We start from the raw sequence: 55,123 nt of genomic DNA, 5'->3' as shown, positions 1-55,123 counted from the left end.
CAGGATCGGCAGGTCGCCGGCGGCCGCGCGCACACCGTTGAGCGGGTCGAGGCCGGTGGCGTCAGCGCCCTTGTCGTCAGTCAAAAGCATGGTGTCGGCGAGCGTCGCCTTGACACCGGTCTGTTCCTGTCCGGCAGCAGGAGCGGCACCGGGTGCTACCGGCGCAAACTCGATGCCGATTGTGTTGAGGCGCGGCCGGTAGTCGGTGGTGCCGACGACGTTGTAGCCGCGGTCAGGCAGCAGCCACAGTGAGCCCTTGTAGCCGTCGGCGCCATGCGTCCAGCTAGCGGTGTCGATCGACATGCCGGAGCCGGAGCCGAAGGTCTCGCCGAACTTGTCCTTCAGGCTGGCCGGGATGCGGCCGACGCCGACCAGACCCTTGTTGACGAAGCTGACGCCGCCGACGGTGGCGGTGCCATCGGCCAGCGCCGGCGTCAAGGCGGTGAACAGCGCCAGCGCGACGCCGAGCGACACGGTTCGGTGCAGATTTTTCATGATTATCCTCTTTGCGACAAAGCCGGAGCGGCCGAAACCCGAAAGCGCTCCACGTCGCATCGGACGATGCCGCGAGCCCTCGTTCGACAAGCGGTCTAGGACGCGAAGATGATAGTTGCGTGACAGGGGCGGCGCTCGCCTGCGGTCGGAACCATTCTCCGTTCTGATCCGTTGCAACGAAGCCCAGGTGCCGCTTCGCTTGATCGGCCGGGCTATGGGATCAGGAAGGGACAAAATGGGTTTCGATCAATATCACGAGCCACCGGAAGAGTTGTCGCAGAAGGTGCGGACCTTTGCCCGCATGATCACTTCGCTGATCGAGGAGGCGGAGGCGATCGGCTGGTACGAACAGCGCATGTCGGTGGAAAAAGACCCTCAGGCCAAGGCGATCATGAAGAATGCGCAAGGCGAGGAGTTCAAGCATTTCGGCATGGATCTGGAATTCCTGCTGCGCCAGAAGAAGGACTGGCGGGCGGAACTGAAGGAAATCCTGTTCACGACGGGCGATATCGTCAAGGCTGGCGAGAAGGGCGAGAAGAAGGTGGATTGATGCCGACTGGCGGCCAATCTGGCCCCACCGCGCCGCCTCAATCGCTATCCCTTGCCACCAGCTCCAGCGGCCAGACCTCGCGGATGATGCGCGGGCCGTCCGGGCCGGCGAAGGCCGGAATCGAGGCCAGCAGAATCTCGGCAAGCCTTTGTCCCATCGGCTCCAGCGCCGGGCGGAAGGCGGTCAGCGCTGGTGAGAAATAGCGGCAGAGCGGCGTGTCGACGATGACGGTCACCGCCATGTCGTGGCCGGGCTTGATGCCCATCTCGGCCAGCGCCTTGCAGCCGCCGAGCGCCATCGCGTCATTGTTGAAGATGATGGCGGTCGGCTTGGCGCGCATGACCTGCGGTGTCACGTCGTAGCCGCCGGCCTCGTTGATGAAGCCGGAGGCGATCAGCGCGGGGTCGACCTCGATGCCATGCCGCCGCAGGGCCTTGCGATAGCCGTCGAGAAACAGATAGCCGAAATTGAGGTCGAGCGACGGGCGGATGGCGGCGATGCGGCGGTGGCCGCGCGCCACCAGCCGGTCGACCGCCTCGGCGCCGGCCTTTTCGAAGTCGAGGTCGAGGCTGGGATAGGATTTGGCGCCGGAGCGGCTGCGGCCGAGTGTGGCGAAGGGGAAGCCGGCCTGGGTCAGATAGTCGATTCTCTCGTCTTCGCGCCGCGTCCAGGCCAGCACCACCGCATCGGCGCGGCGCGTCTCGACGACACGGCGCAGACGTTCCGACTGATAATCGCCGGGCGCGCCCATCACCACGGTCAGGTCGAGCCCGCTTTCGGCGAGCTTGGCTTGCAGTCCGATCAGGAACGGAATGAAGAACGGCTCGCCATATTGCTGGTCGCCCGGATGCGGCTGCAGCATGAAGGCGATCGAGTGGGTGGCGCCCTGACGCAGACTGCGGCCGGACTGGTTCGGCGAATAGTTCAGCGTCTTGGCCGCCGCCAGCACGCGCTGGCGCGTGTCGGCATTGACGTCGGCGCGGCCGTTCAGCGCCCGCGACACGGTGCCGATCGAAATGTTCAGGTGACGGGCAAGGTCGTGAATGCTGGACGCCAAAGGACAGTTCTCCCCCAACTCTCGCTATCACCGGCGGCCGCTCAGGCCAAGGCGATAAGACGATTTTTACGAACGGGCGATTGACATTCTACGCCATCGGGTGTGTTCTCGTAAACGTTTACGGAAAAACGTTTACGGTCAAGCCGTGAATGCCGTGACGACCGGTCTGGAGGGACCGCGAGGGAGGAGTGCTGGATGATCAACGTCGTCCTGGTCGGTTGCGGAGCTATGAGCAAAGCCTGGCTTGATGCAGCCAGGCAGGTTGCCGGGCTCGCCATTGTCGGCCTTGTCGACCTTGACGCCGACAGGGCGAAGGCGAGGGCGCGCGAATACGACCTCACCGGTGCCGTCATCGGCACCAGTCTCGACGCGGTGCTCGACCAGACCCGCCCTGATGCCGTCTTCGACGTCGTTGTTCCCGCCGCGCGGCGTGACGTTGCGTTCTCCGCCTTTGCCCATAATTGCCATCTGCTGACGGAAAAGCCGCTCGCCGACAGTCCGGAGAATGCACGTGCCATTGTCGAGGCGGCGCGCAGTGCCGGGCGCATCCATGCCGTCGTGCAGAACCGGCGCTATGTCGCCAATGTCAGGCGCATCAGGCGCTTTCTTGATTCCGGCGCCATCGGCGCGCCAACCAGTATCCATGCTGACTTCTTCGTTGCGCCGCATTTCGGCGGTTTTCGCGAAGAGATGGCGCATGTGCTGCTGCTCGACATGGCGATCCACACGTTTGATGCCGCCCGCTACATGGTCGCCGGCGAACCGGCCGGCGTCTACTGCCAGGAATGGGAGCCGGCCAATTCCTGGTACCGGCAGGGATCGTCGGCAAGCGCCATCTTCGATCTCGGCGGCGGCAAGCGGTTCACCTATGCCGGCAGCTGGTGCGCCGCCGGCTTCCGCACCAGCTGGGAGAGCGCGTGGCGGATCGTCGCCGAGCGCGGCAGCCTGGTCTGGGACGGCGAGGACGGGCTGAAGGCGGAAGTTGTGTTGCCGGTTCGCGAGGGCCTGTTCGACAAAATGGAGCCGATCGCCGTGCCGCCGCTTGATCCCGACGACTGCATTGGGGGCCATCTCGGCATCATCCAGGATTTCATGCGCGCCATCGAGACCGGCACCGAGCCGGAAACGCGCGGCTCCGACAACATCAAAAGCCTGGCCATGGTTTTTGGCGCCATCGAGAGCGCCGAAACCGGGCGCCGGGTGGCGATCACTTCACAGGAACAGCAATGATGCCAAACCCGCTTCTCGACATCAGGATCGGCACCATGGTGCGGGCCAATCTCGAAGACCCGGCCGCCTATATCAAGGCGATCCTGCCGCTCGGCTTCGAGAGCATCCAGCCTTTCTTCTGGCAGACGCTGGGCGGCAAGGATTTGCCGCGGCTTGCCGGTGAGATTGCCGAGGCAATCGGCGATTCCGACGTCACGGTGTCCTCGCTTGGCGTGTTCGGCAACCCACTGGAAAGCGGCGATGTCGATCGCGGTGTGCTCAAAGCCTGGGAAACGGTGATCGACAACGCGCATCTGTTCGGCGCCTCCACGGTCAGTGGTTTCACCGGCCGCCTTCGCGGCAAGCCGCTGCCGGAAAGCCTGCCGCGCTTCAAGGAGGTTTGGGGGCCACTGGCCAGGCGCGCCGCCGACAAGGGCGTGCGCATCGCCTTCGAGAACTGCGCCATGGACGGCAACTGGGCGGCGGGCGACTGGAACATCGCCCACAATCCGGATGCCTGGGAGCTGATGTTCAACGAATTGCCCAACGATAATCTCGGCCTCGAGTGGGAGCCCTGCCACCAGCTCGTCTATTTGATCGACCCCATGCCGCAGATCCGCAAATGGGCGCCGCGCATCTTCCATGTGCACGGCAAGGACGCGACGGTGCGCTGGGACGTGATCCGCGAACACGGCGTGTTCGGCCGGTTGCCCTTCGTGCAGATGCGCACGCCGGGCTTCGGCGACAGCGACTGGACGCGGGTGATCAGCGAATTGCGGCTGGCCGGTTACAAGGGCGCCATCGACATCGAAGGCTGGCACGATCCGGTCTATCGCGACGATCTCGAAATCACCGGCCAGGTGCGGGCGCTGGACTATCTCAAGCAATGCCGGGGAGGTGCCAGCTTCTTGCCGAATCCGGTGTGAGTGCGGGCCGGCGGGAGGTGCCGGCCAGCCAAGATTGCGGCGTATTGCCGATCGTAGAAACCCCTCGGCTTGCGAGGGAACAAAGGGAGGATAAGTGCATGAGCATGACGATGAGAAGGACACTTCTGCGCTCGACCGTCGTGGCTGCCGCCACGGCGCTCGCCGCTGCGATCTCGACCTTGCCCGCGCAGGCGCTCGACGCCAAATGGTGCAAGGACGTCCACATCCGCTTCTTCGTCGGCGGCGCCGAGGGCGACGCCTTCGGCACCATCGTCTATAATGGCGCCAAGCAGGCCGAGGCCGATCTCGGGCCGAAGGTCGATTACATCTTCTCCGGCTGGGACGTCGAAAAGATGGTGCAGCAATTGCGCGAAGCGGTCGCGGTCAAGCCTGGCGGCATCGCCATGATGGGCCATCCGGGCGACGCCGCGATCATGCCGCTCGCCGAACAGGCGCATAAGGACGGCATCAAGATGATGTACCAGAACGTGCCGGTGCCGACGGTGACGGCGGCGTTCGGCGGCGGCTATGTCGGCGCCCAGCAGGAGCAGCAGGGCCGCGCGCTCGGCGCCGAGGCGTTCAAGCTGGCCGGGCTGAAATCCGGCGACAAGGCGATCATGATCGGCCCGTTCGAAAACGAGAGCCGCGGCGCACGTGAGCGTGGGACGGTCGCGGCACTGAAAGAGGCCGGCGTCGATGTCGTTCAGATCAACTCTCAAACTGAATGGGCAGCCGATCCGAACCTGGCGATCCCGGTGATCACCGCCGCGTTGCTCAACAATCCCGGCGTCAAGGCGGTCGGCTATCCCGGCGGGCAGATGCTCGGCAATGTGCCGACCTACATGCAGGCCGCAGGCAAGAAGGCGGGCGACATCTTCAACTTCGGCTTCGACACCAGCCCGCAGATCGTCGAGGCCTTCAAGGGCGGCTGGGTACAGCTGACGGCCGACCAGCAGCCTTTCATGCAAGGCTATCTGCCGATCCTCAGCCTTTGTCAGCAATTGGTGCTGGGTCTGGCGCCGATGAATGTCGACACCGGCGCCGGCTTCGTCACGCCTGACAATTACGAGATCGTCGCCGAACTCGCCAAGCAGGCGCTGCGCTGACCTCCCAAGGCTGCCGGCCGGGATTTCGCCCGGCCGGCGGGACCGCCGGCAAAGAGGCCGGCAAGCGACAATCAAGCGAGGATACGATGGCCGAACGCATCATCGAACTGCGCGACATCAAGAAATCCTATGGCCAGGTCTATGCGCTGGGCGGGGTCAATCTCAGCGTCGACCGCGGCGAGGTGGTCGGCCTGATCGGCGACAATGGCGCCGGCAAGTCGACACTGATCAAGATCCTGTCGGGCGTGGTCAAGCCGACCAGCGGCGAGATCCTCATCCGCGGCAAGCCGGTGACCGGCTGGAGTGCGGCGCGCTCACGCGAGGCCGGCATCGAGACGGTGTTCCAGGACCGGGCGCTGGCCGTGCAGCAGACCATCGTGCGCAACATCTTCATGGGCCGGGAGCTCACCGGCTTCATGGGCTGGCTGAAGGTCAACAAGGAAATCGAGGAGGCCAGCCGGTTGATGCGCGAGATCGGCTTCACCTCGAAAGTGTTCACGCCGCAGTCGATCGTCGGCCAGCTGTCGGGCGGCGAGCGCCAGGGCGTGGCGATTGCGCGCGCCATCTACAAGCAGGCGGACCTGATCATCCTCGACGAGCCGACGACGGCGCTGTCGCTGACCGAAACCGCCAAGGTGTTTCATTTCGTGCGCCAGGTGCGGGCGAGCGGCCGCTCGATCCTGTTCATCGGCCATAACATTCATCATGTCTTCGACATCGCCGATCGTTTCGTGGTGATCGATCGCGGCAAGGTCGCGCTCAGCGCCGACCGGCGCGAGGTCAAGTCGGCCGAAGATCTCATCAACTTCATGGAAGACGTCGCGCATCCGGGCGGACTGGCCGGATTGCACGACGCTGGCGAGGCGGAGCAGGCAACACGATGAGCAAGACCATGGAGCCCGATCTGCACGAGCCCGCCGGCATTCCCCGCCAGGGCAACCCCCAGAAAGAGTGGAAGCACCCATCCGATAACTGGATGCGCGGCTTCATCCTCGACAACCGCGCTTCGCTCGGCACGCTCGGCGTGTTCGTGGTGATGATGGCGGTGTTCATGGCCGCCAACCCGGCCGTCTTCACCACCTGGTATCTCTACAGTTCGGTGCTGACCACGTTGCCGGTGGCGCTGTTCGTGGTGGTGCCGCTGGTCTTCGTCGTCACTTGCGGCGAGATCGACCTGTCGTTTCCGGCGACCATGGGCTTTGCCTCATGGGTCTTCGCGCTGGTGGTGCAGGCCGGCTACGATCCGTTCCTGGGCATCGCCGCCGCACTCGTCACCGGCATGCTGCTCGGCTTTCTGGTGGGCTCGCTGGTGGTCTATGGCGGGCTGTCGTCGCTGATCGCCACGCTCGGTATGAATTTCCTGCTGCGCGGCCTGATCCAGATCATCAACGAGGGCAGGTCGACGGCGCTGACCAGCCTTGCCGACAGCTGGGCCTACAAGATCTTCTCCAGCCAGATCTACGGCATCCCGGTGCAGATCTTCTGGGCCATCGCCTTCGTCGTGCTGTCGGCGCTACTCTACAACAGGCATCGCTTCGGCGCGCAGGTGAAAGTGGTCGGTGACAATCCTGACAGCGCCCAGCAGATGGGCATCGACGTCAAGCGGGTGCGGGTGAAAGTCTTCGTCTTCGTCGGCATCGGTGCTGCGATCGCGGGAACATTTTCGGTGATGATCAACTTCACCTGGTGGCCGACCTCGGGCGACGGCTATCTGCTGCCGGTGCTGGCATCGGTGTTCGTCGGGGGAACGCCGACCTGGGGCGGCATCGGCACCGTGGTCGGCGGCGCCATCGGCGCGGTCACCGTGTCGTTCATCCAGACCGGCGTCGTGGCGGCGGGCTTGAGCGGCTTCTACGTCCAGTTCTTCAACGGTCTGATCATCATCCTGTCGCTGCTCGGGCATAAGTGGAACCAGGCAAGGTACAGGTGAGAGCTATTTCGTTGACGGACCGCATGCCTTGACGATTGGGGGCAGACGCCCGTCGCTTCGTCATCCACGGGCGGAGCAAGGAGCGTAGCGACGCAGCGCAGACCCGAGGATCCATGCCGCGACTCAAACGCGTCACCACGGTGCTGAATTCTGTTCCGCTGCGTTCCAAGGCCGAGGTCACGGCACGGATCCTCGGGTCTCCGCGACGGAGCTTCGCTCCTGCTTTGCCCGTGGATGACGAAGGTGCTTCGCCCGTGGATGACGAAGGCGAGGAGGGCTCCGCCAGAGAATGACAAAGTGGTCGCTTGTAGGACAACGGGACGAGCGGACGCTCACACCGCCGCGACAAACCCGTCCAGCACACGTTTCTGGCCGGCCTTGTCGAAGTCGATGGTCAGCTTGTTGCCTTCGATGGCCGCAATGTTGCCGTTGCCGAATTTCTGGTGGAAGACGCGGTCGCCGACGCTGAAGGCCGACGGTGTGTCGGCGACGGATTTGGCGACCAGCTCGCCGTCGATGGTGCGGCCTTTGACCGAGGTGCGGCCGGCGCCATAGCCCGAGTCCGTCTCGCCATAGCCGATGCGCTCGACCTGGTGGCCGGAGCGCGAGCCCCAGTTGCGGTCGGTCGCCTCAGTGCGATTGGCTTGCGCGCGCTGCCAGCCCGGCGTCGCATAGGTGTTGGAGAAGGCGCCGGATTTTTCCGTGTTGGCGCCGACATTGTCGAAGCGCGAGGCGCCATAGGGGTTCTGTCTTCCTGCCCCTTGGCCGCCGCGACCGGAGGCAAAGGAACCGCCGCCATAGGAATTGCCATAGCCGCCGTAGCTGTTGCCGCTTTCGGCGACCTCGACATGGGCTTCCGGCAATTCGTCGAGGAAGCGTGACGGAATGGTCGATTGCCAGAGCCCGTGGATGCGGCGGTTGGAGACGAACCAGAGGTGCAGGTTCTTCTTGGCGCGGGTCAGGCCGACATAGGCGAGGCGGCGCTCTTCTTCCAGACCAGAGCGGCCGCCCTCGTCGAGCGCGCGCTGATGCGGAAACAGGCCTTCCTCCCAGCCGGGGAGAAAAACGGTCTCGAATTCGAGGCCCTTGGCCGAATGCAGCGTCATGATGTTGACGGCGTCGAGCTCGGCGTTCTGCTCGGCGTCCATGACCAGCGCGACATGTTCGAGGAAGGAGCGCAGCGATTCGTACTCCTCCATTGAGCGGATCAGTTCTTTCAGGTTTTCAAGCCGGCCCGGCGCTTCCACTGAGCGGTCGTTCTTCCACATGTCGGTGTAGCCGCTCTCCTCGAGAATGGTCTCGGCGAGTTCGGTGTGTGGCGTGGTTTCCAGCGCCTTCTGCCAGCGCTCGAAATTGGCGGCGACTTCACGCAGTGCCGCGCGCGGCTTCGGCTTCAGCTCGTCGCTTTCGGCGAGTTTCGTCGCCGCCTCCAGCATCGGGATGCGCAATGCGCGCGCGGTGTCGTGGATCTGGCGGATGGTGGCTTCGCCAAGGCCGCGCTTGGGCACATTGACGATGCGCTCGAAGGCGAGGTCGTCGGCGCCTTGCGCGACGACGCGGAAGAAAGCCAAGGCGTCACGGATCTCCATGCGCTCGTAGAAGCGCGGGCCGCCGATGACACGGTAGTTGAGGCCGAGCGTGACGAAACGGTCTTCGAACTCGCGCATCTGGAAGGAGGCGCGGACAAGGATAGCCATGTCGTTGAGATTTTGCTTGGCACGCTGGTAGGACTCGATGGTCTCGCCGACGGCACGCGCCTCCTCCTCGGAATCCCAGGCGGCATGGACATGCACCTTCTCGTCGTCTTCGGCGATCTTTTCGGTGAACAGCGTCTTGCCGAAGCGGCCCTCATTGTGGGCGATGAGATGCGAGGCGGTGCCGAGGATATGCGCGGTGGAGCGATAGTTCCGCTCCAGCCGGATGATGGTGGCGCCGGGAAAATCCTTGTCGAAGCGCAGGATGTTGTCGACCTCAGCGCCGCGCCAGCCGTAGATCGATTGGTCGTCGTCGCCGACGCAGCAGATGTTGACTCTGTTATCGCTCACGGGCTGTTCCGCGCCTGCCGGCACGGGCCCTCCGCGGGGGCCTCGCAACGGCTCGGACGCCCGGTCGGGCTTGCGGCCTTCGGCCGGAACATCCCAGCCGTAAGAGGTGTTTGGCCTGACGTAGTTACCTTCTTCCGAAGGATCATCTTTAGGCGCCGCAGGTTTGTAGCTGCCCGCCTCAGTTCGATCGGGAGTCCTGGACGGGCTAGGATTTGGAACGCGGCCACCTGGAGCGCCACTTCTTGGCGGTTGTGGACCACTTGTCGGTTGTGGCCCGCTTGGCCGCTGCGCCAGCAGCCGCAGCCACATGTATTGCGCCGTGTTGGTGTCCTGATATTCGTCGACGAGGATGTATTTGAAGCGCTTGTGATACTCCTTCAGCACATCCGGATTGGCGCGGAAGATGCGGATCGGGTGGCAAAGCAGATCGCCGAAGTCGCAGGCGTTCAGCGTCTTCAGCCGCTCCTGATAGGCCTTGTAGAGTTCGCGGCCCTTGCCGTTGGCGAAGGCGCGGGCGTCGCCCTCGGGAATATCGGCGGGGCCAAGCCCCTTGTTCTTCCAGCCGTCGATCATCTGCGCGAACTGCTTGGCCGGCCAGCGCTTGTCGTCGAGACCTTCGGCCTGGATGAGCTGCTTGATCAGGCGCACGACATCGTCGGTGTCGAGGATGGTGAAATCGGATCTGAGCCCGGCGAGTTCGGCGTGACGACGCAGCAGCTTGACGCCGATCGAGTGGAAGGTGCCGAGCCAGGGCATGCCTTCCACCGCTTCGCCGACCAGGAGGCCAATGCGCTGCTTCATCTCGCGCGCGGCCTTGTTGGTGAAGGTGACGGCGAGGATCTGCGAGGGGAAGGCTTTTCCCGTGGCGAGGATGTGGGCGATGCGGGTGGTCAAGACACGCGTCTTGCCGGTGCCGGCGCCGGCCAGCACCAGAACCGGGCCTTCGGTGGTTTCCACCGCCAGCCGCTGCTCGGGGTTGAGGCCGTTCAGATAATCGGGCGCATTGTTGTGGCCGCTGCGGGCAGCCATGGCGCGCGCGGCTATGCCCGACGGGGCCATCGGCCGCGCATTCGGTTCGTCAAAAAAGGGCATGTCTTCCGAAAAGCCGGACATCGCCCCCGAATGTAGTGATTCGGCGGCGAAAGGCCAGAAGTGTCTACGTTTTGTTCTGGTTTGGAAGCCAGATTCCCAGGCGCCGTGCGAATATTGTCGCCCCGGCGCCCGGCAAGCTGTGCAAAACCCTCCCGCCCGGCCTTACCGCGCGGCCGCCCGCATCCGCTCGCTGATCTTGTCGGCGACATAGCCGGCATCGCGTGCCGCGCCGTGGATCATGGTGGAGGAGGTCGAGTGCTGGAAGTGCAGGCCGCAGACATAGAGGCCGGGTTCGCCCTCCACAGCGCCGCGATACTGCTTCACCCGGCCGTTGTCGTCGAAGATCGGCAGCTTGATCCAGTCCAGTCCTGCCCGGAAACCGGTGCACCAGATGACGTTCGAGACGTCGAGGGTTTGGCCGTCGTCGAGCAGCGGTTTGCCGTCGCGGACCCCGGCGACCCGGGCGACCCGGCGCACGCCGGCGGCATCCAGGTCCCGAGGCTTGACCCGGATCAGCGGCAGGCCATGGGCGAGCTGCCCAGGCTTTGCCTTGCGGCCCATCGGCGTGTCGACCGTGAGCAGCCGGTGGAAGACAAAGCGGAAGACGACAGGCAGGATCAGACGCATCGCGAGATAGCCATTGTAGGCGACCGGGATGTTGCCGGGATGCCGTCCGGCCAGCCAGACCTGGTGGGCAGAAGCGATGTCGATGGCGATTTCCGCGCCGGAATTGCTGGCGCCGACCAGCAGCACGCTGCCCGGCTTGAGCTGCTCGGGATTCTTGTAGGCGACCGAATGGAATTGCCGGATCGACGGATCGAGCGAGGCGGCGAAATCCGGGATCTTCGGCTTCTGGTAGCTCGAGGCCGCGGCCACGACGTGACGGGCGATGTACCGGGTCCGACCAGCCGTCACGACATAGTGACCGTCGATGCGGATCACCTCGTCGACCTTGACGCCGGTGCGCACCGGCAGGGAAAACCTTCTTGCATAGGTTTCAAGATAGTCGGCCATCTCGTCCTTGGTCGGGAACGAGTAGCGGGCGGCGGGGAAGGGCATGCCGATCAGGCCGTCGAAGCGCGCCGGTGTGAACAGGCGCAGCGAATCCCAGCGCGAGCGCCAGATGTCACCGACGCGCTCGCGCGCCTCCAGGATGACGAAGTTCACGCCTTTGCGGGCGAGGTGATAGCCGACGGAAAGGCCATTCTGGCCAGCGCCGATGACGACGACATCGACATGTTCCTCTCTCGGCACCGGTCGCATGTCGTCGCCGATCGGCGCCTGGCTTGCGACTGCCTGCAGCGCGCCGGCCTCCAGTGTCATGAATGCCACCCCTTGTTCCAGCAGCGCGCCGGCGCGCGCCCTGGTCTCGGTGATGCCGACACGGCGGCTATGCGGTTTCGCCGCGCGGATTGAAGTCGGGCCAGATATCGAAGTCGGGTTCATCATCGTCTCCACGCGGTTTCGTCAGTCATGGAGCGAAAATAGCGAACCGGCACGGCGGCGCTTCGGGGGGATCCCTCACGAGACAAAAGAAAAGGCATGGGTATTTCCCCCCATGCCGTGGCGTCACACCAGGCCGTTCTGGAAGGCGTAAGCGGTCGCTCCGGCGCGCGAGTTGACCGCCAGCTTGTCGAATATGTTGCTCAAATGCCGGTCGACGGTCTTTTCGCTGAGGCCCAATTCGGTTGCGATCAGCCTGTTGGTCTTGCCGGTGGCGACAAGGCCAAGCACCTCGATCTCGCGCCGGGTCAGGCCGTGCGGACGCGAATTGCTTGGTCCGATCAGCGCCGTGACGCTCGCGAGGTCGGGCGCGGCGCCAAGTTCGGTGAAAACCGCCCGGGCGGCATCGAATTCAAGCCCGGCGCCGTCCTCGTCGCCAAGCCTGCGGCAGGCCTGCCCGGCCAGCATGCGCAGACGTGCCTCCAGATAGGGGGCGCCGGCGCGCTGCCAGGTTGTCAGCGCGGCACGGAAATGTCCGAGCGCTGCCGCCGGGCTGTCTTCCACCAGTTCGATTTCGCCTTTCGCCTGCGAGGCCATCGCGGCAAGAATGTCGGTGGCGAAGCGGTTGGAGATCGCCTGCAATTCCCCGCAGGCCTCGCGCGCCTCCTCGATAGCGCCGGCCGCGATCATGATCTCGACCAGCGCCGGCAGCAGGCGGGCCCGGCTCAGCGGGGCCTTGGTCGTGGCCAGCACGCGGCGAATGGTTGCCGCCGCCTGCTCGGCATGGCCCTGCGCAAGGCGCAGCAGCGCCATGCCCGGCTGCGGTTCGAGGCCGAGCCGGCTGGCGGAACGGTAAAGCTTCTCGGCGGCGGTGACTTCGCCGCGCAGCCGATGGATTTCAGCCTCCTGGTAGGCTGCTCCAGCCGCCATCTCATTGCCGATCGCATGCGCCAGCGACAGCGTCGCGCGCCGCGCCTCGGCAATCGATTCCTGCCAGGCGCCGTTCAACTCCAGGATCTCGGCGCGGTGCAGCATGCAGATGCCGTGGAACTGAACCAGCTGCGGCTGTGCTCCGCACCAGTCCGATAGCGCGTCGGTCCATTCGCGTGACCGGTCGAGCGCATAGACCTGTCGGCATGCAGCGATGACGTTGCAGTAGATGAGGCCGGTGACAATGGGCGAGAGCTTGCCTTCGGCAGCCGGCAGCATGGCTTCGTCGAGTGAGGCGATGCCTTCCTCGATGCGGCCTTGCCGCACCAGGGCACGGCCGAGATAGCATCTGGCGAAGGCGATCAGGTCGGCGTCGCAACAGCGTTCGCCGACCGCCAGCGCCTGTCCTGCCAGCACTGCCGATGCCGGATCATTGCCGGTCATGAGCTCCTTTTGCGCGGCCAGCAACACCAGGTAGCCATGCGCCGCACACTCGCGGCCGAAGCCATCCGCCAGGCGTTGCGCCTGCTGGATCATGGCCGTTGCGTGGCCTTCCTCGCCCAACGCGAAAAGACGGAAGCCACGGAAGAACGCCCAGTAGGCCGCGAGGTCGTCACGGCCGGCTTCGATATACATGTCGTAGAGACGCGCGCCGGCGGCGAAGGTGTCCTCATCGCGGTCCAGCATGCCCGCCGACCAGAGCAGCCGTTCCAGGTCTTCCGGGCCTAGCGGCGCGATCTCGTCCGTCGCCTGCAAAAGTTCGAATGCATCCGCCCATGCGCGCCGCCCATAGGCGTTGCGGGCCTGTTCGAGCAGCGAGGCGGCATCGGCTTTCATCGGCAAAGCATAGCATTGCCCGGTGAGGGACAGAAGAATGGCAGGCGCGAATCCAGGCTCAAGGGCAGGCACGAGCTGTAGGGGCTGCATCCAAAGAGCATTAGCCTCTCCTGATTTGACAGCGCGTAGCGGCGGGCGGAAAACTGCGGCCGCGGATGAAATAGAATCGGAAGCGGGGTACGTTTCCATTTCATGGTGGCGGTTTTAGGCCGCTCGCCTGTTGCGCCCGAAGGAGTGTCGTCATGGCAACCGTCCTTACCGCCCTCATTCTGGCTGTTATCGGACTGGCGATTGGCGGCGGCGGCATCCGGTTGGCGATGCTGGGCGGCAGCTGGTACTACGTCATCACAGGCATCGCCTTCCTGATCGCAGCCGGGCTGCTCTACAGGCGCAAATCCATGGCGCTGTGGCTCTACGCGGCGATCGTCATTGCGACGCTGTGCTGGGCGGTCTGGGAAATCGGCTTCGACTGGTGGGAACTCGGCCCGCGCGGCGGCGTCATCGTGCTTCTGGCGCTGTGGCTGCTGACACCGTGGGCACGGCGGAACCTTACCGGCCCCGACGGGCGGGCGCCGCTCATTCTGGCGGTGCTGGCCTCGCTTGCCGTCGCTGGCTATTCGATGACCGCCGATCCAAAGGACATTGCCGGCGAACTCAGCAGCGACAAGGTGACCCCGACCGCTGATCTCGGCGGCAATGTGCCGTCAGGCGAATGGCACTTCTATGGTCGCACGCAATATGGCCAGCGCTATTCGCCGCTCGACCAGATCACCGCGGACAACGTCGCCACGCTGCAGCCGGCCTGGACCTACCGCACCGGCGACGTGAAAGGACCCGACGACATTAGCGAGACGACCTATCAGGTGACGCCACTGAAGATCGGCGACGCGCTCTACATATGCACGCCGCACAATTTTGCCATCGCCATCGATGCCGCGACCGGCAAGGAGAAATGGCGCTTCGATCCCAAGATCAAGCTCGACAAGGATCGCCAGCACCAGACCTGCCGCGGCGTATCCTATTATGCCGACGCCAAGATCGCCGCCGGCCAGGCTTGCGCGACGCGCGTCTATCTGCCGACATCCGACGCGCGACTGATCGCGCTCGACGCCGCCAACGGCCAGGTCTGCCCGTCCTTCGCGGAGGGCGGAACGCTCAACCTGCTCGCCAACATGCCTTACCCGAAGTCGGGCTATTATTATTCGACCTCGGCGCCGCTGATAGCGGGCGGCAAGATCATCGTCGGCGGCGCGGTCAACGACAATTATTCGACGCAGGAGCCGTCCGGGGTCATCCGCGCCTTCGACGTCGACACCGGCGCTCTGGTGTGGAACTGGGATTCCGGCAATCCGGACCAGACGACGCCGCTGGCGGCGGGCCAGACCTACACCAACAACTCACCCAACATGTGGTCGACGGCGAGCGCCGACGAGAAGCTCGGCCTCATCTACGTGCCGCTCGGCAACCAGACGCCGGACCAGCTCGGCATGGGCCGCAGCGCCAATGTCGAGAAGTTTTCGTCCTCCATCACCGCGCTCGATCTCGCCACCGGGCAATTGCGCTGGGTGCGGCAGACCGTGCATCACGACCTCTGGGACATGGACGTGCCGGCGCAGCCGACGCTGGTCGACATCACCACCGCTGGTGGCGTGGTGCCGGCGCTGGTCGGGCCGACCAAACAGGGCGATCTCTATGTGCTCGACCGGCGCACGGGCGAGCCGATCGTTCCGGTCAAGGAAGTGCCGGCGCCCGGCGGCGCGGTCGAGGGCGACCAGGCCTCGCCGACACAGCCAGCCTCGGATCTCTCCTTCAATCCGAAGCCGCTGACCGGCGCCGACATGTGGGGCATCACCATGTTCGACCAGCTGGCCTGCCGGATCGAACTCAGGAAACTGCGCTATGAAGGGCGCTACACGCCGCCTTCCGTGCAAGGTTCGCTGATCTATCCCGGCAATTTCGGCACCTTCAACTGGGGTGGCGTCGCGGTCGATCCGGTGCGGCAGGTGATGTTCGGCATGCCGACCTATCTGGCGTTCACATCCAGGCTCGTGCCGCGCGCGGACGTGCCGCCGCCCAGCGACACCAAAGGCAGCGAACAGGGGCTCAATCGCAATGAGGGCGCGCCCTATGCGGTGGTGATGGGACCGTTCCTGTCGCCGCTCGGCATTCCGTGCCAGGCGCCGCCCTGGGGCTATGTCGCCGGCGCCGATCTGAGGACCGGCAAGATCATCTACAAACACCGCAACGGCACCGTCTACGACATGACGCCGTTGCCGCTGCCGCTCAAGGTCGGCGTTCCCGGCATTGGCGGGCCGATGATCACCGCCGGTGGCGTCGCCTTCCTGGGAGCCGCGGTCGACGACTATCTTCGCGCCTATGACCTGACATCAGGCAGGCAGATCTGGCAGACGCGGCTGCCGGCCGGCGGCCAGTCGACGCCGATGACCTACACGGTCGCCGATGGCCGCCAGTTCGTGGTCATCGTTGCCGGCGGCCATGGCTCGGTCGGCACCAAGCCGGGCGACTATGTGATGGCCTATACGCTGCCGAAGTAATTGCGGGCACAGTGCGTCAGGCGACCGCCTGACGGGGCGACAGTTCGGCAGGCACCACCCTGATCGCAAAGGATCGCCCGCTTCGGGCTGACCAGCCAGCCTTCACCGGCCGCTCAGCGACGATAACGGCTGCGCGCAGCCGACTAAGACGGCGGCGCGATGCGCTTAGGTGTAAGCGGGAGGGAAGGCGGGATCAGAGCCCGAGATGGCTCTTCAGGCTGGGCACCGAGCTGAGCACCTGGTTGGTCAAATCGGGGCCGGCGGCGGCTTTCGCCTGCTGGATCAGGGTCGTGCCGGCCTTCTGGATCTGCGCCATGTCGAGGCCGGATGCCTTGAGCGCGGCGACGCCGTTGATCAGCGCGCCGGCCTTTTCGCCAAGCACACCGCCGAGCGCCCCTTGCAGCGACGACAGAAAGCCGCCGCCGCTGGTGCCGCCGGCAGCCATGACGTCGTATTTCCGGGCGAGGGCATCGGCCCCGGGAATTTTGGCGAAGAACGAGGAGACGCTGGTGCCCTCCGCCTCATGCTCGAGCACCGAAAAAATGGTGCCGACGACCTTTTCCGTCGTTGCCTGATCAAGACCGGCCTTCTGGGAGACGGTGGTCACGATGTCCTGGGCGTCCATGGTCTTGACCTCAGCCTTGGGTTTCAGTCGTTGGTTTTCGAGCGGCGGCCAGCGGGCCGGGGCCGGTTGCTGCGGACCTTGACCATCGATCGCTTCGTCGCAGCCAAAGCAGCGGACCGCAGCGCCAGCAAGGCGGCGCCGGCAAGCATGAACGCACCGGCGAGGATCGGGGTGGGGAAGGTCATAGGCGTTGTTCCTTCTTGGTCGGAATGGGCGCAACTGCAGCGCAGGCACGAAACCGCCACCGGCAGCTTCCCTTTATATTGTGGCAGCAGCATCAAGATTGTCGGAAATGACCAAAATGTGATTAAGGCCTTCGTGTCAGGGCTTTTTCGCCGACACCAGCAGGTAGGCCTTGCTGACCGCGCCGAAGTAACCCGCAATCAGCCGGCAGACGGCGGCCGTGCCGAGGGCGGACTTCAGGCTCATGGCGCCTTTTCTTCGTTCCGATGCCGGCCAGGCGACGAGGCTGCGGCGGAAGCCACCGAGGCAATCGTCGGTTGCGTCTTCCACCTTGACGTCCTGAAAGCCGGCAGCTGCTAAGAGTGTCCGATAGGCCGCGATATCGGGCACGAGATTGGCTTTCGGAACGCCCAGCCGATCCGAGATCGACGATGTGAAGCCGCGAAACAGAATATCGGAGAGAACCAGCCCGCCGCCCGGCTTGAGAACGCGAAACGCTTCCGCGAGGAATGCCGCGCGTGTGTCGAAATGGAAAGCTGCTTCCACACAGATCACCGCGTCAAAACTTGCATCGGCAAAGGCGAGCTTGACCGCATCCATCCGGAGCACCGTTGCACCCGGCGCGTTCTGGCGCGCCGTTGCGACCTGGGCGTCGGAGATGTTGATGGCGGTGACCATCTCCGGCGGGTAGGAGCGCAGCAAGCGCTTCGTCGACGCGCCGAGCCCGCAGGCAACATCCAGGATGCTGCCGGTCTTGTTCGGCAGCCGCGCCAGCAATGTGTCGACAAGCGCTTCGCTGGCCTCGCGCTGCGATGTGGCGCCCGTCGCCCAATAGCCGAAATTGTAGAAGCCGCTGCCGCCATAGTAGCGGCGCTGCTTGCTGCTTTTCATGACCCGATCGTAGATGCGGACCATTTTCTGCTGCGCGGTCATCGGCAGTCCTTATGTCAATGCGGGAAGGTCGACCAGTTCGAGAAAGCGGCCGACAGCCCGTCCGGGGCGAACGGATTGGCCGCGCTGGCGCATGATCACCTCGACGTTGCCGATCGGCGCCAGCGTTACGCGGGTTCGATAGGCGATCCGCGCCTTCGGCGCCAGTTCCACGGTGCGCGTCGACAGGATGGTCGCGAGCGCGATCTTCATCATCTGCATGCCGAAGGTGACGCCCGGGCACATGTGGCCGCCGGCGCCGAAGACAGTGTATTGAAACGGCGATGGCTTGATCGTCGCCCAGCGTCCGGGCTGAAAACTGTCGGGGTTTGGGTAGAGTTCGGGATCGCGATTGATGGTCATGGCGCTGATCAGCACAAGTTCGCCCTTGGCGATCCGCTCATCCCCCAAAGTCGTCGGGCGTGTCGCCTTGCGCATTTGCAGCGGCACCGGCGGAAACAGCCGCATGGCCTCCCGGATCGTGGCATCGAGCACAGGCAGCGTGCCGATCCTGTCCATGGTCGCGGGCTGGCCGCCGGTGGCGGCGTCGATTTCGGCGACCAACTCCGCCATCGCGTCGGGATGCTGGGTCAGCAGGATCAGCGTCCAGGCCAGCGCGTTCTGGCAGGTGTCATAGGCGGCGCCGAAGACGAAGCTGACGATGCCGCCGATCAATTCGACAGCAGGCGGATTGCCCTTTTCATCGGTGTTGTTGACCAGGATCGAGAGGATGTCCTGCGCATCCTTGTTGCCGCGTTTTTCCTCGGCCCATGACAGGATGGCGCGTTCCTGGCCCTCGGCCTCCCGCAACCAGCGGAAGTAGGCCGGGGTGGGAAGGATCCAGCTTGCCTGCATGGCACGCGCGATCATCTCGGCGATCGGCATGGCGCGTGCGTGGTCGTCGCCAAAGAGAAGGCCGATTGCCAGGTGCTTGGCCATGGTCTTGGCGGCTTCGGTCAATTCGAAGGGCGTACTGACAGGCCAGGTTGCAACTTGTTCGGCGGCGATCCTGGCCATTTCGGGGCTCATCGCCATGACGGCGGGGCGTTTCAACGGCGGTGCGAAGAGTTTGCGGTAGTGCTCATGGCGCTCGCCGCGCAGCCGCGTCATGCCGTAGGAAAGCCGGTTCGAGGCGCCCGATCGCTTGCTGGTCGCACTGATCTGCACGTTGCGCCAGGTCTCGGTGTCGGACAGCATGGTCCGATAGAGCCCGGCATCGGCGATCATGAAGACACGCCTGGGTTTTGCCGTCGTCGAATGGGGGTATTCGGCGCGAATGAAAGGGCCCAAAACCCGGTGCGCGTCACGCGCTGCAGTCAGCGGTTCAGCCGCGAAACGGGCCATCAGCCCGAGCGTGCGCCATTTACCCACCTTGCGTGCAAGCATGCCACCCCGACGCCCATCTCAGCGCATAAATTCGTCTGTTTCTCGAAGCGTCACCTTACGGATATCGCTTCACCGGTCCATAGGCTTGTACAAGATCGGCAACAAGGGCAACGCGCCGGTCTTTTCACGCGGCGTCTCACTCACCCGTGACTGGACCATGCGGACCTCGCCCCTATCTTGCGCAGCAGGCATGTCCGAACTCGAGGAGCGCATCATGACGGAAACCGCCAGCACCAAGCCTGCCATTACCCAGGCGATGATCGATGCTTATGACGAATACACGCATCTGACGCTCGACCGCCGCCGCTTCATGGAACAGCTGACAAGGCTGGCCGGATCGGGTGCCGCGGCCGCCGCGATTGCGCCGCTGCTTGCCGCCAATTCCGCGCAGGCGGCGATCGTCGCCGATGACGATCCGCGGGTGAAGGGCGAGGACATCACCTATGCCGGCGGCAGTAGTGAGATGAAGGGCTATCTGGTCAAGCCGGTGGCGCAGACCGACAAGCTCGGCACGGTCATCGTCGTGCATGAAAACAGGGGGCTCAACCCGCATATTCGCGACGTGGCGCGACGCGTGGCGCTGGAAGGGTTCGTGGCGCTGGCGCCGGATTTCCTGTCGCCGCTCGGCGGCACGCCAGGCGACGAGGACAAGGTGCGCGACCTGTTCGCCAAACTGGACCCGGCGCGGACAGCGGCCAATGCCGTCGCAACAGTCGCTTTCCTCAAGGCCGACAAGGACGGCAATGGCAAGGTTGGCGCCGTCGGCTTCTGCTGGGGCGGCGGTACGGTCAACACGCTGGCCGTCAACGCGCCCGATCTGGCAGCCGGCGTTGCCTACTATGGCATGCAGCCCAAGGCGGCCGATGTGTCGAAGATCAAGGCGGCCTTGTTGCTGCACTACGCCGGCCTCGATGAACGCACCAATGCCGGCATCGATGCCTTCAAGAAAGAGCTCGACGCGGCGCATGTCGAATACACTGTCTATGTTTATGACGGCGTCAACCACGCCTTCAACAACGACACATCGGCCGCGCGCTACGACAAGAAGGCTGCGGATCTCGCCTGGGGGCGGACGATCGCGTTCCTCAAGGAGAAACTGGCCTAGTCGATCCGTATCAACCGGGCGCCGGCTTGTGGAAGGCGACGCCGGCGACCACCAGCGCGATGCCGATACAGTCGCTGAGGCTCGGAATCTGGCCGAGCACGACGATGCCGATCAGCGTTGCGGTAACCGGCAGCAGCGACAGCATCAGAGCGAAGCTGGAACGCGGCAGACGCGACATTGCGAGCTGGTCGCAGATATAGGGAATGACCGACGAGCAGATGCCGACGCCGATGGCGGCGAGCAGCAGTGGCGGTGAGAAAAAGGCCGGCAGCGCATCGGTGAAACCGACCGGCAGCACGACGAGAAAGGCGACCGCCATGGCCGCACCCAGGCCGGCGATGCCGTCGCCGGCGCCGGCACGGGCGACGCGGTGGCCAAGCACGATGTAGCCAACGAACAGCGCGCCGTTGAGAAAAGCCCAGAACAGGCCGATCGGATCGCTTGACCATTTGACGTCGATCAGGAGCAAGGTGCCGGTGACGGCGACGGCAAGGGCGGCGAGATTGCGTGGGCTCCTGAGGCCGATGAGCGCGACACCGATGGTGCCGACGAATTCGATGGCCGCGACCAGTGAGATCGGCAGACGGTCGAGTGCGAGATAGAACGAGCAGTTCATCACCGCCAGGCAAGCGCCGAAAGCCAGAAGCAGCAACCGGGTCCGCCGGTCGGCGCGGGCAAAGACCGTCCGGGGCCGCGTCAGCGGCGCAAAGACAAAGGCGGCGGTGGCGATGCGGAGCCATGCCATGCCAAGCACGCCGACATGCGGAAACAGCAGCACGGCGAAAGCCGGCCCGAGATAGTGGAATACGGCGCTGACACCGAACCAGACATGCGGCGGCAGCGAGCTTGCCAGGTTTGCATAGCCAAAGCGGCTGGCGATGGGTGCTTGCGTTTGATCATCCATGCGATCAGTATCGCAGGCGATTTCCGCGATTTATATGGGCAACTGTTGGCTGAAACAGTTGTGTTCTATCTGGATGCAAGGATTTTTCCGTGAAACGCCTTCGAAATCAAACTCCCGAACTGGATGCGGCGGATCTGAGGATTCTGCGCTTGCTGGAAAAGGATGCGCGCATCAGCACCGCGGAACTGGCACGCGCGGTCAGCCTTTCGGCGCCAAGTGTGGCCGAGCGCATCAAGCGGTTGCAGGAGAGCGGCGTCATCGAGGCCTATACGGTGCGGATCAACCCGGCCGCCCTTGGCATGAAGTTGTCCGCATGGCTGCGGATCAGGCCGGTGCCGGGGCAATTGGCTGTCGTGGCGGAGATCATCCGCGACCTGCCGGAAATCGCGCAATGCGACCGGGTGACCGGCGAGGATTGTTTCATCGCGCTGGCGCATGTCGGCTCGGTAGGCGAGCTCGAGCGGGTGATCGACCGCATCATCCCCTATGCGATGACCAACACGGCGATCATCCAGTCGTCGCCGGTGGTGGCACGCTCGCCGCTGGAAGCCGTGGTCAAAGGCCGCTGATTCTAAAGGTGGTGGTTCTCAGGCGCGGCCGCGCTTCATCCGCGCCTGTTTCAGGATGGCGCGCCAGCGGATCATGTCGAACGGAATCGGCTCGTTGCTGTTGGCGATGTGAAAGATCTCGTTGTTGACGTTCTTCAACGAGCGCCAGAAATCATAATCGGTGATGCGCGGATCGGCGGCCAGCCTGTCGACCTCGACCTTGATGTCGGTTTTCATGCACTTCCCTCGAACCGGCTTCCGCCCTGCCGCCCGCATCGCAACCCCGATGCGAACGGTTTCTACCGCCGCGCTGAGTCGTTCAACGCCTCAATTCGCTTGTTCACGTTAAAACCCCGGTAAGGTTAACGGCGGTCGGCTCGGGGTTCAAGATGTCTTGCGGCGAATACCGATCGAGCGGCCGGCGCGCTCCGGCATTGGCAGCACGGCATGGGCGGCGCGCATGGCCTCGACCTTGGCCAGCACATCGGCGGGAAAGGGCGCCACCTTGGGGCCGGACATGTCGACATGCAGCGACAGCGTCTCGGAGGTGGCGGCAAGCCAGCCATCGACATGCCGGATTTCCTGATAGGCCCTGAGCCGCTTCTCATCATGGTCGATGAGCTGGAAGGAGACGATGACCTTGTGGTCGAGATGCAGTTCCTGGACGTAGCAGACGTGGACTTCGGCCGTGTAGATGGTCAGCCGCCGCTCTTTCACATAGTCCAGCCCCATGCCCATCGCCTCGAAGGCTTCGTCGGAGCAGCGATCGAACAGCACGTTGTAATAGGCCATGTTGAGATGGCCGTTGTAGTCGATCCAGTCCTTCTCGATGTCCATGGGTTTTGAGACGAAGGGGGCGGGGGTGGGCATGGAAGAGGTTCCTTTTCGTCTTTGCTGGACAGAGCGTGGCTGGTGAGACTACGCATCCATAGATGCATAACAAGCGTGGACGCTGGTCCATTCGCGGAGGAATTCATGGCTCTGAGCGACCTCAATCCGGTCGAGCGCAACGAAGAAGGCATCGCGGCCGTGCTTGGCATCCTCAAGCAGCAGCTTGGCGAGCGCTTCCAGACCGGCCAGGCAATCCGCGCCCAGCATGCGCACACCACCACCTATATCCCGACGCAGGCGCCGGATGGCGTCGCCTTTCCGGAGACGACTGAAGAGGTGCAGGAGATTGTGCGCGCCTGCGCCGCGCATCGCGTGCCGGTGATCGCCTTTGGCGTCGGCTCCTCGCTGGAGGGTCACACCAACGCGCCCGGCGGCGGCATCTCGGTCGATACGTCGCGGATGAACCGCATCCTCGCGGTCAATCCGCAAGATCTCGATTGCACCGTCGAACCCGGCGTGACGCGCGAGGATTTGAACCGGCATCTGCGCGACACCGGCCTGTTCTTTCCGATCGACCCGGGCGCCAATGCTTCGCTCGGCGGCATGGCCGCGACGCGCGCGTCCGGCACCAATGCGGTGCGCTACGGCACCATGCGCGAAAACGTTTTGTCGCTGACGGCCGTGATGGCCGATGGCGAGACGGTGACCACCGGCAAGCGGGCGAAAAAGAGCTCGGCCGGTTATGATCTGACCCGGCTGTTGGTCGGCTCGGAAGGCACGCTCGGCATCATCACGTCGCTGACCTTGAAGCTGCAAGGCATTCCGCAGGCGATCTCCGGCGGTGTCTGCCCGTTTCCGAGCGTCGAGGCTGCCTGCAATGCGGTCATCGCGACGATCCAGATGGGCATTCCGGTAGCGCGCATCGAGCTGGTCAATGCGCTGCAGATGCGGGCGATGAAGAACTATTCCAAGCTCGATTATCCCGAGAGCCCGTGCCTGTTCGTCGAATTCCACGGCAGCGATGCCGGCGTTGCCGAGCAGGCGGAAACCTTCGGCATGATTGCGCAAGAAAATGGCGGCGGACCATTCCTGTGGACCAGCGTCGCCGAGGAGCGGACGAAACTGTGGAAGGCCAGGCATGACGCCTACTGGTCGTCGCTGACGCTGCGGCCCGGCGCCAAGGGCCTGTCGACCGATGTCTGCGTGCCGATCTCGCGCTTTGCCGAATGCGTCACCGAGACCGAGGCCGATATTGCCGAGATGGGCCTGATCGCGCCGATCGTCGGCCATGCCGGCGACGGCAATTTCCATGTGCTGGTGCTGATGGACGTCGAGAACCCACAAGAGATCGCGCTGGCGGAAAAATTCGTCGCGCGGCTGAACATGCGGGCGATCGCTATGGACGGCACCTGCACCGGCGAACACGGCATCGGCCAGGGCAAGATCGGCTTCCTGCGCCATGAACTCGGCCATGGCGTCGACATCATGCGTTCCATCAAAAAAGCGCTCGATCCGCAAGACATCATGAACCCGGGCAAGATATTACCTGCGTAGCCGAAATGTGAGGAGCGGCAATGCGGTACGGGAGGGAGACTATGGAGCCCCTGATCATAAGGGCATCGCGCGGCAAGACACTGTTGTTGCTGTCGGCCAGCCTTTTCTTTGTCCTGGCCTGCGCTTTCCTGATTTACGTCTCCAAGGACGGCGACACCGCCGGCCTTTGGTTGTGTATGGCCTTTTTCGGGCTGGGCGCGTTGGTATTTGCCTGGCAGCTTGTGCGCCCGCAGATTCTGGTGCTGAACGGACAAGGTTTCAGTCTCGGCGGCGGTCTGGTTCGATCGCCCAAGCTGGTCCCCTGGAAGGATATCGAAGGCTTCTTCGTCGTCCATCGTCGGCGCAGAATCGGCGATATGATCGGCTACAATTTTGCACCGGGGGTCAAGAAAAGCTCCGTCATGCGCAGCGTCACCAAAAGCCTGGGGGCCGAAGCCGCATTGCCCAAGGGCTGGACATTGTCGCCCGAGGAGATGGTCGTGCTGCTGAACGAATATCGCCAAAGGGCCATGGCGCGATGGTGAAGGATCGCGGATGGCAATAGCTGCGTCGATGCGGAGGGAGGCCTGTTAGATGCCGGCATCAGAGGCATTGTTGCCGATCGACGTGCCGCTGTCGTCCGCCGGCGCGCCTTTGCCGCATGTCTTTGCCGATGAGGGCAGGCTGCTCATCGCCTATATTGCCCACAGCGCGGATCCGTCATTCGACGGCACGAATCCGCGCTCGATTTCGTCCGCGACACGCGGTCAGTCGATCGCCATCCTGACGGCGGATCCTTATCTGGTATTTCAATTCGGCCTGCCAAACGACGAAGCCATTCACGGGCACCGCTTGTATGGGCTGGGACTGCGGCCGTATTCCGCGTTCGAAGTCCTCAATTCTTCCTGGATCGGGTCCCTGGAAAAGGCAAATCGGGTTCACTCATCTCATACACCGGAGCTGTTTTCCGGCTATCGGCACTTCATCCTGACGTTCCACGATTCGACGCTGGAATTCATCGCCGAGGGCTTTTCGGCGAACCTCCATGAGGGAGCTGTTCTAACGGCGTTGATAGAGACGATCGGACGTCGGTGATCGGGCGCACCGCCTCAGGCCAACCGCAATGTGTTTGCTGAGGAAATTGCCTCTTTATCGACACGCTGATGCGGGTAGAGTGCGGCTGGTTTTCAACCAACCCAACTGGAGCTGATGCTCGCACGCCTGTTCGTGATCTTCGGTGGCCTTTTCGTGCTGGTGCTGTGTGCGGCGCTGGTGGTGCCGTATTTTATCGACTGGACCGGCTACCGCGCCGAGTTCGAACGCGAGGCGAGCGCGGTTCTGGGCCGCAAGGTCACGGTCGAGGGCGATGCGACGGCGAGGCTGTTGCCATTTCCCTCGGTGACGTTTTCGAACGTCACCGTCGCCGGCGGCCCAGACGGCCAGCCGGCAATGACCGTCGAGACGTTTTCGATGGATGCGGAACTCGCGCCCTTCCTGCGCGGCGAGGTGCTGATCTTCGACATGCGGCTGGTGCGGCCGAAGGCGACCATCGACATCGCCGCCGACGGCACCGTCGACTGGGCGATGCGGCCGTCCTCGCCCTTCGACCTCAACCAGATCTCGATCGAGAAGTTGACGGTGACGGAAGGAGAGATTGCGTTGAGCCATGCCGCCGGCGGGCGCAGCCATCTCATTTCCGAGATCAATTCGACGATCTCGGCCAAGTCGCTGGCCGGGCCATGGCGGATGGATGGATCACTGCGGCTCGACGGGTTGCGCACCGCGATCACCGCTTCCACCGGCAAGGCCGACGGCACCGGGCAGATGCGGCTCCGACTCAAGGCCGATCCGGCTGCCTATCCCGTGGTCATCGAGAGCGACGGCAATGCAGGTATCGTCAAAGGGGCCGCGGTCTATTCGGGCCAGTTCAAGATTTCAGGTGCCGACAAGAATTCGGCTGAGCTGCGCGGCACCGATGGCGAAACGGTCAAGGTCAGCGCCGGCAAGCCGGATCCTGGCTTCCGGTTGAACGGCAAGTTTTCGCTCGACCACCAAAAACTCGGTGTCGATGAATTCCGCTTCGAGACCGGGCCGCTCGACAATCCCTACACCGCCGACGGCAAGGCAAGCGTCGACCTTGGGCTGAAGCCGCGCTTTTCGATCGAGGCCAATGGCGCGCAGGTGCAGTTCGATGAGGCTGTCGGTGCCGCCGCCGGCACCGGACTGACGCTGTCCAAGCGCGTCGCGGCCCTCGAGCAGGCGCTGCTCGATTTGCCGAAGCCGAGCATACCCGGCACCGTCGAGGTCAAGCTGCCGGCGGTGGTGGCCGGCGACACGACGGTTCGCGACGTGCATCTTTCCGCCGAACCGACCGATGGCGGCTGGTCGGTGAAGTCGCTCGCTGCGACGCTGCCCGGCCGCGCCACGCTGGAGGCCAATGGCCTGCTCAGCGTCGAGGAGAACTTCAACTTCACCGGCTCGCTGCTGCTGGCCGTGGCGCAACCTTCCGGCTTTGCCGCCTGGCTGTCGAAGGATGTCGACGAGGCGATCAGACTGCTGCCCGCTGCCGGCTTCAAGGCCAAGGTCGATCTCTCGGAGAAGCGCCAGGCCTTCAGCGATCTCGAACTCATCCTCGGCAAGGCGAAATTTTCCGGCCGCATCGATTCCAGCCAGCCAGACGATGCCAAGCCGTCAGTGCTGATGCGGCTGCAGGGCGGCGAACTCGACGTCGATGGTCTGGCGGCCTTTGCCTCGATCTTCGTCAGCGACAAGGGCGCCAACCGTTTTTCCGACCGCGATCTCGATTTCCAGATCAAGGCGGGGCCGATCAGTGCCGGCGGGTTGACCGCCGATACAGTCGATACGGCGTTGAGACTGCGTGACGGTCTGCTCGAAATCGACCGGCTTTCGCTCGGCGGGCTGGCTGGCGCTTCGATCAGCGCCACCGGCCGGATCAAGGATTTTCCGGAGAGCCCGACCGGCAAGCTCGATGCCTCGGTGGTCGCTGTCGACCTCAAGCCGTTGATCGATGTGGCCGCGCAGCACTATCCTGACAATGCCATGCTGAAGGGGCTCTCGGCGCGCGCGGCGGCGTACCCCGACCTGTTCCAAGACGCGCGCATCGATCTGGTGGCAAGTGCCGCCGACAATGGCGACGGCACCACGGGGCTCGCGGTCAGCGGGCAAGGCAAGGCCGGTGGCTCGGCTTTTTCGGCGTCGCTGTCCGGCAAGGGGGCGGCCGATCGGCTTCTCGATGCGCCGATGACACTGACCTTCAATGCCAAAAACCCTGACGCCACGGCACTGATGGCGCTCTATGGTTTTCCGGCGCTGCCGCTCGGCATGCTCGGCCAGGCAACCACGGATGTCTCGGCCAAAGGCACGCTTGGCGGCGGCCTGGCGACCAGCGTCAGTCTTGCCGCCGACGACTTCAAGGCCGGCTTCGACGGGACTGTCGCCGATACGCCGCAGGGGGCCACCGCCAAGGGCAAGGTCAGCCTCGAGGCCACCGACATCGAGCCCTGGCTAATGACGGCCGGCGTCGGGCTGCCGGGCATGGGGGCGGGCATGTCGACGTCAATGGCGGCCGACGCCGATTTCGGCAATGGCCTGCTGGTGCTCAGCGGGCTCAGCGGCGCCATCAACGAAGCGGCGGTTGCCGGTGACCTCAACATCGATGTGAAGGACGGGCTGCCGCATCTTGCCGGCGCGCTGACGCTCGACGAACTGGACCTCGACCCGATGGCGGTGACGCTATTCGGCGACCAGGCTTTCCTTGGTGAAGGCGGGGCCTGGCCGACGGCGCCTTTCAGCCAGAAGTCCAGCCTGCCGTTTACCGCCGACCTCGACCTGACCACGGCCGCACTTGCCGCCGGCTCGTTCGCCACGGCCTATGATGCGGCCTTTACGCTGAAGCTCGACCAGGAAGGCATCCGCGTTTCGGACCTCAAGGCCAAGCTCCTGGGTGGTGCCCTGACGGGGCTGTTCGAATTGAAGAACACTGACGGCACCGGGCTTTTCACCGGTCAGATGAAACTGTCGAGCGCCGATCTCGCCACCGTGCTGCCGGACGCCGGAATGACTGGAAGTGGTGATTTCTCCACGTCGCTTTCGACCAGCGGCAAATCGGTCGATGGAATGGTGGCGGCGGTGTCCGGCTCCGGCACGGCAGCGCTGAAAGGCCTGATCATTGCCGGCGTCAATCCTGATGCCTTCGGCGCCTTCATTGCCAAGGCCGATGCGATCGGACGGGATATCGACGCCGCCAAGACCACCGATTTTGCACCGCAGATTGCAGGGGATGGCAGCTTTCCGGCGCAGGACACGGATGTTGCCTTCGCGATTGCCGGCGGCATGCTCAGGGCACCGCCGGTCAAACTCGAAAATCCGCAGGCGACCTTGTCCGCCGACGTCACAGCGGACCTGAATGCCGGCACAGTCGCTGCAAAGGGCTCGATCGCCTACAGGCCTGGCGACGAGGCGCTGGTCGGCTCCGAACCGACGATGAATTTCAGCGTAGACGGACCATTCGGCGCGGCGAAACGGCAGTTCGACAGCGAACCGCTGGCGCAGTTCCTGACCCAGCGTGCGCTGGAGAAGGAACAGCAGCGGGTCGAGGCGATGCAGGCGGCACTGCTTGAAAAACAGCGGCTGCGGCGCGAGGTGCGCTACTACGCGGCGCTGCAGACTGAACGCGACAGAGCGGCAGAGGAATTGCGCAAGCAGGAGGAGGCGGCGCGGTTGCAGGCTGAAGCGGACGCAAGGGCGAAAGCGGAAGCCGAAGCCAAGGCTCAGGCCGAGGCCGACGCAAAGGCCAAGGCCGACGCCGAAGCAAAGGCTGCGGCCGAGGCGAAAGCCCAGGCGGAAGCAGACGCAAAGGCCAAGGCAGATGCCGATGCAGAGGCTCAGGCCGAGCAGCAGGCTGCCGAGGAAGCAGCGAAGGCTGAAGAGCAGGAGCGCAAGAAGGCGGAAGATGCGATGCGCATCGCGTCGCAGGAAAAGGCTAAGCTCGAAGCCGAACGCAAGGCTGCGGAGCAGGCGCCAAAGGTCGACCGATCACTCCCCGGCGTCAACGACAATCCACCGCCGGCCCCGCCGAAGCCGAAGGCCAACCCGTTCTCGGTCGACAATCTGCTGAAGTCGCTGGGTGGCGGCTAGGCTCTCATCCCGCGCTTTGCCCAGTCCAGCACACAGAGCCTGAGCGCCGAGGACAGGTTGGCGTCGCGTGGACGGGTTTCGTCGATTTCAGCCACCAGCGCCGCCAATGTCAGTTTTCGCGCAGCCGCTATGATGACGAGGTCGTCGTAAAACGGCTTTTCAAGCGAATAGCTGGTGCGGTGGCCGCGAATGGTAACCGAACGTTTTTCGACGGGGCTCACGTTCGCTCCTGTCTCTTTGTTCAAGCATCGGATTTATCCGAAAACCGCTGAACAATTTTCGGTTCGCTGCCTAATCCGGGTCGCCGGACTTGTCGCGGCGATGACCGGCGACGAACTTTTCGGCCTTGTCGGCGCTCAGACGGTCATGCTCGCGTTCGGCCTTGGAGCGGCCGTGCAACGCCCGGTTCTGGCTGGCCAGACGGTCCTTCTCAATCCGCGCCTTCTGCTTGCGCGCCTGGCGAAGATTGACGATGTCGGCCATCTCTTTCGCGACGACCCGTCAGGTCACTTCTTGCGGAAGGCGTCGAGCGAGACGACATCGGCGCTCTTACCGGCGGCGGCGTCGGCCACGGCAGCCTTCTTTTCGGCCTCGGCGGCAGCCTTCTTCTTCGTCTCCGGCTTTTTTTCGGTGACGATGGCGAGCGGCTCTGGAGCAGGCTTGGCCGTTGGTTCGTCCTCGGCGGGCGTGTCCGTCTTGACGTCGAATTCGAGTTCGAAGTTGACGGACGGGTCATAGAAGCCGCGCACGGCCGAGAACGGGATTTCCAGCTTTTCCGGCACGTCGGAGAAGGACAAGCCGACTTCGAAGCCGGTGTCGGTCACTTTTAGGTCCCAGTACTGGAACTGGATGACGATGGTCATCTGTTCGGGATAGCGCTCGCGCAGGCGCGACGACACGCGCACGCCCGGTGCCCCGGTGAGGAAGGTGATGAAGAAATGATGGTTGCCTGGCAGGCCGGTGCGCGCGACCTCGGCCAGGACCTTGCGCATGACGCCGCGCAACGCCTCCTGGGCCAGAATGTCGTAGCGGATGTGGTCGTCGGCCATGTGGCGGTCGGGTTCCGTTGAATCGTCCGCATAGCTGTAATCAAGCTTGAGGGCGGCGTAAACCGGATATAGCGACCGACCACGCAGAAGCGAGGGGGCGATACCGCCGATTTGATCGCTCAGGCGCCGGCCAGCGCGCTGTGTTTGTCGGCGCGGACCGTCTGCCGCTTGCCGAAAGCGCGCAGGAACGTGCGCACGCCGTTGGTTGCGGACTGCAGCACCTCGTCATCGCCAGGCGAGCCGCCGAGCATGAAGGTTGTCTGCAGTTCGGCGTTGGCCAGCGCCAGAAACTGGCGCGCCGCGACATCGGGATCGTCTATCGTCAGATGCCCGGCATGGGCGAGGCGGGCGAAACGGGCGGCAAGTGCGGGCCATGTCCTGCCTGGCCCCTGATCGCGCCACTCGGCAAAAAGCTCGGGATAGCGCTCGCCTTCGGTCTGGATCAGCTTGCGCAGGAATTTTCCATCGCGGTTGCAGATGCAATTGCGGTTCATGCGCACGGCAAAGCCGATCAGGTCGGCCTCGAGATCCCCTGGCTGGTCGGGGAAGCTGGCGAAGGTGGCGAAAATGCCGGCATTGCAGCGCTCGGTCAGATCGCGCACGACGGCAACGAACAGCCTCTCCTTGTCGCCATGATGATTGTAGACGGTCTGGCGCGAGACACCGGCCTCGACCGCGATCAGGTCGATATTGGCACCGGCAAAGCCTTCCCGGCAAAACACCGAAGCTGCAGCATCAACAATCGATATGCGCTTGGCCTCATGGCCGCGTGGCGGGAAAATGTCAGGAGAGACGTGCAGCTTCATCAAAATCTATATAGAGGTGATTGACGAATTAGACAAGGCTGTCTAAATTTGTGGACATAACACAATGAGATTTCGCTCCAAGACGATAGAATTGGCTCCTGGAGAGTCGGAATTTCGAGGGATGGAACGTCCTAAGGTTAGACTCCGCTCTGCGGTGGCAACCAGAATTTGAAAGAAGCCATTATCATGAGTCCCAAATTCCTCCGCATCGCGGTCGTGCTCGGCCTGTTGTCCGCCATCGGCCCCTTCGCCGTCGACATGTACCTTCCCGCGCTGCCCTCGATAGGCCAGGATCTGCACGCCGGCACCGCTGCCGTGCAGATGAGCCTGTTGATCTTCTTCCTGTCCATGGGTTTCGGCCAGATCGTCGTCGGGCCGATTTCCGACATGGTTGGCCGCAAGCTGCCGCTCTATGGCGGCCTTGCTCTGTTCATGGTCGGCGGCATCGGCTCGGCAATGGCGCCGACCATCGAATGGCTGATCGCCTTCCGCTTCCTGCAAGGGCTTGGCGCCAGCGCCGGCATGGCGGTGCCGCGCGCCATCGTGCGCGACCTACACACCGGCAATGAAGCCGCCAAGCTGATGTCCTTGCTGATGCTGGTGTTTTCGGTGTCGCCGATCCTGGCGCCATTGACCGGCAGCCAGATCATCGAGAATTTCGGCTGGCGCGCCGTGTTCTGGACGGTGACGGGTGCGGCGCTGCTCGCCACCATCCTGTTGGCGACGTCGCTCAAGGAGACGCGGCCGGCGGAAGAACGCGTCGGTTCCTCCTTCGGCACCGCGCTTGCCGGTTACCGTTTGCTGATGGGCGACCGCAACTTCCTGGGCCTGGTGGCGATCGCCGGCTTCGGCATTGCCAGCTTCTTCGTCTATCTCTCAAGCTCGTCCTTCATCCTGATCGACCATTATGGGCTGTCGCCTTCGGTCTACAGCGTGTTCTTCTCGATCAACGCGGTTGCCTTCATCGGCATGTCGCAGCTGACCGGATTGCTGGCCGAGCGCTTCGGGCTGCGGCGTGTGGTGCGGGTCGCGGTGACCGGCTATGCGACGACCATGGTGGTGCTGTTCGCGGTGATGGCAACCGGCGTCGACCAGCTCGACGTGATGGCCGCGCTGCTGTTCGTCGGCTACGGCTTCCTCGGCCTCGTCATCCCGACCACGTCGGTGCTGGCCATGGAAGAGCATGGCGAGATCGCCGGCACGGCGTCGGCGCTGATGGGCACGCTGCACTTCGCCATCGGCGCGGTCGCCATGGGGGTCGCCGGCGTGTTCTTCGACGGCACGCCGCTGCCGATGGTGGCCGGCATCACGCTTTGCGCAGTGATCTCGTTCACGCTTGCGAAAGTGACGCTTGGCCGTTCGCGCGACGCCGTTGAAGCGCCGGCAGAATAAGTCCCACCACCGAGCTCGAAAAAGGCCGGGTCAGTCCCGGCCTTTTTCATGCGCATTTCAACCCTGCATCGCCCTTTCAAGCACCGAGAAGATGCGTGGATCCGATGATTGGGCAACGTTGAAGCGCAGAAACCCTGTGGCGGATTGTGCGAGGCTGAAGGCATTTCCCGGCGCCAGCACGATGTTTTCAGCCAATGCCCGGCGCGCAATATCGGCGGCGTCCAGGCCCTCGGGCAGCGTGCACCACAGGAACATGCCGCTCCTTGGCTCGATCCATGGCTTGATGCCCATGGCTTTCAACCGCGCGCCGGTTTCCGCCATGGCGCGGGACAGGCGATCGCGCAGGCTGTTGATGTGCTTGCGATAGGTTCCATCCCTGAGAATGCCGAGGACAAGCTCGGCGGCAATCGGGCCGCCGCCGAATGAGGTGGCGATTTTCAGGTCGATCAGCCCGTCGGTCCAGTCGCGCCGCGCGGCGATGAAGCCGCACCGCGTCGCCGCCGACAGCGTCTTGGAAAAACTGCCGATGTGGATCACCCGGTCGAGCCCGTCAAACGCGGCCAGACGCGGCGCCGGCTCATGTTCGAAGTCGGCGAAAATATCGTCCTCGATAATGGTCAGCCCCGATTGCTCGGCGAGCTTCAGAAGCCGGTGCGCGATGACAGGCGAGAGCGTCGCCCCGGTCGGATTGTGGATCGCCGAATTGGTGATGTAGAGGCGCGGCCGATGCTCGCTCAGCGCTTGCCCGAACAGCTCCATGTCGGGGCCTGATTGCGTGTAGGGAACACTGACGACCTTGGCGCGATGCGCGCGCAGCAAGGCAAGAAAATTGAAATAGCAGGGGTCGTCGACAAGCACCGTGTCGCCCGGCTCGAGCAGGAACCGGCACAGCAGGTCGATTGCCTGCGTGCCGGACTCCGTCAGCATGATCTGGTCGGGTGCTGCCTCGATGCCGCGCTCCGCCATGCGCCGCGATAGAAGCTGGCGCAGCGGCAGAAGGCCAAGCGGCGTGCCGTAGTCAGTCAAAACAGTCGCATCGGCGCGGGCAAGGCCGCGCAGCGACCGGCGCAGATCGGCTTGCGGCATCCATGCGGTGGGCAGCCATCCGCAGCCCGGCTTCATTGTGTCGCCGCCGGCTTCCAGCGATTGCCGAGACACCCAGAACGGATCCACTGCGCGATCAAGCCGCGGACCGATTTCGGCGAGAGCCAAGGGCGGCAGGTGGCCGGCGACATAGAAACCCGAACCGCGCCGCGACTGGACGACGCCCTCGGCGACGAGCCGGTCATAGGCTTCGACCACGGTCGACTTCGAAACGTCCATGACTTTGGCAAAGCCGCGGATGGAAGGCAGTTTCGCGCCAGGCGCCAGCGTTCGTCCGAGGATGCGTTGCCGTATCGCCGCCATAACACGCCCGACTAGCGTGCCGGCATCGTTCGGATTATCCAGCCTGGTGTCCATCCGTACTGCTCCTGCAGCCATGACAGTTCGCCAAAACTGTCATGCACTGTCTCTTAGAAATCGGCTCGACGCAACCGATACTGGCGACGAAACAGGACAGGTGTGATGGACAAGGCGACCAGCGGCTGGATCAACGGCTTTCTCGGGGTGCTGATCTTCAGCGGATCGTTGCCGGCGACACGGGTGGCGGTGGCCGCCTTCGACCCGGTGTTCCTCACCGCTGCCCGCGCGGGCATCGCCGGCGTGCTGGCACTCTGTCTGTTGCTGGCTTTCCGCGAGAAGTGGCCGGGAGCAGGCGATGTCGTTTCACTGATCGTCGTCGCGCTTGGCGTCGTCGTCGGTTTTCCTCTGCTGACGGCGCTGGCGCTCAAGCATGTCACCTCGGCGCATTCTATTGTCTTCATCGGCCTGCTGCCACTGGCGACAGCGATTTTCGGGGTGATACGCGGCGGCGAGCGGCCGCGTCCGGCCTTCTGGCTGTTCTCATGCCTCGGCAGCAGCCTTGTTGCCGGATTTGCACTAACGCAGAGTTCTTCTGTGTCGCCGGTCGGCGACATGCTGATGCTCGCGGCCGTCGTCGTTTGTGGTCTTGGCTATGCCGAAGGCGCAAAGCTGTCGCGGACGCTCGGCGGCTGGCAGGTGATTTCCTGGGCGCTGGTTATCTCGTTGCCGATCATGGCAACGCTGGCCATCTTCATCATGCCAAATTCGTTCGCGGGAACGGGGCAGGCGGCCTGGATCGGTCTTGCCTACGTCTCCCTGTTCAGCATGCTGATCGGCTTTATCTTCTGGTACAGGGGGCTTGCCCAGGGCGGCATTGCCGCCGTCGGGCAATTGCAGCTGCTGCAGCCGTTTTTCGGACTGACGCTCGCTGCGACCTTGCTGCATGAAGCCGTGAGCTGGGCCATGGTCGCCGTCACCGCCGCGGTGGTCCTCTGTGTCGCCGGCGCCAAACGCTTCGCCAAATAATGCATGCCGCTCCGAAATAGCTTCGGGCCGCAGCGAAAACACATGAGGAGAGGGGAGAAGTGGAGGTTTCTGTTGCCAGGTACCTCCGAACCCCGCCTAGAAGTGCGAACCTCTAGGGCTTGAATTGAAGCTATCGCACCGCTTACGCGGCGAGACGTGCTTCCGCATAGTTGTCATTTGCAACTACAGGTTTAGCCCGATGACGGTGGTACCATGCCGGGCAAAAGTACGATCTTTACACCTTCGTCGATCCTATTTCGCCCCCATCAACAGCCGCTCTAAATGACAGAGCGGTTCTTGGTGGAGGCGCCGGGTACCGCCCCCGGGTCCGAACGGCTTATTTCATCGCCCATTTATCGCCATAGTCGGTCAAGCCGACAAAACGAATATAGGGGGCCATCGCAAAAAATGAAAGGCCGCATTGATGCTTTGTGCCCGCGTCAAACTGTGCCCCAACGGCGACACGAACTTGCAAACGGTCTCAACCGAAGCTTTGCGGCGGTGAGGAGTTGACGACCTAGCGCACAAGTTGCGGCAGCGCGCCACAGCCCTCATCGATCGGATCCGTGGCGCCGACGTGGGGAAATTTGATGGCCGACTATCTCGCAGACGTGAAGAAATACGACGCCGCGGCGAGCGCCGACGCGGTCGCCAAGATCGTCAAGCATCTGGGCATCGCGCTGAGGAACCGCGATTCCTCGCTGGTGTCGTGCACCGATCCCAAGGAACTCGATCGCGTCAAGGCGGGTTGGGTTTCCAAGAAGCTCGGCATCACCGACGGCAGCAAGGCTGATGCCTCGATCGAAAAGGTCTGCAAGGCGATGGCGGCCGACAACACCAAGAGCCGGGTGACCTTCTACTATCTGGTCGCCAAGGATTTGGGCAAGCTCGGCTCCCTCTGACGAACACCCTATAAGATGCAGACGCCGGCGCGAATTTCGCGCCTGCTTCTGTTGCCGGATTCGGCTATGATCACCGGCAACCCCGAATCGAGGCGAAACCGATGCGCCAATATCTCGACCTGTTGAAGCATGTGCTGGAAAACGGCGCCGATCGCGGCGACCGCACCGGCACCGGCACGCGTGGGGTGTTCGGCTACCAGATGCGCTTCGATCTGGCGCGCGGCTTTCCGGTCACCACCACCAAGAAGCTGCACCTGAAGTCGATCGTGCATGAGCTTTTGTGGTTCCTGGCCGGCGACACCAACATCAAATACCTGACCGACCACGGCGTTTCCATCTGGGACGAATGGGCCGACGAGAACGGCGACCTTGGTCCTGTCTATGGCAAACAGTGGCGCTCGTGGCCGGATGGCCATGGCGGCGGGATCGACCAGATTGCAAATCTTCTCAAGGAGATACGCAAGAACCCTAATTCGCGGCGGCTGATCGTTTCAGCGTGGAACCCGGCCGAGGTGGAAGCCATGGCGCTGCCGCCCTGCCACTGCCTGTTCCAGTTCTACGTCTCGGAAGGCAAGCTCTCCTGCCAGCTCTACCAGCGTTCAGCCGACATCTTTCTCGGCGTGCCGTTCAACATCGCGTCCTACGCGCTGCTCACCTTGATGGTGGCGCAAGTGACGGGGCTGAAGCCGGGTGACTTCATCCATACGCTTGGCGACGCGCATCTCTACTCTAACCATTTCGAGCAGGCGCGCGAACAGTTGCGGCGCACGCCCAAGGCGCTGCCGACGCTTTGGATCAATCCCGAGGTGAAGGATCTCTTTGCCTTCCGCTTCGAGGATTTCCGGCTCGAGAACTACCTCGCCGACGCGACGATCAAGGCGCCGATCGCGGTTTAGGCCACTATACGAGCCGATCATTCGATTCCGACCATGACGTCCGAGGCCTTGATCACGGCATAGGCCTGCTTGCCCTTTTCGAGCTCGAGGTCGGCGACGGCCTCGTTGGTGATCGAGGCGGTGACGACGGCGACGCCGCCAATGTCGATCCTGACATGCGAGGTGGTGGCTCCTTTGACGATTTCAACGATCGTTCCCTTGAGGATGTTGCGGGCGCTGATTTTCATGAGGACGTCTCCTTCGATCTTCATTTCGCTGTATCCGACCGAAATCATCGTAGGCCGCGACAGCTTCAAGATACAACGGCGACGTGGAGCAAAAGCCTTCCCTTGTTATGTTCATACGGATATATCGGTCGGCAGGCTGCGAGCTGATCGGATTTCAAACCCAGGGAGAGTTTCATGCTGACGCGCAAAGATTTCGGATTGAGGGCGATTGCGATCGGTGGTTTTGCGGCCATGCTGGCGGCTGCTGTGCCGGCAGCGCATGCGGGAGACAAGGTCTTGGTTTTTGCCGCGGCGAGCCTCAAGGACGGCCTCGACGCCGTCAACAAGGCCTGCGAGGCCGATGTCGGCGAAGCGGCGACCATTTCCTATGCGGCAAGCTCGGCGCTGGCCAAGCAGATCGAAGGTGGCGCGCCGGCCGATGTGTTCATCTCGGCCGATCTCGACTGGATGAAGTATCTTTCCGACAAGAAGCTGACCAAACCCGACACTGAAGTGAAGCTGCTCGGCAACCAGATCGTGCTGGTGGCGCCGAAGGATTCGAAGGCCGAAACCAAGATCGAGAAAGGTTTCGACCTCGCCAAGCTCATCGGCGACGGCAAGCTCGCCATGGGCGATTTCAAGGCGGTGCCGGCCGGCAAATACGGCAAGGCCGCACTTGAATCGCTCGGCGTCTGGTCCTCGGTCGAGGGCAAGGTGGCGCAGGCCGAGAATGTGCGCGCGGCACTCAAGCTGGTCTCGACCGGCGAAGCCGCGCTCGGCATCGTCTACGCCACCGACGCGCATGCCGACAAAGGTGTGAAGGTGGTCGGCACCTTCCCGGAGGATTCGCATCCGCCGATCATCTATCCGGTTGCCCAGACGGCCGATTCCAAGGACAAGGATACGCCGGCATTCCTGAAGTGTCTTGAGTCCGCCAAGGCGGCCGAACTGTTCAAGGCACAGGGCTTCACGATCCTGGCGCCGAGCAATTAAGGCAACGCCTGACGCATGAACTGGCTGCTGGACCTCACTCCCGACGAATGGAATGCGGTCCGGCTGTCGATCAAGGTGGCAACGGTGGCGATGCTCGCCAGCCTGCCGCCCGGCATCTTGATCGCGCTGGTGCTGGCCCGCGGCCAATTCTGGGGCAAGACCTTGCTCAACGGGCTGGTGCACCTGCCGCTGATACTGCCGCCGGTAGTGACCGGCTATTTGCTGCTGCTGACCTTCGGCAAGCGCGGCCCGGCGGGCGCCTTTCTCGCCGAACATTTCGGCATTGTCTTCTCGTTTCGCTGGACGGGCGCCGCACTGGCCTGCGGCGTCATGGGCTTTCCGCTGATGGTAAGGGCGATCCGGCTGTCGATCGAGGCTGTCGATCGCAAGCTGGAAGCGGCGGCGGGAACGCTTGGCGCCAATCCTTTGTGGGTGTTCGCCACCATCACGCTGCCGCTGATCCTGCCTGGCCTGATTGCCGGTGCCATCCTGTCGTTTGCCAAGGCGATGGGCGAGTTCGGCGCGACCATAACCTTCGTTTCCAATATCCCCAACGAGACGCAGACGCTGCCGTCGGCGATTTATACTTTTACGCAGGTGCCGGGCGGTGACGCCGGCGCGCTGCGGCTGACGTTGATCTCGATCGTCATCTCGATGGCGGCACTGGTCGCTTCGGAAGTGCTGGCGCGGCGCGTCGTCCGGCGGATGGACATCGAATGAGCGTTCTCGTCGACATCAGCCATCGCCTCGGCGATTTCGGCATCGACGCCCGCTTCGAGAGCGCCGGGCGGCTGACCGCGCTGTTCGGGCCCTCGGGCTCCGGCAAGACGACGCTGATCGACCTGATCGCCGGGCTGATCCGGCCGGACAAGGGCCGCATCGCTATCGATGGCCGCGTGCTGGTCGATACGGATGCCGGCCTGTTCGTGCCGAAGCACAAAAGGCGGATCGGCATGGTGTTCCAGGACGCGCGGCTGTTCCCGCATCTGAGCGTCGCCGGTAATCTGCGCTACGGCCGCTGGTTCACGCCGACGGCGGAACGCTATGCGGACATCAATGCGGTGGTCGACCTGCTTGGGATCCGTCATCTGCTCGACCGGCGGCCGGCAAAGCTTTCCGGCGGCGAGAAACAGCGCGTGGCGATCGGCCGGGCGCTGCTGGCCAGTCCAAAACTGCTTTTGATGGACGAACCGCTGGCGTCGCTCGACGAAGCCCGTAGGGCCGAGATCCTGCCCTATATCGAGCGGCTGCGCGACGAGACGAAAATCCCGATCGTCTATGTCAGCCATTCCGTTGCCGAGGTGGCGCGGCTGGCAAGCGACGTGGTGGTGCTGGCGCATGGCCAGGTCGTGGCTTCCGGCCCGACCGGGGCGATCATGCAGCGGCTCGATCTGCTGCCGGCTGAGGAGCGCGGCGAGGGTGGCGCCGTGCTGGACACCAGCGTGCTGCGCCACGACGAGGCGTTCGGCATGACTGTGCTTGGCTCGGCAGCGGGCGAGATCCGCGTGCCGCGGCTGGCAATGGCGGCCGGTGCGCCGGTGCGCGTCCGTATCCGCGCCCGCGATGTCATGATCGCCACCGAGCAGCCGGTGGGGCTCAGCGCACTCAACATTTTGCCGGGCACCATCATTGCGATAAAGCCGGGCGAGGGGCCCGCGGTCGAAATTGGCATCGACTGCGATGGCGCCATTGTGCTTGCCCGCATCACCGAGCAGTCGCGGCAGACGCTGAAATTGCGGCTCGGTGGAAAAGTCTTCGCGGTGGTCAAGACGGTGAGTTTCGACCGGGCGAATACCGGCGCCGGCCTGCCCGTCGAGGCCGACGGGTGACCAAAGGACAATAGCGCTATGTCGGTTTGGAATAGCGCTAGAACTGCCGAAGGGCTAATCTGACTGCGGAGGACCAGAAATGCCATCGCTGAGCTTGCGCATAAACCTCGATCCCGACGGACGCATCGGGCCGGGCAAGATCGAGCTTCTCGAGCAGATCGCGGCCTTCGGCTCGATCTCGGCCGCGGCGCGCGGCATGGAGATGTCCTACAAGCACGCCTGGGACCTGGTCGAGGACATGAACCGGGTGTTCGGCAAGCCGCTGGTCGCAGCACAAACCGGCGGCCGCAAGGGCGGCGGCGCCCAACTAACGTCTGTCGGGCTTGCCGTGGTCAGCCGCTTCCGCGCTATCGAGCGGGCGGCGACGTCCGCGGCGGCGACGCATATGGAGGCACTGCAGGCGGAGATTGATGCGGCTTGAGGCAATAGGGCAGTAGGGCAGTAGGGCCTAGTCGTCTTCACCTGGCTTGCGCAGCAGGTAGGTGTCCATGATCCAGCCGTTCTTTCGGCGGGCTTCTTCGCGGGTTCGCTCGATCTCGGCGCCGACATCGCCGAGGCGGCCGGAGATGAGGATTTCGTCCGGTGTGCCGAGATAGGCGCCCCAGTGGATGATGAGGTCCTTGTCGGCCAGCGTGTTGAAGGCGCATTTGCCGTCGAGCATGACGACGGTGCTGCCGGCATTCTGCGGCATGCCTTCTTCGGTCAGGCGACGGCCGGTGGTGACCAGGATGGAATCGCCGATGCGGTTCAGTGCCATTTTATGGCCGGCGGCCAGGGCCTGGACAGCGGTGATGCCGGGAATGACTTCCAACTCGAACGCTACATTGCCCCTCAGGCGCACCCGCTCGAGAATGCGCAGCGCGCTGTCGTAGAGCGAGGGATCACCCCAGATCAGGAAAGCGCCGCAACCGTCTTCGGCAAGCTCGTCGCGGATCAGGCCTTCGTAAATTTCGGCGATCGCCTCGTGCCAGTCGTCAACGGTCGAGCGGTAGGACGGCGCCGGCTCGGCGCGCACCGGCACGTCGAACTCGACCCGGCGCGAGTTCGGGTTGGTGACGAAACGGTCGCAGATATGGCGCCGCAATTCGGCGAGGTCGTTCTTTTTCGCGCCTTTGTCGGGGATAAACAGGACGTCCGCCCGGTTCAGGCCGTCGATGGCCTGGACCGTCATATGGTCGGGATTGCCGGCGCCGATGCCGATGACGAGAAGCTTGCGCATGGGCGAACTCCTGCCCGATCGCAACGTCAGTGTCCAGACAGCCATGAGATGTGCGCAAGCCTTCGCGAGCATGCTGAAGGGCTTTGAAACGCCACATTGAAACGTCTAGTGTCGCCACGGCATTCTTGCCGAGGGGGCTTCCATGTTTCGCACCATCCTGACCGCGGCGCTGGCGCTTTCTGCCGCACCTGCATTGGCCAATGATTCGGTCGCCGAACTCGGCACCGGCGGGCTGATCCTGTCGCGCAGCGACGCGGTGGCGATGGAAAGCGAGGACCTCTACATCTCGCCGGAAAAGGTGACGGTCGACTATGTCTTCCGCAACAACACCGACAAGGATGTCGACGCGATCGTTGCCTTCCCGATGCCCGACATCTCGGGCGATCCCGAGGAGAGCCCGGCGATCCCTGAAAATCAGAGCGACAATTTCCTCGGCTTTGAGGTGACGATCGACGGCGTGGCGGCAAAGCCGCAACTGGAGCAAAAAGTGTTTGCGCTTGGCATCGACATCGGCGCCGATTTGAAGGCGCAAAACGTGCCGTTCAATCCATTTGGGGACGCGGCCAAGGCGGCGCTGGCAAAACTGCCGCAAGCCGTTGCCGACGACTGGGTCAACCGCGGCATCATCATCCAGGACTCGTCCGACGACGACGCAGGCGCGAAACCCATCTACGCGCCGTTCTGGCAACTGCGTTCGACCTATTGGTGGCGTTCAACCTTCCCAGCCAACAAGGCGGTCAAGGTTTCCCACCGCTACAAGCCGAGCGTCGGCGGGACATCCTCGGTCAGTTTTTTCTATGACGGCCAGTTCCAGGGCCAGTACGCGGCCTACAAGCCCCGCTATTGCATGGACAACAATTTCGAGAATGCGGTGCGCAAGGCGGCCAAGGACGATCCCGACGGCTATCCGAAATATTTCGAGAGCCGCATCGCCTATGTCCTGACCACCGGCGGCAACTGGGCGGCGGGCACCATCGGCAAGTTCAAGCTGACCGTCGACAAGGGCAATCCGAAGGCCCTGATCTCGTTCTGTGGCGATAACGTCAGAAAAGTCGGGGCGACGACATTCGAGATGACGGCCAATGATTTCTATCCCGAGCATGACATCGACATCCTGATCCTCGATCCGTCGGACAGCGATGGCGGGAACGGCGGCTGATGGACATCGCGATCTATGTTGCCATCGCCGAGAATGGCGTGATCGGGCGCGATGGCGGCTTGCCGTGGCGGCTTTCCACGGATCTCAAGCGCTTCAAGGCCGACACGATGGGCAAGCCGATCATCATGGGCCGCAAGACCTATGAGGGCATCGGCCGGCCATTGCCGGGCAGGCTGAACATTGTGGTGACCCGCGACAAGGTCTGGCGCGCCGAGGGTATCGAAATCGCGCATTCGCTCGACGAAGCAATCAAGCTGGCGACGGTGCGCGGGCGCTGCATGGCCGGCGCCGACGAGATCTGCGTCGTCGGCGGCGGCGAGATCTATGCGCAGGCGTTGCCGCTGGCCGACCGGCTGCACGTCACCCATGTGCTGGCCAGTGTCGATGGCGACGCGCATTTCCCTGACATCGACCCGGATTTGTGGCGCCTGGTCAGTTCGCAGGACGTTCCGGCGGGTGAAAAGGACAGCCACGCGACGCGCTATTCGGTTTACGAGCGACGCCGCGACGTGCATTGAAGGCGATAAAGGGTCGCGAACGGTCCAAAACGGACGCGCTCGGCAGCGGATCGCGTTGAAAGCGCGCCCGCGCATCCCTATAGAAGAACTACTGGATTTTGCGCCGCAACGCCGGCGTCGAGGGAATTCCAAGCGAAAGGACATTCATGCCCTGGAACGACAAAAGCGGCGGTGGCGGCGGCCCATGGGGCGGCGGCGGCGGCAACAATCAGGGGCCCTGGGGGCAGGGACCAAAGGGACCGAGCGGTCCGCAGGGCTCGCCTCCCGATCTTGAAGACATCATCCGGCGCGGCCAGGACAGGCTCCGGCGCGCACTGCCGGGTGGTGGCGGCGCCAGCCCCGCGGTCTTCGCACTGATCGCGGCCGCATTGGTCGTGCTGTGGGCGTTCAAGGCGGTCTATACCGTGCAGCCCGATGAGGTTGCGGTGGAGTTGCGCTTCGGCAAGCCGAAGGCCGAACTCTCGCAGCCCGGCCTGCATTTCCACTGGTGGCCGATCGAAACGGTCGAGACCGCCAACATCGCCGAGCAGCTCGTCGATATCGGTGGCGGCAACACCAGCGGCAACGGTCTGATGCTCTCGGGCGACCAGAACATCGTCAACGTGCAGTTCTCGGTGGCCTACCAGGTTTCCGATCCGCGGGCCTATTTGTTCGACGTCTCCGATCCCGAAGGTATGCTGCAGCAGGTCGCTGAAAGCGCCATGCGTGAAGCCGTCGGCCGGCGACCGGCGCAGGACATCTTCCGCGACGACCGCCAGGGCATTGCGGCATCGGTGCGTGAAATCATCCAGACGACGCTGGACGGCTACAAGGCCGGCCTGAACGTCAACGCGGTTTCGATCGAGGACGCGGCGCCGCCGCGCGATGTCGCCGACGCGTTCGACGAGGTGCAGCGCGCCGAACAGGACGAGGACAAGTTCGTCGAGCAGGCCAACCAGTATTCCAACCAGAAGCTGGGCCAGGCGCGCGGCGCGGCGGCGCAGGTCCGCGAGGACGCTGCCGCCTACAAGAACCGTGTCGTGCAGGAGGCCGAAGGCGAGGCGCAGCGCTTCATCTCGGTCTATGACGAATACGCCAAGGCGCCGGATGTGACGCGCAAGCGGCTTTATCTGGAAACTATGGAGAAGGTCCTGAAAGACTCAAGCAAGGTCATTGTCGAACAGGGCAACGGGCAAGGGGTCGTTCCCTACCTGCCGCTGCCGGCACTGCAGCAGAAGGCGCCGGCGCCTTCTGTCCTGGGTGCGACCACGGGAGCAGCCCAGTGATGGCGAACCGTCTCCCCATCCTCGCGGTCGTCGCCGCGGTCATCCTGTTCCTGATCTATTCGTCGGTCTTCGTGGTCAACGCACGCCAGCAGGCGCTGGTGCTGCGCTTCGGCGAGATCGTCGACGTCAAGAATGAACCCGGCATCTATTTCAAGGCGCCTTTCGCCTTCTTCGATGCCGACAGCGTGCAGCTGATCGAAAACCGGGTGCTGCGCTTCGATCTCGATAACATCCGCGTCCAGGTTTCGGGCGGCAAGTTCTATGAGGTCGATGCTTTCATCGCCTACCGTATCTCGGATCCGCGGGTGTTCCGCGCCGCCGTATCCGGTCAGATCGGACTGGCCGAGGCACGGTTGCGGACGCGTCTCGATGCGGCACTGCGCCGTGTCTACGGTCTGCGCGACTTCGAGGCGGCGCTCTCGGAAGAGCGTGCGGTGATGATGCGCGAAGTGCGCGATCAGCTCAGGCCCGACGCCACCTCGCTCGGCCTGCAGATCGAGGATGTGCGCATCCGCCGGACCGACCTGACGGCCGAGGTTTCGCAGCAGACATTCGACCGCATGAAGGCCGAACGTCTGGCCGAGGCCGAGCGGCTCAGGGCGCGCGGCAAAGAGGCCGCGCAGCGCATCACCGCCCGCGCCGACCGCGAGGTGGTGGAGATCGTTGCCGAGGCGCAGAAGGAATCGGAGATCCTGCGCGGTGAGGGTGAAGCCCAGCGCAGCGCCACCTTCGCCGATGCCTTCAAACGCGATCCGGCCTTCTTCGATTTCTACCGGTCGATGAGCGCCTATGGCACGGCACTGGACAATAGCGGCACGACGATGGTGCTGTCGCCGAACTCGGAGTTCTTCCGCTTCTTCCGCGACCCTGACGGCAAGGCAGCACCGACGGCGCCGCCGGCAGCTCCCGCTGCACCGGCAACACAACCAAGCACCGGCCAGTAGCGGCCGGTGCAGGATTTCCTCGCGGCAATAGGCCTGGTCCTCGTCATCGAGGGCCTGGTCTATGGCGGGTTTCCGAACTTCGCCAAAAAACTTGCTGGTGAGGTGCTGTCGATGCCGGAGAATGCGCTGCGCATTGCCGGGCTGGCCGCGATCGCCATCGGTGTCGGCATCGTCTGGCTGGCGCGTGGCTGGCTGTAACGGAGGATTTATCCTCTGCCGGTAGTCATAGCCGCAAACGTGCCGTATTTTTTGCCAACATGGCGCGACGCGGCATTTGCCGACGCGCTTTACTTTTTCAAACACCGGGAGGCTTCTCGATGACATCCAACACCCTTCTGCGCGCAGCGAGGCGGACGTTCATCGCCGGCGCAGCCGCACTTCTCGTCGGCGCCGTTGCCGTCCCGTCCTTCGTGACTCCGACAGTGGCCGCGGACGGGCCTGCTTCGGTCGCCGACCTTGCCGAGGGCCTGCTTGGCGCGGTGGTCAACATTTCGACCTCGCAGACGGTGAAGGGCACGGAAGGCCCGGGCGCGGTGCCGATGCCTCAGCTTCCCGAGGGTTCGCCCTTCCAGGATTTCTTCGACGATTTCTTCAAGAACCGTGGCGGCGACAAGGATGGCGGCGCGCAGAAAGTGCAGTCGCTGGGCTCCGGCTTCGTGGTCGATGCCGAGCAAGGCATCGTCGTCACTAACAACCACGTCATTGCCGACGCCGACGACATCGAGGTGAATTTCTCCGATGGCATTACGCTGAAGGCGACGCTGGTCGGCACCGACACCAAGACCGACGTTGCCGTGCTGAAGGTCGATCCGAAGGGGCACAAGCTGACAGCGGTGAAGTTCGGCGATTCCAACAAGATGCGTGTCGGCGACTGGGTGATGGCGATCGGCAATCCGTTCGGCCTCGGCGGCACTGTGACGGTCGGCATCGTCTCGGCGCGCAACCGCGACATCAATTCGGGACCCTATGACGATTTCATCCAGACCGATGCAGCGATCAATCGCGGCAATTCCGGCGGACCGCTGTTCAACAGCTCGGGCGAGGTCATCGGCATCAACACGGCGATCATCTCGCCGTCGGGTGGCTCGATCGGCATCGGCTTCTCGATTCCCTCGCAGCTTGCTTCGGGCGTCGTCGACCAACTTCGCCAGTTCGGCGAGACGCGGCGCGGCTGGCTTGGCGTGCGCATCCAGCCGGTGACAGACGACATCGCCGAAAGCCTCGGCATGGCGACGGCCAAGGGTGCGCTGGTCGCCGGTGTCATCAAGGGCGGACCGGTCGACAACGGCACCATCCTGGCCGGCGACGTCATCATCAAGTTCGACGGCAAGGACATTCATGAAATGCGCGATCTGCCGCGTGTCGTTGCGGAAAGCCCGGTCGGCAAGGCGGTGGACGTGATCATCGTGCGCAAGGGCGTCGAGCAGACGGTGAAGGTGACGCTCGGTCGGCTCGAGGACGGCGAGAAGCTCGCCAGCGGCGAAGACGGCACCACCGACGAGGACAAGGGCGGCGACAAGGCGCCTGCGGTTTCGACGGCTTCGGTGCTCGGCATGACCGTCGGCGAACTCAATGACGAGACGCGCACCAAGTTCGGCATCGCTGCCGATGTCTCGGGCGTCGTCATCACCGACGTCACCAAGGATTCGGCTGCAGCCGAACGCGGCATCCAGGCCGGCGAGGTGATCACCGAGATCGCGCAGGAATCGGTCGCGACCCCGAAAGACGTCATGGACCGGATCGGCGCGTTGAAGGAGCAGGGGCGCAAGAACGCGCTGCTGATGCTGGCGTCGAAGACCGGCGAATTGCGGTTTGTGACCATCCGGATGGATTGAGTCCGGTCAGGCCTGCAACGATCTGATTTCGAATGAAAAGGGCGGCTAGCGAGCCGCCCTTTTTCGTGCCTGCCAGTCCTTGCGCGACAGAGCGTAGAGGACATGCCGCTTGAGATGCGGGTGACTGTCAGGGATGGATGGGTGGTCGAAATCGCGGGCCGGGTCAGGGCTCATGCCAAGACGCTCCATGACGGCCGTCGAACGGCGGTTGGTTGCGACGGCGAAGGAGACGATTTCGTCGCGGTCAAGCGTTTCGAAGCCAAAGGCGAGCCAGGCTTCGGAGGCCTCGGTGACATAGCCCTTGCCCCAGAATTCCGGCGCCAGCCGCCAGCCGATCTCGATCGTATCGGAAGGCATGGACGGCACGTGATCGGTCTCCAAGAGGCCGACAAAGCCGATGCATTCGCCCGTCGCGGCAATCTCGGCGGCGGCAAAACCAAAGCCGTCCTCGGCGATCCAGCCCCGAAATTCGTCCATCTTGGCATCCGTCTCGGCACGGTCGCGGCGGAACGGAAAGAATTCCATCACCTGCTCGTCCGAATTGATGCGATGGAAGAGTTCGCGGTCGCGGTCTTCCCAGTTGCGCAGGATCAGGCGTTCGGTGCGCATCGGTTTCATGAGGCGAATTCCCCCTGATGATAACCCTGGAGGTAGAGCAGCGCGGTCAGGTCGGCATGGTCGATGCGCACCTTGGCCTCCGCCGCAACCGTGGGCTTGGCATGCAGGGCGACACCGGTGCCTGCCAGGCGGATCATGTCGAGATCGTTGGCGCCGTCGCCGACGGCGATGGCATCGGCAGGCGCCAGACCGAGGCGGGCCGAGATTTCGATGAGCGCGTCGGCCTTGGCGGCGCGGCCAAGGATCGGCTCGGCGACCAGCCCGGCAAAGCGGCCGCTCTCCTCGATCAGGCGGTTGGCGCGGTTTTCCTGAAAACCGAGCATGGCGGCGATGCGAGAGGTGAAGATTTCGAAGCCACCGGACACAAGGGCTGTCCAGGCGCCATTGGCGCGCATCGTCTGGACAAGGGCGCGGCCGCCGGAGGCCAGTGTCAGGCGATTGGCGATGATGCGGTCGACCACGGCGGCGTCGAGACCTTTCAGCAACGCCACCCGCTCGCGCAGAGCCGGTTCGAAAGCGATCTCGCCATTCATCGAGCGCGCCGTGATGGCGGCGACGCGATCCTTGACGCCGATCTCATCGGCGAGCTCGTCGATGCACTCCTGGTCGATCATGGTCGAATCCATGTCGGCGATGAGAATCTTTTTTCGCCTGCCGTCAGCTTGCTGGACGATCAGGTCGACCGGTTCGGAAGCCAGCGCGGCGCGCAGGCTGGCGGTCGTTTCGGCGGCTTTGGCCGCTTCGGGCAGGACGAGATCGCAAGCGATGCCTTCGGCCAGCCAGCGAACAGCGCTTGCGCCGGCCGACCGTGACGCCATATTCGCAAGCGAGGCCGACAATGAGCGGCGGGCGGGATGGGACACAAGCGTGGCGATCAAGCGTGTGGAGATCGGGGGCATTGAAAATTCCGGCGAGCAGGCGGGCGAGGGCCGCGTGAAGAACGCGATCCTGATAGCCGGGCCAACCGCCAGCGGCAAGTCGGCGCTGGCGCTCGATATCGCCGAGCGCAAGGGCGGGGTCATCGTCAACACCGATTCCATGCAGGGCTATTCGGTGCTCGACGTGCTGACGGCGCGGCCGCGCGCAGCCGAACTCGCCCGCGCGCCGCACTTTCTTTACGGCCACGTTCCTCCATCCACCGCCTACTCCACCGGTGCCTGGCTGCGCGACGTGATGAAGCTGATCGACGACGGGACGCTTTCCGGGCGACCAGATGGCACGTTCTTCGAACGGCCAGTGATTTTCGTCGGTGGCACCGGGCTTTATTTCCGGGCGCTGGCGGAAGGCATTTCGGAAATGCCGGATATTCCGCAGTCGGTCCGCGACCGTTGGCGCTACGAACTCAAGGAGCAAGGCTCGGCCAAGCTGCACCGCATCCTGCTGCATGAGGATTCGGCGGTTGCCATGACGCTGAAGCCGACCGACGGTCAGCGCATCGTGCGCGCGCTCGAAGTGCTCGACGCGTCGGGCCGCTCCATCCGGGAATGGCAGGCGGCGCGCGGCCGGCCGCTGATCGACCGCGACAGCGCAAGATTCCTGGTCATCGAGCCGGACCGGGCGGCCCTGGTGGAACGCATCGAGGCGCGGTTCGACCGTATGCTCGACCAGGGTGCGCTGGATGAGGTCAAGCAGCTGGCAGCGCTCGGCCTCGATCCGGATCTGCCGGCGATGAAGGCGATCGGCGTGCGCGAACTGCAGGCGGCGATGGCCGGGGATCTGAGCTTTGCCGATGCCATCGAACGGGCCAAGATCGCGACACGTCAATATGCCAAGCGGCAGGCGACCTGGTTCAGGCACCAGTTGGGCCCGCAGTGGCGCAGATTGCTGCCCGGCGACATCTCGGAAATCGCCATCTGAACCGACGCTTCCCAGCCAATCTTAAAAGTTGACGTTAATTGTAGATTTCCCGTCGAGGTTGTCCTAATTAACGCTCCGTAAGGCCCTGCATGCGATAAGGTCTGCGGGCACTTTTCCAACGGGGAGCAGATGCGTTTCCACAAGGCGGAATCCGCATTTTTCGTCTTTATCTTCGTGATCCTCGCCGCGGGCCTGGTGACGCTTCATGCCTATGGACTTCTGCAAGCCTTTGCCGAGGAGGTCCATACGCCTTCGAAGGCCGAGGAGATCGCCTATCTCAACAAGCTGTTGCTGGCGACCGGCGTGCTTCTGGCGACCGCATTGTTCTTTGGTATTTTCTTCATCTATCCGATGATCCGCAGGCAGGCGGCGGAAGAGGGCAAGCTGCGTGCCATGACGGTCTCGCTCAGCGCCCGTTCGGATTCGTTGGAGCATGCAGCGCTGACCGACGGCCTGACGGGTATGCAGAACCGGCGCTATTTCGACGATGCGCTAAAGGAATATCTCGAGGAATTCCGTCGCATCGAAAAGCCCGTCGGGCTGATGATCCTTGACCTCGACCATTTCAAGCAGGTCAACGACACCCATGGCCACGATGTCGGCGATGAGGTGCTGAGAGCCGTTGCCGGTTGCCTGAAGGGCATCACACGCTATCACGATGTGGTGGCGCGGCTGGGTGGTGAGGAGTTCGCAGTGGTCACGCCCAATATGGACGCCGAGCTTCTGGCCAAATTCGCCGAGCGCATCCGCAAGGCGGTTGCCAACATGTCGGTGCTGTCGGGCAATGTCCGCCTGAAGGTCACCACCAGTGTCGGCCTGGCGGTCTGGGACCGCAAGGAAACGGCCGAGGATTTTTACCGCCGCGCCGACCGCCAGCTTTACGAGGCGAAGAGGCAGGGACGCAATCGCGTCTCCGCCTGAAATCCCGTCACTAAATTCGTGATGCTGGCCGTTTGATGCCGACTTCTGCGCTTCCGGTGCTCACGGACCCAAAAAGTCCGCTCCGCTCCGGTTCTCGAAGTCGACACCAACCGACTCAGCCTGACGAATTTCCTGACGGGATTTACCCAAGCGAGCCAACGAGGCCGCAACCTGAAAGTCGCGGCTTGTCGGTTGGCCGCCAGAGCGCTTTCAGAGAGTTGGACGCAGAAGACTAATCGTTTTGCGGGCGCAGGCCGAAGGTTGCGGGCTTGAGGCCGTAGCGCAAGTCGAAATCGTCGTCCGGCTGGATGCGCGTCGCGGGCGGCTTGCGGTAGTCGGGATCGCCGGCCTGCCGGCCCGAATCGACGACTTCGGCAAAGGCCATCGCAGATTGCGCCTTTGGCACGTTGCGCAGCCGCTCGACGATCGCGGCCAGATCGACGTCGCCGCCGGTTTCGGACTCCAGGTCGTCGCGCTTGGCGGTGCCTGGGATCAGTTCTTGTGACAGTTTCTCGAATTTCAGCCGCATGGTGGTCGCCACACCTTCACCGAAGGCGATGGCTTCACGCTGGCCCATGGACGACAGGAACGCCAGCGTCGAGGCCGAGGAATCGGCGATCGCCGAGCGGATGATCGCCTGGTCCTGTTCATTGGCCAGCCGCATGGCGAAGAAAGTGGAGCACTGCGACAGGATGGTTGGGTCGAGTTCGCCCGGTCGCTGGGTGACGACACCGAGATAGCAGCCATATTTGCGGCCTTCCTTGGCGATGCGCGACAGCGCATGCCTGGTCGGCGCGAAGCCGAGGCGAGGATCGGCCGGCATGTAGCGATGCGCTTCCTCGCACAGCAACAGCAGCTTCAGCCGTCCTTCGCTCCACAGAGCAAGGTCGAAGGCCAGACGCGCCAGCACCGAACAGACGGAGTTGACCACTTCGGACGGCATGCCCGCCATCTCGAAGCAGGTCACCGGGCGGCCGTGGTGTGGGACGCGGAAAATATTGCCGATCGTCTCGTGGATGGTGTCCTCGATCAGGCGCGAATTGAACATGAAGCGGTAGCGCGGATCGGATGCCGCTGATTCGATGCGCGTCTTCAGCGATTTCAGCGTCGGGCGATCGTTCTTGCTTTCCAGCAATCCCATGCGCTCGTCGATCTGCTTGATGAGATCGACCATGCGATAGGGCACGGGTGTGTCTGCGGTCAGCGCATCGCTGCCACGCTTGATGTAGGCGCCCGAATTCGGATTGCGGTACAGATTCTTGGCGGCCGGGATCAGGTCACGCAGGACGTCGACTTCCTCCGGCACAGTCTCGCGCCCGCGAAACAGCACTTCGGCGAATTCCTCGAGCCTGAACATCCAGAAGGGCAGGTCCAGCGTCTTTGAATCGACCCTGACGCAGTATTCAGGCAGCGATGCAGCGAATTCATTGTGCGGGTCGAGGATGAGGATACGCAGGTCGGGCCGGGCGGCGATCGACTTGCGCAACAGCAGCGAGACCGCGGTGGATTTGCCGACGCCGGTGGTGCCGACAATGGCGAAATGGCGTGCCAGCGTATCGTCGATGGCGATGTTGGCGTCGATCGCCTCGTCCTGCGACAGGGTGCCGATGGTGATCGAATGACGCCCGGCGAGATCGTAGACCGCCTGCAGGTCGCGGCTGCGGATGCGGTGAGCAATGGCGCCGATATGCGGATAGGTCGTGATGCCGCGGTCGAAAACCGGTTTGGCGCCGGGCTCGGCGCCGTCGCGGACCTCGCCGATGAGCTCGACGCTGACTTCGATCGGGTTCTGGCCCTCATTGCTCCAGGCACGATCCGACTTGCCGATCTCATAGACCAGGCCGACGGTTCGCGACGTGCCGAGATTGATGGAGATCATCTTGCCGACCGTCCACAGACCGGTGATGGCGCCTTCGATGTCGTCGGCATAGGCGCTGATGGTGGCGCGCGCGCCATCGCATTGCACGACATTGCCCAGAATGCGCTTGTCGTTCTGCTCCGCTTGGCGGCGCTCCTGCGATGTCGGTTCTCCGACAGAGGCTTCGCGTTCGACGAACATCAATAGCCGATCCCCATTTCCCTGAGCGTCGACCCTACGCAGATGGGGTTAAGGTGGGGTGTGGTCGGATGGTGTAGGTGGCGTTAAGCGATCAGTGAAAATTGACTCGATCGACCTCTTTTCTTGCCTCATGAATTCGATATATTGGACGAATGACTGATATAACGAATGATATCTCCTCGACCATCGGCCGAAGAATACACGCCGAAAGGACTTTGCGGGACTGGTCCCTGGCTGAGCTCGCCGACCGTTCCGATGTGTCGAAAGCCATGCTGAGTACAATAGAACGCGGCAAGACGAGCCCGACCGCGGCACTGCTCGTGCGCATCGCGGCAGCTTTCGGCATGACGCTTTCCACGCTCATCGCGCGGGCGGAACTGCAAGGCGGCGGCCTGCTTCGCGAAAGCGACCAGCCGCTGTGGCGCGATCCCGCCACGGGCTATGTCCGCCGGCATTTATCGCCGGTGTCGGACATGCCGCTCGAGCTGGTCAGGGTGCAGTTGCCGGCCGGCGCCAAGGTAAGCTTTCCGGCGGCATCCTACGCATTCATCAAACAGCAGATGTGGTTGATCTCCGGCCGGCTTGAATTCGCCGAGGGCGACGTCGTGCACAATCTCGAGCCTGGCGACTGCCTGGCGCTCGGGGCGCCGTCCGACTGCACCTTCCACGCTGTCGGGCCGGACGCCGCCGACTATCTGGTCGCGCTGGTGAGAGGCTGAACGCATGGCACGCCGTCCCAAACGCTCCGACAATGGAGGGCCGCCGCTCGACGACTACAAAGGGCCGCCATGGGGCAAGGGCGACCCTTACATCTTCCTCGCTTGGCAGGCCGCGCACGCCAAGGCGTGGAAGGCGCCGAGCCGCGAAGTGATGCTGATGCGGATGGAAAAGGCTGAGCGGCTGGGCCTGACCTATGAGGAGTACACGCTCGAAATCCTCGAACGCGGGCTGCATCTGCAGCCGCAGGACACCGATCGCATCGCTGCGATCAAGGCGACGCGAAAGCGACGCCGGGTCAGTCGTCTGGATTGAGGGCGGCAAGGGATATGGCACGCATGGGCTCCATCGAAATCAAAGCTCTGACCGGCGCTGCCGCGACGCATGAAATGCTGGTCGAGATACTGATCGAGACGGTTGCGGCCGGCGGATCGGTCAGCTTCATGCATCCTTTATCGAGGCAAGCGGCGGGAGCCTTTTGGGACAAGTCTCTCATGGCTGCAGAGAGAGGTGAGAGAGCGGTGCTGGGCGCGTGGCAGGACGATGCTCTCGTCGGCACCGTGACCTTGCTGCTCGACTTCCCGCCCAACCAGCCGCACCGGGCCGAAATCGCCAAGCTGATGACCCGTGTCGACCATCGCGGCAAAGGCATTGCGACCCGGCTGATGCGGGCTGCGGAAGACCTTGCCGTCGAGAAAGGCCGCAGTTTGCTGGTGCTGGACACAGCGAGCGAGGAGGGGGCTTCCGGTCTCTACGAAAAACTCGGCTTCACGCTCACCGGCGAAATACCGGATTTTGCCTTGAAGCCGCATGGCGGGCTGACCGGCACGCTCATCTACTGGAAACGCATCGGCCAGCCTCGGTGACGACTGCGCTACCCCTTGTGATGCACCTGCTGCAGCCCGTAGACCGGCGTCGCGATGCCTTCATGGCGCGCCTTCAGCTGCAACGAAAGGAACTGCGAATAGTGGCGTGACTGGTGCAGATTGCCGCCGTGGAACCACAGCGCCTCCTGCTGCGTCGGCTTCCACATGTTGCGCAACTCGCCCTCCCACGGGCCCGGATCCTTGGTGGTGTTGGAACCGAGGCCCCAGCATTTGCCGACCTTGTCGGCGACGTCCCTGGAGATCAGGTCGGCCGCCCAGCCATTCATCGAGCCATAGCCGGTGGCGTAGACGATGAGATCGGCCGGCAGTTCCGAGCCGTCGGAGAGCAGCACCGAATGCTCCTTGATCTCGTTGACGTCGACACCGCTTTTCAGCTTGATCGAACCGTCGATGATCAGGTCGGAGGCGCCGACATCGATATAGTAGCCCGAGCCGCGCCGGAGATACTTCATGAACAGACCGGACTCGTCGTCACCCCAGTCGAGCATGAAGCCGGCCTTTTCCAGGCCCTTGTAGAACTTGGCGTCGCGCTTCTTCATCTCGGCATAGGCCGGGATCTGGAACTCGTGCAGGATCTTGTAGGGCAGGGAGGCAAAGATGAGGTCGGCCTTGGCGGTGGTCATGCCGCTCTGCACCGCCTTTTCCGAGTAAAGCGACCCCAGGCCGATTTCCATCAGCGTGTCGGATCTGGCGATATGGGTGGTCGAGCGCTGCACCATGGTGACATCGGCGCCGGCTTCCCAAAGTGCGGCGGCGATGTCATGGGCGGAATTGTTCGAACCGATGACGACGGCCTTCTTGCCGGCATAGGCGTCGGGGCCGGGATGCTTCGATGAATGATGCTGATCGCCCTTGAAGCTGTCCATGCCCTTGAAGGTCGGCATGTTGGCCTTGCCGGATTGTCCGGTGGCCAGCACCAGCTGCTTCGGCTTCAGCGTGATGTCCTTGCCATCGCGGCGGACAATGACGGTCCATTCCTTCTTCTTGTCGTCATAGGTGGCGCTTTTGGCCTCGGTCGAGGACCAGTAATTCAGCTCCATGACCTTGGTGTACATTTCCAGCCAGTCGCCGATCTTGTCCTTGGGCGAGAAGACCGGCCAATTCTTCGGAAAATCGATATAGGGCAGATGGTCGTACCAGACCGGGTCGTGCAGGCAGAGCGACTTGTAGCGCTTGCGCCAGCTGTCGCCGGCGCGCTCGTTCTTCTCGACGATGATTGTGGGAACGCCGAGCTGCCGCAGCCG

55 protein-coding genes and 1 other RNA gene (2 of these 56 cut by a window edge) are annotated in these 55,123 nt (G+C 63.6%); 32 read left to right on the top strand and 24 right to left on the bottom strand.

Annotated elements, in window-relative coordinates; all coding sequences use genetic code 11:
* On the bottom strand, positions 1–495 hold the beginning of the coding sequence (locus AC1DX6_RS07505) for an esterase-like activity of phytase family protein (protein ID WP_477312106.1). The gene continues 987 nt to the left of window position 1, outside the view; only the first 495 of its 1,482 coding nucleotides appear in the window; it begins with the start codon at positions 493–495; its stop codon lies off the left edge, out of view.
* 235 nt (positions 496–730) lie between these two features.
* On the opposite strand from AC1DX6_RS07505, the gene AC1DX6_RS07500 reads away from it, so the two are divergent.
* Positions 731–1,045 (top strand): ferritin family protein, encoded by a 315-nt coding sequence (locus AC1DX6_RS07500; RefSeq protein WP_477312105.1) that lies wholly within the window; start codon positions 731–733, stop codon positions 1,043–1,045.
* A gap of 37 nt (positions 1,046–1,082) precedes the next feature.
* Here the strand turns inward: AC1DX6_RS07500 and AC1DX6_RS07495 are convergent, their stop codons facing one another.
* Positions 1,083–2,102 (bottom strand): LacI family DNA-binding transcriptional regulator, encoded by a 1,020-nt coding sequence (locus tag AC1DX6_RS07495; protein ID WP_477312104.1) that lies wholly within the window; start codon positions 2,100–2,102, stop codon positions 1,083–1,085.
* Positions 2,103–2,297: 195 nt separating this feature from the next.
* Here AC1DX6_RS07495 and AC1DX6_RS07490 point away from each other — a divergent pair, with 195 nt between their 5' ends.
* The 5 genes from AC1DX6_RS07490 (at position 2,298) to AC1DX6_RS07470 (ending at position 7,273) form a co-directional block, all read left to right on the top strand.
* Positions 2,298–3,332, top strand: a complete 1,035-nt coding sequence (locus tag AC1DX6_RS07490) for a Gfo/Idh/MocA family protein (protein ID WP_477312103.1) — start codon at positions 2,298–2,300, stop codon at positions 3,330–3,332.
* A complete protein-coding gene (locus AC1DX6_RS07485; protein ID WP_477312102.1) occupies positions 3,332–4,237 on the top strand; it encodes a sugar phosphate isomerase/epimerase family protein in 906 nt (301 codons plus the stop codon). Before AC1DX6_RS07490 ends, AC1DX6_RS07485 begins: the two co-directional genes overlap by 1 nt.
* Positions 4,238–4,335: 98 nt before the next feature.
* On the top strand, positions 4,336–5,343 hold the full coding sequence (locus AC1DX6_RS07480) for a substrate-binding domain-containing protein (protein WP_477312101.1): 1,008 nt from the start codon (positions 4,336–4,338) through the stop codon (positions 5,341–5,343).
* Positions 5,344–5,429: 86 nt separating this feature from the next.
* Positions 5,430–6,227 carry an ATP-binding cassette domain-containing protein gene (locus tag AC1DX6_RS07475; RefSeq protein WP_477312100.1) on the top strand — a complete coding sequence of 266 codons (798 nt, stop codon included), beginning with the start codon at positions 5,430–5,432 and terminating at the stop codon, positions 6,225–6,227.
* Positions 6,224–7,273 (top strand): ABC transporter permease, encoded by a 1,050-nt coding sequence (locus AC1DX6_RS07470; RefSeq protein WP_477312099.1) that lies wholly within the window; start codon positions 6,224–6,226, stop codon positions 7,271–7,273. Before AC1DX6_RS07475 ends, AC1DX6_RS07470 begins: the two co-directional genes overlap by 4 nt.
* A gap of 332 nt (positions 7,274–7,605) precedes the next feature.
* On the opposite strand, the gene AC1DX6_RS07465 is transcribed toward AC1DX6_RS07470, so the two are convergent.
* The 3 genes from AC1DX6_RS07465 to AC1DX6_RS07455 form a co-directional block, all read right to left on the bottom strand.
* Complete coding sequence (locus AC1DX6_RS07465; RefSeq protein WP_477312098.1) at positions 7,606–10,431, bottom strand: ATP-dependent helicase; 2,826 nt, start codon at positions 10,429–10,431, stop codon at positions 7,606–7,608.
* A gap of 141 nt (positions 10,432–10,572) precedes the next feature.
* Positions 10,573–11,856 (bottom strand): flavin-containing monooxygenase, encoded by a 1,284-nt coding sequence (locus AC1DX6_RS07460; protein ID WP_477312097.1) that lies wholly within the window; start codon positions 11,854–11,856, stop codon positions 10,573–10,575.
* 123 nt (positions 11,857–11,979) lie between these two features.
* Positions 11,980–13,620, bottom strand: a complete 1,641-nt coding sequence (locus AC1DX6_RS07455; RefSeq protein WP_477312096.1) for a LuxR C-terminal-related transcriptional regulator — start codon at positions 13,618–13,620, stop codon at positions 11,980–11,982.
* A 242-nt stretch (positions 13,621–13,862) separates the two neighbouring features.
* Here AC1DX6_RS07455 and AC1DX6_RS07450 point away from each other — a divergent pair, with 242 nt between their 5' ends.
* Complete coding sequence (locus tag AC1DX6_RS07450) at positions 13,863–16,175, top strand: glucose/quinate/shikimate family membrane-bound PQQ-dependent dehydrogenase (protein WP_477312095.1); 2,313 nt, start codon at positions 13,863–13,865, stop codon at positions 16,173–16,175.
* 193 nt (positions 16,176–16,368) lie between these two features.
* Here AC1DX6_RS07450 and AC1DX6_RS07445 read toward each other — a convergent pair whose 3' ends face one another.
* From AC1DX6_RS07445 to AC1DX6_RS07430, 4 genes are all read right to left on the bottom strand, one after another.
* Positions 16,369–16,800 (bottom strand): hypothetical protein, encoded by a 432-nt coding sequence (locus AC1DX6_RS07445; protein WP_477312094.1) that lies wholly within the window; start codon positions 16,798–16,800, stop codon positions 16,369–16,371.
* A gap of 23 nt (positions 16,801–16,823) precedes the next feature.
* Entirely contained in the window at positions 16,824–16,985 is a 162-nt protein-coding gene (locus tag AC1DX6_RS07440) for a hypothetical protein (RefSeq protein WP_477312093.1), read from the bottom strand.
* A gap of 136 nt (positions 16,986–17,121) precedes the next feature.
* Positions 17,122–17,916 carry a class I SAM-dependent methyltransferase gene (locus AC1DX6_RS07435; protein WP_477312092.1) on the bottom strand — a complete coding sequence of 265 codons (795 nt, stop codon included), beginning with the start codon at positions 17,914–17,916 and terminating at the stop codon, positions 17,122–17,124.
* Between the two features lie 9 nt (positions 17,917–17,925).
* Complete coding sequence (locus AC1DX6_RS07430) at positions 17,926–19,299, bottom strand: cytochrome P450 (RefSeq protein WP_477312091.1); 1,374 nt, start codon at positions 19,297–19,299, stop codon at positions 17,926–17,928.
* 214 nt (positions 19,300–19,513) lie between these two features.
* Here AC1DX6_RS07430 and AC1DX6_RS07425 point away from each other — a divergent pair, with 214 nt between their 5' ends.
* Complete coding sequence (locus tag AC1DX6_RS07425; protein WP_477312090.1) at positions 19,514–20,404, top strand: dienelactone hydrolase family protein; 891 nt, start codon at positions 19,514–19,516, stop codon at positions 20,402–20,404.
* Positions 20,405–20,414: 10 nt separating this feature from the next.
* On the opposite strand, the gene AC1DX6_RS07420 is transcribed toward AC1DX6_RS07425, so the two are convergent.
* On the bottom strand, positions 20,415–21,308 hold the full coding sequence (locus AC1DX6_RS07420; RefSeq protein WP_477312089.1) for an EamA family transporter: 894 nt from the start codon (positions 21,306–21,308) through the stop codon (positions 20,415–20,417).
* Positions 21,309–21,397: 89 nt separating this feature from the next.
* On the opposite strand from AC1DX6_RS07420, the gene AC1DX6_RS07415 reads away from it, so the two are divergent.
* Positions 21,398–21,877: an Lrp/AsnC family transcriptional regulator gene (locus AC1DX6_RS07415; protein ID WP_477312088.1), complete on the top strand. Its 480-nt coding sequence runs from the start codon at positions 21,398–21,400 to the stop codon at positions 21,875–21,877.
* Between the two features lie 18 nt (positions 21,878–21,895).
* On the opposite strand, the gene AC1DX6_RS07410 is transcribed toward AC1DX6_RS07415, so the two are convergent.
* Both AC1DX6_RS07410 and AC1DX6_RS07405 read right to left on the bottom strand, forming a co-directional pair.
* Positions 21,896–22,093: a hypothetical protein gene (locus AC1DX6_RS07410; RefSeq protein ID WP_477312087.1), complete on the bottom strand. Its 198-nt coding sequence runs from the start codon at positions 22,091–22,093 to the stop codon at positions 21,896–21,898.
* A 147-nt stretch (positions 22,094–22,240) separates the two neighbouring features.
* Positions 22,241–22,726 (bottom strand): thioesterase family protein, encoded by a 486-nt coding sequence (locus AC1DX6_RS07405; RefSeq protein WP_477312086.1) that lies wholly within the window; start codon positions 22,724–22,726, stop codon positions 22,241–22,243.
* Between the two features lie 105 nt (positions 22,727–22,831).
* Here AC1DX6_RS07405 and AC1DX6_RS07400 point away from each other — a divergent pair, with 105 nt between their 5' ends.
* The 4 genes from AC1DX6_RS07400 (at position 22,832) to AC1DX6_RS07385 (ending at position 29,377) form a co-directional block, all read left to right on the top strand.
* Positions 22,832–24,241 carry an FAD-binding oxidoreductase gene (locus AC1DX6_RS07400; protein ID WP_477312085.1) on the top strand — a complete coding sequence of 470 codons (1,410 nt, stop codon included), beginning with the start codon at positions 22,832–22,834 and terminating at the stop codon, positions 24,239–24,241.
* A gap of 41 nt (positions 24,242–24,282) precedes the next feature.
* Entirely contained in the window at positions 24,283–24,765 is a 483-nt protein-coding gene (locus AC1DX6_RS07395) for an STM3941 family protein (protein WP_477312084.1), read from the top strand.
* Between the two features lie 49 nt (positions 24,766–24,814).
* Positions 24,815–25,315, top strand: a complete 501-nt coding sequence (locus AC1DX6_RS07390; protein WP_477312083.1) for a hypothetical protein — start codon at positions 24,815–24,817, stop codon at positions 25,313–25,315.
* A gap of 114 nt (positions 25,316–25,429) precedes the next feature.
* Entirely contained in the window at positions 25,430–29,377 is a 3,948-nt protein-coding gene (locus AC1DX6_RS07385) for an AsmA family protein (RefSeq protein ID WP_477312082.1), read from the top strand.
* Here the strand turns inward: AC1DX6_RS07385 and AC1DX6_RS07380 are convergent.
* The 4 genes from AC1DX6_RS07380 to AC1DX6_RS07365 all read right to left on the bottom strand — a co-directional run bounded on the left by AC1DX6_RS07380 (position 29,374) and on the right by AC1DX6_RS07365 (position 31,232).
* Positions 29,374–29,598 carry a ribbon-helix-helix domain-containing protein gene (locus tag AC1DX6_RS07380; RefSeq protein WP_477312081.1) on the bottom strand — a complete coding sequence of 75 codons (225 nt, stop codon included), beginning with the start codon at positions 29,596–29,598 and terminating at the stop codon, positions 29,374–29,376. The genes AC1DX6_RS07385 and AC1DX6_RS07380 overlap by 4 nt on opposite strands.
* A gap of 70 nt (positions 29,599–29,668) precedes the next feature.
* The gene (locus AC1DX6_RS07375; RefSeq protein ID WP_477312080.1) at positions 29,669–29,860 is read right to left on the bottom strand and encodes a DUF4169 family protein; all 192 of its coding nucleotides are present in this window, start codon (positions 29,858–29,860) and stop codon (positions 29,669–29,671) included.
* A gap of 23 nt (positions 29,861–29,883) precedes the next feature.
* On the bottom strand, positions 29,884–30,426 hold the full coding sequence (locus AC1DX6_RS07370) for an SspB family protein (protein ID WP_477312079.1): 543 nt from the start codon (positions 30,424–30,426) through the stop codon (positions 29,884–29,886).
* Positions 30,427–30,545: 119 nt separating this feature from the next.
* A complete protein-coding gene (locus AC1DX6_RS07365) occupies positions 30,546–31,232 on the bottom strand; it encodes a TetR/AcrR family transcriptional regulator (RefSeq protein ID WP_477312078.1) in 687 nt (228 codons plus the stop codon).
* Between the two features lie 186 nt (positions 31,233–31,418).
* Here AC1DX6_RS07365 and AC1DX6_RS07360 point away from each other — a divergent pair, with 186 nt between their 5' ends.
* A complete protein-coding gene (locus AC1DX6_RS07360) occupies positions 31,419–32,624 on the top strand; it encodes a multidrug effflux MFS transporter (protein WP_477312077.1) in 1,206 nt (401 codons plus the stop codon).
* A gap of 57 nt (positions 32,625–32,681) precedes the next feature.
* Here the strand turns inward: AC1DX6_RS07360 and AC1DX6_RS07355 are convergent, their stop codons facing one another.
* Positions 32,682–34,106, bottom strand: a complete 1,425-nt coding sequence (locus tag AC1DX6_RS07355; protein WP_477312076.1) for an aminotransferase-like domain-containing protein — start codon at positions 34,104–34,106, stop codon at positions 32,682–32,684.
* Between the two features lie 84 nt (positions 34,107–34,190).
* Here AC1DX6_RS07355 and AC1DX6_RS07350 point away from each other — a divergent pair, with 84 nt between their 5' ends.
* The gene (locus AC1DX6_RS07350) at positions 34,191–35,054 is read left to right on the top strand and encodes a DMT family transporter (RefSeq protein ID WP_477312075.1); all 864 of its coding nucleotides are present in this window, start codon (positions 34,191–34,193) and stop codon (positions 35,052–35,054) included.
* A 58-nt stretch (positions 35,055–35,112) separates the two neighbouring features.
* Here AC1DX6_RS07350 and ssrA read toward each other — a convergent pair.
* Positions 35,113–35,472, bottom strand: a transfer-messenger RNA (tmRNA) gene (gene ssrA / locus AC1DX6_RS07345).
* A gap of 172 nt (positions 35,473–35,644) precedes the next feature.
* Between ssrA and AC1DX6_RS07340 the strand changes: the two genes are divergently transcribed.
* Entirely contained in the window at positions 35,645–35,956 is a 312-nt protein-coding gene (locus tag AC1DX6_RS07340; protein WP_477312074.1) for a DUF2853 family protein, read from the top strand.
* Between the two features lie 101 nt (positions 35,957–36,057).
* On the top strand, positions 36,058–36,852 hold the full coding sequence (locus tag AC1DX6_RS07335) for a thymidylate synthase (RefSeq protein WP_477312073.1): 795 nt from the start codon (positions 36,058–36,060) through the stop codon (positions 36,850–36,852).
* Positions 36,853–36,869: 17 nt separating this feature from the next.
* Here AC1DX6_RS07335 and AC1DX6_RS07330 read toward each other — a convergent pair whose 3' ends face one another.
* Positions 36,870–37,079: a TOBE domain-containing protein gene (locus tag AC1DX6_RS07330; protein WP_477312072.1), complete on the bottom strand. Its 210-nt coding sequence runs from the start codon at positions 37,077–37,079 to the stop codon at positions 36,870–36,872.
* A gap of 174 nt (positions 37,080–37,253) precedes the next feature.
* Between AC1DX6_RS07330 and modA the strand changes: the two genes are divergently transcribed.
* From modA to AC1DX6_RS07310, 4 genes are all read left to right on the top strand, one after another.
* Complete coding sequence (gene modA, locus AC1DX6_RS07325; protein ID WP_477312071.1) at positions 37,254–38,051, top strand: molybdate ABC transporter substrate-binding protein; 798 nt, start codon at positions 37,254–37,256, stop codon at positions 38,049–38,051.
* A gap of 15 nt (positions 38,052–38,066) precedes the next feature.
* Entirely contained in the window at positions 38,067–38,771 is a 705-nt protein-coding gene (gene modB / locus AC1DX6_RS07320; protein ID WP_477312070.1) for a molybdate ABC transporter permease subunit, read from the top strand.
* Positions 38,768–39,880 (top strand): molybdenum ABC transporter ATP-binding protein, encoded by a 1,113-nt coding sequence (gene modC / locus AC1DX6_RS07315; protein WP_477312069.1) that lies wholly within the window; start codon positions 38,768–38,770, stop codon positions 39,878–39,880. Before modB ends, modC begins: the two co-directional genes overlap by 4 nt.
* Positions 39,881–39,959: 79 nt before the next feature.
* Positions 39,960–40,301: a winged helix-turn-helix domain-containing protein gene (locus tag AC1DX6_RS07310; protein ID WP_477312068.1), complete on the top strand. Its 342-nt coding sequence runs from the start codon at positions 39,960–39,962 to the stop codon at positions 40,299–40,301.
* A gap of 27 nt (positions 40,302–40,328) precedes the next feature.
* Here AC1DX6_RS07310 and cobF read toward each other — a convergent pair whose 3' ends face one another.
* A complete protein-coding gene (gene cobF / locus AC1DX6_RS07305) occupies positions 40,329–41,099 on the bottom strand; it encodes a precorrin-6A synthase (deacetylating) (RefSeq protein ID WP_477312067.1) in 771 nt (256 codons plus the stop codon).
* Between the two features lie 142 nt (positions 41,100–41,241).
* On the opposite strand from cobF, the gene AC1DX6_RS07300 reads away from it, so the two are divergent.
* From AC1DX6_RS07300 to AC1DX6_RS07275, 6 genes are all read left to right on the top strand, one after another.
* Positions 41,242–42,258 carry a DUF4424 domain-containing protein gene (locus AC1DX6_RS07300; protein ID WP_477312066.1) on the top strand — a complete coding sequence of 339 codons (1,017 nt, stop codon included), beginning with the start codon at positions 41,242–41,244 and terminating at the stop codon, positions 42,256–42,258.
* The gene (locus AC1DX6_RS07295; RefSeq protein WP_477312065.1) at positions 42,258–42,776 is read left to right on the top strand and encodes a dihydrofolate reductase; all 519 of its coding nucleotides are present in this window, start codon (positions 42,258–42,260) and stop codon (positions 42,774–42,776) included. Before AC1DX6_RS07300 ends, AC1DX6_RS07295 begins: the two co-directional genes overlap by 1 nt.
* A 146-nt stretch (positions 42,777–42,922) precedes the next feature.
* On the top strand, positions 42,923–44,041 hold the full coding sequence (gene hflK / locus AC1DX6_RS07290) for an FtsH protease activity modulator HflK (protein ID WP_477312064.1): 1,119 nt from the start codon (positions 42,923–42,925) through the stop codon (positions 44,039–44,041).
* Positions 44,041–44,985: a protease modulator HflC gene (gene hflC / locus AC1DX6_RS07285; RefSeq protein WP_477312063.1), complete on the top strand. Its 945-nt coding sequence runs from the start codon at positions 44,041–44,043 to the stop codon at positions 44,983–44,985. Before hflK ends, hflC begins: the two co-directional genes overlap by 1 nt.
* A 6-nt stretch (positions 44,986–44,991) precedes the next feature.
* Positions 44,992–45,183, top strand: a complete 192-nt coding sequence (locus AC1DX6_RS07280) for a DUF2065 domain-containing protein (protein WP_477312062.1) — start codon at positions 44,992–44,994, stop codon at positions 45,181–45,183.
* A gap of 119 nt (positions 45,184–45,302) precedes the next feature.
* Positions 45,303–46,820, top strand: a complete 1,518-nt coding sequence (locus tag AC1DX6_RS07275) for a DegQ family serine endoprotease (RefSeq protein ID WP_477312061.1) — start codon at positions 45,303–45,305, stop codon at positions 46,818–46,820.
* A 45-nt stretch (positions 46,821–46,865) separates the two neighbouring features.
* Here AC1DX6_RS07275 and AC1DX6_RS07270 read toward each other — a convergent pair whose 3' ends face one another.
* Both AC1DX6_RS07270 and serB read right to left on the bottom strand, forming a co-directional pair.
* On the bottom strand, positions 46,866–47,438 hold the full coding sequence (locus AC1DX6_RS07270) for a GNAT family N-acetyltransferase (RefSeq protein ID WP_477312060.1): 573 nt from the start codon (positions 47,436–47,438) through the stop codon (positions 46,866–46,868).
* The gene (gene serB, locus AC1DX6_RS07265) at positions 47,435–48,256 is read right to left on the bottom strand and encodes a phosphoserine phosphatase SerB (RefSeq protein WP_477313631.1); all 822 of its coding nucleotides are present in this window, start codon (positions 48,254–48,256) and stop codon (positions 47,435–47,437) included. The genes AC1DX6_RS07270 and serB overlap by 4 nt, the downstream gene beginning before the upstream one ends.
* 70 nt (positions 48,257–48,326) lie before the next feature.
* On the opposite strand from serB, the gene miaA reads away from it, so the two are divergent.
* Together miaA and AC1DX6_RS07255 are read left to right on the top strand one after the other, a co-directional pair.
* Positions 48,327–49,295 carry a tRNA (adenosine(37)-N6)-dimethylallyltransferase MiaA gene (gene miaA / locus AC1DX6_RS07260; protein WP_477313629.1) on the top strand — a complete coding sequence of 323 codons (969 nt, stop codon included), beginning with the start codon at positions 48,327–48,329 and terminating at the stop codon, positions 49,293–49,295.
* 129 nt (positions 49,296–49,424) lie between these two features.
* Positions 49,425–50,216: a GGDEF domain-containing protein gene (locus AC1DX6_RS07255; protein WP_477312059.1), complete on the top strand. Its 792-nt coding sequence runs from the start codon at positions 49,425–49,427 to the stop codon at positions 50,214–50,216.
* A gap of 232 nt (positions 50,217–50,448) precedes the next feature.
* On the opposite strand, the gene AC1DX6_RS07250 is transcribed toward AC1DX6_RS07255, so the two are convergent.
* Positions 50,449–52,275, bottom strand: coding sequence for an ATP-binding protein (locus AC1DX6_RS07250; RefSeq protein WP_477312058.1), 1,827 nt, complete (start codon positions 52,273–52,275; stop codon positions 50,449–50,451).
* A gap of 152 nt (positions 52,276–52,427) precedes the next feature.
* On the opposite strand from AC1DX6_RS07250, the gene AC1DX6_RS07245 reads away from it, so the two are divergent.
* Genes AC1DX6_RS07245 through AC1DX6_RS07235 form a run of 3 tightly spaced genes read left to right on the top strand, consistent with a single transcriptional unit; the run spans position 52,428 to position 53,858 of the window.
* Positions 52,428–52,994 carry a helix-turn-helix domain-containing protein gene (locus AC1DX6_RS07245; RefSeq protein ID WP_477312057.1) on the top strand — a complete coding sequence of 189 codons (567 nt, stop codon included), beginning with the start codon at positions 52,428–52,430 and terminating at the stop codon, positions 52,992–52,994.
* Between the two features lie 4 nt (positions 52,995–52,998).
* Positions 52,999–53,307, top strand: a complete 309-nt coding sequence (locus AC1DX6_RS07240) for a hypothetical protein (RefSeq protein ID WP_477312056.1) — start codon at positions 52,999–53,001, stop codon at positions 53,305–53,307.
* 23 nt (positions 53,308–53,330) lie between these two features.
* Complete coding sequence (locus AC1DX6_RS07235; RefSeq protein ID WP_477312055.1) at positions 53,331–53,858, top strand: GNAT family N-acetyltransferase; 528 nt, start codon at positions 53,331–53,333, stop codon at positions 53,856–53,858.
* 8 nt (positions 53,859–53,866) lie between these two features.
* On the opposite strand, the gene AC1DX6_RS07230 is transcribed toward AC1DX6_RS07235, so the two are convergent.
* A protein-coding gene (locus AC1DX6_RS07230) for an NAD(P)-binding domain-containing protein (RefSeq protein WP_477312054.1) crosses the window boundary here: on the bottom strand, positions 53,867–55,123 show its 3' portion. 546 nt of this gene lie beyond the right edge of the window; only the last 1,257 of its 1,803 coding nucleotides appear in the window; its start codon lies beyond the right edge, outside the window — the gene reads right to left on this strand; the stop codon is at positions 53,867–53,869.

This window comes from Mesorhizobium sp. P2_C4 (genome assembly GCF_056404575.1).
This window is presented reverse-complemented; position numbering and strand designations above follow the sequence as displayed.

Bases quoted from the DNA above. Each gene is read 5' to 3' on its own strand.
- AC1DX6_RS07500 (WP_477312105.1), top strand. From the start codon at position 731: ATGGGTTTCGATCAATATCACGAGCCACCGGAAGAGTTGTCGCAGAAG.
- AC1DX6_RS07490 (WP_477312103.1), top strand. From the start codon at position 2,298: ATGATCAACGTCGTCCTGGTCGGTTGCGGAGCTATGAGCAAAGCCTGG.
- AC1DX6_RS07485 (WP_477312102.1), top strand. From the start codon at position 3,332: ATGCCAAACCCGCTTCTCGACATCAGGATCGGCACCATGGTGCGGGCC.
- AC1DX6_RS07480 (WP_477312101.1), top strand. From the start codon at position 4,336: ATGAGCATGACGATGAGAAGGACACTTCTGCGCTCGACCGTCGTGGCT.
- AC1DX6_RS07475 (WP_477312100.1), top strand. From the start codon at position 5,430: ATGGCCGAACGCATCATCGAACTGCGCGACATCAAGAAATCCTATGGC.
- AC1DX6_RS07470 (WP_477312099.1), top strand. From the start codon at position 6,224: ATGAGCAAGACCATGGAGCCCGATCTGCACGAGCCCGCCGGCATTCCC.
- AC1DX6_RS07465 (WP_477312098.1), bottom strand. From the start codon at position 10,431: ATGTCCGGCTTTTCGGAAGACATGCCCTTTTTTGACGAACCGAATGCG.
- AC1DX6_RS07460 (WP_477312097.1), bottom strand. From the start codon at position 11,856: ATGAACCCGACTTCGATATCTGGCCCGACTTCAATCCGCGCGGCGAAA.
- AC1DX6_RS07455 (WP_477312096.1), bottom strand. From the start codon at position 13,620: ATGAAAGCCGATGCCGCCTCGCTGCTCGAACAGGCCCGCAACGCCTAT.
- AC1DX6_RS07450 (WP_477312095.1), top strand. From the start codon at position 13,863: ATGGCAACCGTCCTTACCGCCCTCATTCTGGCTGTTATCGGACTGGCG.
- AC1DX6_RS07445 (WP_477312094.1), bottom strand. From the start codon at position 16,800: ATGGACGCCCAGGACATCGTGACCACCGTCTCCCAGAAGGCCGGTCTT.
- AC1DX6_RS07440 (WP_477312093.1), bottom strand. From the start codon at position 16,985: ATGACCTTCCCCACCCCGATCCTCGCCGGTGCGTTCATGCTTGCCGGC.
- AC1DX6_RS07435 (WP_477312092.1), bottom strand. From the start codon at position 17,916: ATGACCGCGCAGCAGAAAATGGTCCGCATCTACGATCGGGTCATGAAA.
- AC1DX6_RS07430 (WP_477312091.1), bottom strand. From the start codon at position 19,299: ATGCTTGCACGCAAGGTGGGTAAATGGCGCACGCTCGGGCTGATGGCC.
- AC1DX6_RS07425 (WP_477312090.1), top strand. From the start codon at position 19,514: ATGACGGAAACCGCCAGCACCAAGCCTGCCATTACCCAGGCGATGATC.
- AC1DX6_RS07420 (WP_477312089.1), bottom strand. From the start codon at position 21,308: ATGGATGATCAAACGCAAGCACCCATCGCCAGCCGCTTTGGCTATGCA.
- AC1DX6_RS07410 (WP_477312087.1), bottom strand. From the start codon at position 22,093: ATGAAAACCGACATCAAGGTCGAGGTCGACAGGCTGGCCGCCGATCCG.
- AC1DX6_RS07405 (WP_477312086.1), bottom strand. From the start codon at position 22,726: ATGCCCACCCCCGCCCCCTTCGTCTCAAAACCCATGGACATCGAGAAG.
- AC1DX6_RS07400 (WP_477312085.1), top strand. From the start codon at position 22,832: ATGGCTCTGAGCGACCTCAATCCGGTCGAGCGCAACGAAGAAGGCATC.
- AC1DX6_RS07395 (WP_477312084.1), top strand. From the start codon at position 24,283: ATGGAGCCCCTGATCATAAGGGCATCGCGCGGCAAGACACTGTTGTTG.
- AC1DX6_RS07390 (WP_477312083.1), top strand. From the start codon at position 24,815: ATGCCGGCATCAGAGGCATTGTTGCCGATCGACGTGCCGCTGTCGTCC.
- AC1DX6_RS07385 (WP_477312082.1), top strand. From the start codon at position 25,430: ATGCTCGCACGCCTGTTCGTGATCTTCGGTGGCCTTTTCGTGCTGGTG.
- AC1DX6_RS07375 (WP_477312080.1), bottom strand. From the start codon at position 29,860: ATGGCCGACATCGTCAATCTTCGCCAGGCGCGCAAGCAGAAGGCGCGG.
- AC1DX6_RS07370 (WP_477312079.1), bottom strand. From the start codon at position 30,426: ATGGCCGACGACCACATCCGCTACGACATTCTGGCCCAGGAGGCGTTG.
- AC1DX6_RS07365 (WP_477312078.1), bottom strand. From the start codon at position 31,232: ATGAAGCTGCACGTCTCTCCTGACATTTTCCCGCCACGCGGCCATGAG.
- AC1DX6_RS07360 (WP_477312077.1), top strand. From the start codon at position 31,419: ATGAGTCCCAAATTCCTCCGCATCGCGGTCGTGCTCGGCCTGTTGTCC.
- AC1DX6_RS07355 (WP_477312076.1), bottom strand. From the start codon at position 34,106: ATGGCTGCAGGAGCAGTACGGATGGACACCAGGCTGGATAATCCGAAC.
- AC1DX6_RS07350 (WP_477312075.1), top strand. From the start codon at position 34,191: ATGGACAAGGCGACCAGCGGCTGGATCAACGGCTTTCTCGGGGTGCTG.
- AC1DX6_RS07340 (WP_477312074.1), top strand. From the start codon at position 35,645: ATGGCCGACTATCTCGCAGACGTGAAGAAATACGACGCCGCGGCGAGC.
- AC1DX6_RS07335 (WP_477312073.1), top strand. From the start codon at position 36,058: ATGCGCCAATATCTCGACCTGTTGAAGCATGTGCTGGAAAACGGCGCC.
- AC1DX6_RS07330 (WP_477312072.1), bottom strand. From the start codon at position 37,079: ATGAAAATCAGCGCCCGCAACATCCTCAAGGGAACGATCGTTGAAATC.
- modA (WP_477312071.1), top strand. From the start codon at position 37,254: ATGCTGACGCGCAAAGATTTCGGATTGAGGGCGATTGCGATCGGTGGT.
- modB (WP_477312070.1), top strand. From the start codon at position 38,067: ATGAACTGGCTGCTGGACCTCACTCCCGACGAATGGAATGCGGTCCGG.
- modC (WP_477312069.1), top strand. From the start codon at position 38,768: ATGAGCGTTCTCGTCGACATCAGCCATCGCCTCGGCGATTTCGGCATC.
- AC1DX6_RS07310 (WP_477312068.1), top strand. From the start codon at position 39,960: ATGCCATCGCTGAGCTTGCGCATAAACCTCGATCCCGACGGACGCATC.
- cobF (WP_477312067.1), bottom strand. From the start codon at position 41,099: ATGCGCAAGCTTCTCGTCATCGGCATCGGCGCCGGCAATCCCGACCAT.
- AC1DX6_RS07300 (WP_477312066.1), top strand. From the start codon at position 41,242: ATGTTTCGCACCATCCTGACCGCGGCGCTGGCGCTTTCTGCCGCACCT.
- AC1DX6_RS07295 (WP_477312065.1), top strand. From the start codon at position 42,258: ATGGACATCGCGATCTATGTTGCCATCGCCGAGAATGGCGTGATCGGG.
- hflK (WP_477312064.1), top strand. From the start codon at position 42,923: ATGCCCTGGAACGACAAAAGCGGCGGTGGCGGCGGCCCATGGGGCGGC.
- hflC (WP_477312063.1), top strand. From the start codon at position 44,041: ATGGCGAACCGTCTCCCCATCCTCGCGGTCGTCGCCGCGGTCATCCTG.
- AC1DX6_RS07275 (WP_477312061.1), top strand. From the start codon at position 45,303: ATGACATCCAACACCCTTCTGCGCGCAGCGAGGCGGACGTTCATCGCC.
- AC1DX6_RS07270 (WP_477312060.1), bottom strand. From the start codon at position 47,438: ATGAAACCGATGCGCACCGAACGCCTGATCCTGCGCAACTGGGAAGAC.
- serB (WP_477313631.1), bottom strand. From the start codon at position 48,256: ATGGCGTCACGGTCGGCCGGCGCAAGCGCTGTTCGCTGGCTGGCCGAA.
- AC1DX6_RS07255 (WP_477312059.1), top strand. From the start codon at position 49,425: ATGCGTTTCCACAAGGCGGAATCCGCATTTTTCGTCTTTATCTTCGTG.
- AC1DX6_RS07250 (WP_477312058.1), bottom strand. From the start codon at position 52,275: ATGTTCGTCGAACGCGAAGCCTCTGTCGGAGAACCGACATCGCAGGAG.
- AC1DX6_RS07245 (WP_477312057.1), top strand. From the start codon at position 52,428: ATGACTGATATAACGAATGATATCTCCTCGACCATCGGCCGAAGAATA.
- AC1DX6_RS07240 (WP_477312056.1), top strand. From the start codon at position 52,999: ATGGCACGCCGTCCCAAACGCTCCGACAATGGAGGGCCGCCGCTCGAC.
- AC1DX6_RS07235 (WP_477312055.1), top strand. From the start codon at position 53,331: ATGGGCTCCATCGAAATCAAAGCTCTGACCGGCGCTGCCGCGACGCAT.